At 53.3% G+C, this 52,434-nt stretch carries 34 protein-coding genes and 4 pseudogenes; 19 read left to right on the forward strand and 19 right to left on the reverse strand.

The genetic code is table 11. The features are described from left to right. Both ONV78_RS30610 and ONV78_RS30615 read left to right on the forward strand, forming a co-directional pair. A pseudogene (locus ONV78_RS30610) lies at window positions 1-191 on the forward strand (IS256 family transposase); the annotation flags it as partial. 311 nt (window positions 192-502) lie between these two features. After that, window positions 503-798, forward strand: a pseudogene (locus ONV78_RS30615) (transposase); the annotation flags it as partial. Between the two features lie 3 nt (window positions 799-801). Here ONV78_RS30615 and ONV78_RS30620 read toward each other — a convergent pair. Continuing rightward, window positions 802-1,549, reverse strand: a pseudogene (locus tag ONV78_RS30620) (IS3 family transposase); the annotation flags it as partial. 275 nt (window positions 1,550-1,824) lie between these two features. Here ONV78_RS30620 and ONV78_RS30625 point away from each other — a divergent pair. The 5 genes from ONV78_RS30625 (at window position 1,825) to ONV78_RS30645 (ending at window position 6,225) form a co-directional block, all read left to right on the forward strand. Beyond that, window positions 1,825-2,403, forward strand: coding sequence for a phosphoribosyltransferase family protein (locus ONV78_RS30625; protein WP_279508390.1), 579 nt, complete (start codon window positions 1,825-1,827; stop codon window positions 2,401-2,403). Between the two features lie 127 nt (window positions 2,404-2,530). Further along, window positions 2,531-3,307, forward strand: a complete 777-nt coding sequence (locus ONV78_RS30630) for an ATP-grasp domain-containing protein (protein WP_279508391.1) — start codon at window positions 2,531-2,533, stop codon at window positions 3,305-3,307. A 110-nt stretch (window positions 3,308-3,417) separates the two neighbouring features. Next, the gene (locus tag ONV78_RS30635) at window positions 3,418-4,560 is read left to right on the forward strand and encodes a ferredoxin reductase (protein ID WP_279508393.1); all 1,143 of its coding nucleotides are present in this window, start codon (window positions 3,418-3,420) and stop codon (window positions 4,558-4,560) included. 35 nt (window positions 4,561-4,595) lie between these two features. Then, window positions 4,596-5,762, forward strand: a complete 1,167-nt coding sequence (locus ONV78_RS30640) for an acyl-CoA desaturase (protein ID WP_279508394.1) — start codon at window positions 4,596-4,598, stop codon at window positions 5,760-5,762. A gap of 127 nt (window positions 5,763-5,889) precedes the next feature. Beyond that, window positions 5,890-6,225 (forward strand): hypothetical protein, encoded by a 336-nt coding sequence (locus tag ONV78_RS30645; protein ID WP_279508395.1) that lies wholly within the window; start codon window positions 5,890-5,892, stop codon window positions 6,223-6,225. 3 nt (window positions 6,226-6,228) lie between these two features. Here ONV78_RS30645 and ONV78_RS30650 read toward each other — a convergent pair whose 3' ends face one another. The 5 genes from ONV78_RS30650 to ONV78_RS30670 form a co-directional block, all read right to left on the reverse strand. After that, entirely contained in the window at window positions 6,229-6,462 is a 234-nt protein-coding gene (locus ONV78_RS30650) for a FeoC-like transcriptional regulator (RefSeq protein ID WP_216738402.1), read from the reverse strand. Next, window positions 6,459-8,795 carry a Fe(2+) transporter permease subunit FeoB gene (feoB, locus tag ONV78_RS30655; protein ID WP_279508396.1) on the reverse strand — a complete coding sequence of 779 codons (2,337 nt, stop codon included), beginning with the start codon at window positions 8,793-8,795 and terminating at the stop codon, window positions 6,459-6,461. Before feoB ends, ONV78_RS30650 begins: the two co-directional genes overlap by 4 nt. Before the next feature lie 65 nt (window positions 8,796-8,860). After that, complete coding sequence (locus ONV78_RS30660) at window positions 8,861-9,097, reverse strand: FeoA family protein (protein ID WP_216738404.1); 237 nt, start codon at window positions 9,095-9,097, stop codon at window positions 8,861-8,863. A gap of 15 nt (window positions 9,098-9,112) precedes the next feature. After that, window positions 9,113-9,376 carry a FeoA family protein gene (locus ONV78_RS30665; RefSeq protein ID WP_216738405.1) on the reverse strand — a complete coding sequence of 88 codons (264 nt, stop codon included), beginning with the start codon at window positions 9,374-9,376 and terminating at the stop codon, window positions 9,113-9,115. Window positions 9,377-9,508: 132 nt separating this feature from the next. Then, window positions 9,509-10,399, reverse strand: coding sequence for a LysR family transcriptional regulator (locus ONV78_RS30670; RefSeq protein ID WP_279508398.1), 891 nt, complete (start codon window positions 10,397-10,399; stop codon window positions 9,509-9,511). A gap of 109 nt (window positions 10,400-10,508) precedes the next feature. On the opposite strand from ONV78_RS30670, the gene ONV78_RS30675 reads away from it, so the two are divergent. Further along, entirely contained in the window at window positions 10,509-11,081 is a 573-nt protein-coding gene (locus tag ONV78_RS30675) for an isochorismatase family protein (RefSeq protein ID WP_279508399.1), read from the forward strand. Between the two features lie 91 nt (window positions 11,082-11,172). Here ONV78_RS30675 and ONV78_RS30680 read toward each other — a convergent pair whose 3' ends face one another. Both ONV78_RS30680 and ONV78_RS30685 read right to left on the reverse strand, forming a co-directional pair. Beyond that, entirely contained in the window at window positions 11,173-11,868 is a 696-nt protein-coding gene (locus tag ONV78_RS30680; protein ID WP_279508400.1) for a hypothetical protein, read from the reverse strand. Window positions 11,869-11,904: 36 nt separating this feature from the next. Next, complete coding sequence (locus ONV78_RS30685; RefSeq protein ID WP_279508401.1) at window positions 11,905-12,567, reverse strand: hypothetical protein; 663 nt, start codon at window positions 12,565-12,567, stop codon at window positions 11,905-11,907. Between the two features lie 360 nt (window positions 12,568-12,927). Between ONV78_RS30685 and ONV78_RS30690 the strand changes: the two genes are divergently transcribed. The 4 genes from ONV78_RS30690 (at window position 12,928) to ONV78_RS30705 (ending at window position 14,783) form a co-directional block, all read left to right on the forward strand. Beyond that, the gene (locus ONV78_RS30690; protein WP_216738410.1) at window positions 12,928-13,287 is read left to right on the forward strand and encodes a VOC family protein; all 360 of its coding nucleotides are present in this window, start codon (window positions 12,928-12,930) and stop codon (window positions 13,285-13,287) included. A gap of 22 nt (window positions 13,288-13,309) precedes the next feature. Further along, window positions 13,310-13,786, forward strand: a complete 477-nt coding sequence (locus ONV78_RS30695; protein ID WP_279508402.1) for an NUDIX hydrolase — start codon at window positions 13,310-13,312, stop codon at window positions 13,784-13,786. An 82-nt stretch (window positions 13,787-13,868) separates the two neighbouring features. After that, window positions 13,869-14,339, forward strand: a complete 471-nt coding sequence (locus ONV78_RS30700; RefSeq protein WP_279508403.1) for an NUDIX hydrolase — start codon at window positions 13,869-13,871, stop codon at window positions 14,337-14,339. A 6-nt stretch (window positions 14,340-14,345) separates the two neighbouring features. Then, window positions 14,346-14,783: a hypothetical protein gene (locus tag ONV78_RS30705; RefSeq protein ID WP_279508404.1), complete on the forward strand. Its 438-nt coding sequence runs from the start codon at window positions 14,346-14,348 to the stop codon at window positions 14,781-14,783. Between the two features lie 595 nt (window positions 14,784-15,378). Here ONV78_RS30705 and ONV78_RS30710 read toward each other — a convergent pair. Both ONV78_RS30710 and ONV78_RS30715 read right to left on the reverse strand, forming a co-directional pair. Beyond that, window positions 15,379-16,056, reverse strand: coding sequence for a hypothetical protein (locus ONV78_RS30710; RefSeq protein WP_279508405.1), 678 nt, complete (start codon window positions 16,054-16,056; stop codon window positions 15,379-15,381). Between the two features lie 255 nt (window positions 16,057-16,311). After that, window positions 16,312-18,429 carry a TonB-dependent receptor gene (locus ONV78_RS30715; RefSeq protein WP_279508406.1) on the reverse strand — a complete coding sequence of 706 codons (2,118 nt, stop codon included), beginning with the start codon at window positions 18,427-18,429 and terminating at the stop codon, window positions 16,312-16,314. Between the two features lie 394 nt (window positions 18,430-18,823). Between ONV78_RS30715 and fes the strand changes: the two genes are divergently transcribed. From fes to ONV78_RS30730, 3 genes are all read left to right on the forward strand, one after another. Continuing rightward, window positions 18,824-20,287 carry an enterochelin esterase gene (fes, locus tag ONV78_RS30720; RefSeq protein ID WP_279508407.1) on the forward strand — a complete coding sequence of 488 codons (1,464 nt, stop codon included), beginning with the start codon at window positions 18,824-18,826 and terminating at the stop codon, window positions 20,285-20,287. Window positions 20,288-20,342: 55 nt separating this feature from the next. Further along, the gene (locus ONV78_RS30725) at window positions 20,343-20,564 is read left to right on the forward strand and encodes an MbtH family protein (protein WP_216738417.1); all 222 of its coding nucleotides are present in this window, start codon (window positions 20,343-20,345) and stop codon (window positions 20,562-20,564) included. Window positions 20,565-20,761: 197 nt separating this feature from the next. Continuing rightward, complete coding sequence (locus ONV78_RS30730; RefSeq protein ID WP_279508408.1) at window positions 20,762-29,404, forward strand: non-ribosomal peptide synthetase; 8,643 nt, start codon at window positions 20,762-20,764, stop codon at window positions 29,402-29,404. A gap of 639 nt (window positions 29,405-30,043) precedes the next feature. On the opposite strand, the gene ONV78_RS30735 is transcribed toward ONV78_RS30730, so the two are convergent. Further along, window positions 30,044-30,619 (reverse strand): hypothetical protein, encoded by a 576-nt coding sequence (locus ONV78_RS30735; RefSeq protein ID WP_279508409.1) that lies wholly within the window; start codon window positions 30,617-30,619, stop codon window positions 30,044-30,046. A 407-nt stretch (window positions 30,620-31,026) separates the two neighbouring features. Between ONV78_RS30735 and ONV78_RS30740 the strand changes: the two genes are divergently transcribed. The 3 genes from ONV78_RS30740 (at window position 31,027) to ONV78_RS30750 (ending at window position 33,472) form a co-directional block, all read left to right on the forward strand. Next, window positions 31,027-32,082 (forward strand): prolyl oligopeptidase family serine peptidase, encoded by a 1,056-nt coding sequence (locus ONV78_RS30740; protein WP_279508410.1) that lies wholly within the window; start codon window positions 31,027-31,029, stop codon window positions 32,080-32,082. Window positions 32,083-32,211: 129 nt separating this feature from the next. Continuing rightward, window positions 32,212-32,826: a suppressor of fused domain protein gene (locus ONV78_RS30745; RefSeq protein ID WP_279508411.1), complete on the forward strand. Its 615-nt coding sequence runs from the start codon at window positions 32,212-32,214 to the stop codon at window positions 32,824-32,826. 163 nt (window positions 32,827-32,989) lie between these two features. Beyond that, complete coding sequence (locus ONV78_RS30750; protein WP_279508412.1) at window positions 32,990-33,472, forward strand: ATP-binding protein; 483 nt, start codon at window positions 32,990-32,992, stop codon at window positions 33,470-33,472. Between the two features lie 335 nt (window positions 33,473-33,807). Here ONV78_RS30750 and ONV78_RS30755 read toward each other — a convergent pair whose 3' ends face one another. Further along, window positions 33,808-35,826: a hypothetical protein gene (locus ONV78_RS30755; protein WP_279508413.1), complete on the reverse strand. Its 2,019-nt coding sequence runs from the start codon at window positions 35,824-35,826 to the stop codon at window positions 33,808-33,810. 155 nt (window positions 35,827-35,981) lie between these two features. On the opposite strand from ONV78_RS30755, the pseudogene ONV78_RS30760 reads away from it, so the two are divergent. Beyond that, a pseudogene (locus ONV78_RS30760) lies at window positions 35,982-36,146 on the forward strand (ATP-binding protein); the annotation flags it as partial. A 338-nt stretch (window positions 36,147-36,484) separates the two neighbouring features. Here the strand turns inward: ONV78_RS30760 and ONV78_RS30765 are convergent. The 7 genes from ONV78_RS30765 to ONV78_RS30795 form a co-directional block, all read right to left on the reverse strand. Continuing rightward, window positions 36,485-36,823 carry a hypothetical protein gene (locus tag ONV78_RS30765; RefSeq protein WP_216738422.1) on the reverse strand — a complete coding sequence of 113 codons (339 nt, stop codon included), beginning with the start codon at window positions 36,821-36,823 and terminating at the stop codon, window positions 36,485-36,487. 113 nt (window positions 36,824-36,936) lie between these two features. Continuing rightward, entirely contained in the window at window positions 36,937-37,197 is a 261-nt protein-coding gene (locus ONV78_RS30770; RefSeq protein WP_127970216.1) for a SymE family type I addiction module toxin, read from the reverse strand. Between the two features lie 472 nt (window positions 37,198-37,669). Next, window positions 37,670-39,019, reverse strand: a complete 1,350-nt coding sequence (locus ONV78_RS30775; RefSeq protein WP_279508414.1) for an N-6 DNA methylase — start codon at window positions 39,017-39,019, stop codon at window positions 37,670-37,672. Then, entirely contained in the window at window positions 39,016-39,594 is a 579-nt protein-coding gene (locus ONV78_RS30780; RefSeq protein WP_279508415.1) for a restriction endonuclease subunit S, read from the reverse strand. Before ONV78_RS30780 ends, ONV78_RS30775 begins: the two co-directional genes overlap by 4 nt. A 193-nt stretch (window positions 39,595-39,787) precedes the next feature. Then, the gene (locus ONV78_RS30785) at window positions 39,788-44,008 is read right to left on the reverse strand and encodes an N-6 DNA methylase (RefSeq protein ID WP_279508417.1); all 4,221 of its coding nucleotides are present in this window, start codon (window positions 44,006-44,008) and stop codon (window positions 39,788-39,790) included. 71 nt (window positions 44,009-44,079) lie between these two features. Further along, entirely contained in the window at window positions 44,080-46,923 is a 2,844-nt protein-coding gene (locus ONV78_RS30790; protein WP_279508418.1) for a helicase-related protein, read from the reverse strand. Then, on the reverse strand, window positions 46,920-52,157 hold the full coding sequence (locus ONV78_RS30795; protein ID WP_279508420.1) for a DEAD/DEAH box helicase: 5,238 nt from the start codon (window positions 52,155-52,157) through the stop codon (window positions 46,920-46,922). Before ONV78_RS30795 ends, ONV78_RS30790 begins: the two co-directional genes overlap by 4 nt. Window positions 52,158-52,434 lie beyond the last annotated feature (277 nt).

Below are 52,434 nucleotides of genomic sequence, written 5' to 3' on the forward strand. Positions count from 1 at the left end.
CCCTTAACAGCGTCATTAGAAAGGTGATCAAGAAGCGGAAACTGTTCCCCACAGATGATTCCGCGAGGAAAGTGGTATATCTGGCGATCATGGATGCATCGAAGAAATGGACGATGCCGATCAGGAATTGGAAGTCAGCGCTGAACCGATTTATGATCGAGTTCGAAGATCGCTTGACTGAGTATCTCTAACAACCAGGCAGATACACAGAATTATTTACAGGGTCATGACTACTGATATTAAGGGTGACAAACGTCGCTAGAACAAGCAGATAGACAGTAATCAGCGGCCGCATCAGGCCCCGGATAGCGTCTACAAACCACATCCCATAAGTTTGGCTCTGCTCTTTAAGCCCGTCCTTGAACGCAGTAGTCTCCGCGATATCTCGGTTTATTCTCTCTTCCGAATCTGCTCGCAGAATATGTTTTTCAGCCTGATCTGCACCCCACTTTTTAATCCATTCTGAACTTAGTAATGTTCATCACCAGAGAGGAAGATGAACATGAAAAAACGATTCAATGACGAGCAGATAATAGCTGTTCTGAAGGAAGCCGAAGCTGGCCTTCCTATTAAAGAACTCCGCCGGAAGCACAACATTTCAGATGCGACTTTCTATACCTGACGCAAGAAGTGCGGAGGCCTTGAGGTTTTCGAAGCCTGACGCTTGATAGTCTTGGAAGAAGAAAATGTCAAGCTCAAGAACTTACCGGCGGAATCCATGCTGATTGGTGAAGCCCTTAAGGCTACATTAAATCAAAAGTACTGACCGTCGAGGATCGGCGCAAGGCCCTGCGCATCTTTCATTCGCGAACTCATCGCCCAACCTATGACTTTACGGCTGAACAGGTCCAGCACGACGGCTAGATACAGCCAACCTTCTTCCGTCCACAAATAGGTGATGTCGCCCGCCCATTTTTGATTTATCTCCGTTGCATTAAAGTCCTGCTGAAGAAGGTTTTCCGCCACAGGCAGGCTATGTCTGGAGTGAGTGGTGGCCTTAAACTTTCTGGCGGCTTTCGCTCTCAAGCCCAAGCGTTGCATGCTCCTGGCCACCGTTTTACGGTTAGCCAGAACTCCTTGTTGCGCCAAGTCTTTGGTCAGCCGGGGCGCCCCATTACGCTTTTTAGCTTTATCAAAATCGGCTCCAACCTGGATGTCCAGGGATTGCTGACGCTGTCGTCGCAGAGAAGGGGGTTGCTGTCGATGGAGCCAAACGTAGTAGCCGCTTCTTGAGACCTGAAGCGCTCTCGCCATGCAAGTGATGCGGAAAAGGCCTGTGTGAGAGTGCATAAAGGCGTACCTCACTTCACGCTTTTGGCGAAGTACGCCGCCGCTTTTTTTAACACGGCAAGCTCTTCCGCCTGTTCAGCCAACTGACGCTTCAGGCGGGCGCTTTACTGCGCCAATTGTAAAGTTGTGACTCGTGCAGACCCAATTGCTTTGCGGCGGCGCTCACACCGATGCGTTGAGCTAACGCCAGGGCTTCCGCCTTGTACTCGTCGGAATAACGTTGGCGAGATTTGGAGTTTGATGTTTTCTGTTTGGTCATAGTTCACCTCTGTAGCGTAGTGTACTCGCTTAACAGGGTGTCTATCATTGGTGGGTAAGATCACGCTGCCAAGTGTCCCTGAGTGAATAGGGACGTTAACGGGAAGGCCGCGCGACTTGCGTGAACGTCGCTCAACCCCTGGCATTTTCCCGAAAACAGGATTTATTATGTTGAGTTCTCCGAAATTTCCTGTATTTTATGCAACCTTTTTTCCGGCCTAACGTCTTCCTCAGATGGTTCGCCGGGCTTCCACCGGCTTATTCGGGAGTTAATTTGTGGAAAAGACTTTCATCAGCGCTCAACAGCTATTAGACGATTCCTTCAAACTGGGCCTGAAAATTTACGAGAGCGGCTATCGACCTAACTACATCGTCGGCGTGTGGCGCGGCGGCGCTCCGGTCGGCATCGCGGTGCAGGAACTGCTCGATTTTCTGGGCGTGGAGTCGGACCACATCGCTATCCGTACCTCTTCCTACACTGGCATCGGCGAAAGAAGTCGTCATGTTACCGTTCATGGCCTGAACTACATGGTTAAGCGCGTCAATGCGGAAGACTCTGTTCTGATCGTGGATGATGTGTACGACACCGGCTTGAGCGTACAGCAGGTGGTGACGGATCTGAAAGCGGCCTGCCGTAAGAATACGCCGGACATCAAAATTGCGACGCCATACTTTAAGCCGTCCAACAACAAAACCGACAAAGTGCCTGACTACTTCGTACATGAGACGGACCAATGGTTGGTTTTCCCCCACGAATTGCACGGCCTGACTACGGAAGAAATTCTGGAGCACAAGCCAGAGCTGGCGGTCATTCACGATAAGCTGCTGAAGCTGCGTGAGGGCGAAAACGATTAATTCGACAGGCAAATAGTGTCATTCTATCTATTTGTTAGAAAAACTCAGGCGCTCGCCTCTTTGATTGCGTCAGCCCGGTGATTAAACAATAAACCGGGCTGCTCGCCGGCTCACTGGACTTGTCCTTATGAGACTTCTTTTCCCCTCCCATCCTCTTCACTCTCAGCAACCAGATGATTCCTATCTGGAAGAATTTACGGCGTTTCGTCAGGTTGGCGTGAGTTGTTCCGTTGTTGATATTGATGCGTTGGACAACGGTCTGTGTGATGTACGCCCTGCAATAGGGGCGGGTGAGCCGGTGCTTTATCGGGGTTGGATGCTTGCTCCTGAGCGTTACCGCCAGCTGACTCAGTTGATTGAGGGAACAGGCGGGAGGCCGATAACGTCTTTTGAAAATTACCTGCGCTGTCATCATTTACCGGGCTGGTATGAAGCCTGTCGGCCCTTTACGGCGGAAACCCGATTCTTCTCGGACGACGATGAGCTGCTACACAAGGTCTCCTGTTTGGGCTGGGAAAGCTTTTTTGTAAAAGACTTCGTGAAATCCAACTCGACCGGGCAGGGTTCTATTGCACGCTCGCCGGAGGAAGTGGTTGAGATCGTGAGTCAGATCCGCTCTCATCGCGGCGGCATAGAAGGCGGCGTAGCGCTGCGGCGGGTGGAGGACTACGACGAAGCTTCGGAGCAGAGGTACTTTGTCCTCAATGGCGTCGCCTATTCTTCCCATGGCGAGCCTCCTGCGCTATGTCGGGAAATAGCGCGTCGCATTGATGCGCCGTTTTATTCCATAGATCTGGCGCTTCGCCAGGACGGGGTCATGCGCTTGGTGGAGATTGGCGACGGTCAGGTATCGGACAGAAAGAACTGGCCATTGGACGTTTTTGCGAAGATGTTGGCACAGTAGTCATAATCAGATTCGTGTCACATTCTCACGTTTATTTGTGAACAACTGTATATTAAATCGTTTCGGCGTCGGTATACTCAGCCAGACCTCCTCTTCATATGGACGCCGCCATGACATGGATTCCCCGTCGTCTCCCCACTGCGCCGAGTATCGGCTTTGCGCGTGACATAGCCTCTACTTGGCTATCCGGACTTTTCAAAGCTGAGTTGACTGAGTTTTATATTTCTCATTTATCTCCCCTATGGTCCGGGCGTCAGGTTAAGGCGCGGGTCATTGATATTGTCAGAGAGAGCGCTGACTGTAAGTCTTTTATCCTGCAACCGAACAGCTTGTGGAAAGGGTTTCGCCCGGGTCAGTTCGTGATGGTGACGATTGAAATAGACGGAGTGCGCCAGCAGCGATGCTACAGCCTGTCTTCGGATTGGCGTGATTCGCAGCGCATTCGCATCACTGTCAAAGAGAAAAAAGACGGCCATGTTTCCACCTGGTTGCACAGGAATCTGCAGAAGCAGGATGTGCTGTTGCTGAGCCAGGCTCAGGGAGAATTCACGGCGCCGACGTCACTGTCTGAGTCGCTGTTACTGATCGCCGCTGGCAGCGGCATTACGCCGATTCGAGCCATGTTGTATGAGCTTGAAGAACGCTCTCGGAACCTGGTGCTCATTTACTACGCCCGCACTCAGGATGAACTGATTTTTGCGGAGGAAATTCGCACCGCCGCTGCGCGGAGCCCCGACCTGACGGTCCATATCTGTTATACGGCGGGCGGGGGAGACTTTCACACGCAGGGAGGGCGCTTTCATCCCGATCAACTTAAACATCTGGTTCCTGATTACCGTGAACGACGGACGCTGGTATGCGGTCCTGAAGGATTAATGCAGCGACTGCGGCAGCATTGGCGCGAAGAGGGCATCGAAGCGCGTATCTGCTTCGAAGACTTCACCGGGGCATTTAGCGGTTTAATCAAACCGGAGCAAACGGCGCCCGAGCAGACTGCATCCCATCGGGTGATCTTTGAGCGCTCCGCCTGCGCCGTCGACGCTGACGGTCGGCAGAGCCTGCTGGATGTGGCTGAATCCGCTGGATTGCACCCTCACTGTGGTTGCCGGATGGGAATCTGTCATAGCTGTACAGCCAGAAAACGGTCCGGCGTGGTTCGTAATCTGCTCACCGGCAAAGCCTCCAGCGGCGGTAGTGAAGAAATCCAGTTGTGTATTTGCGTTCCCATAACCGATGTCTCTCTTGAAGTGTGATATCTGATGATTCAGTACGAACAAGGAGATTTGTTATGCGCGATTCCCTCAGTCGGGCGTTAACGCCTGCGGAACTGGCGTCCTTTGAGAAAGAGCTGGACGACTTGCGCCAGCAAGTCATTGACGATCTGGGGCAACGGGATGTGGACCATATCCGCGGTGTGATCAATGCGGTCAGGTATTCAGAGCTGGCCGGACGGGTTTTGCTGCATGTCAGCTTTACGCCGCTGGGCGTGGTCGCCGGCGTGGCCTGCCTGTCGCTCTCCAAAATTCTGGAGAACATGGAGGTCGGGCACAACCTGATGCATGGTCAGTACGACTGGACCCATGATCCCGCCTTGAACTCAAAACGTTATGAATGGGATCTCGTATGCGCCAGCGACGCTTGGCGGCACTACCATAACTATGAGCATCATACGTTCACCAATATCCTCGGCAAAGACCGCGACTTTGGTTACACCATCACCCGCCTGACCGCAGAGCAGCCCTGGCGGCCCATTTACCTGCTACAGCCCGTTTACAACGTGGCGCAGGCGCTGACTTTCGAATGGGGCGTGGCGTTGTTCGGACTGGAGCTGGAGCGCGCGGTGACTGGAAAAATGAGCAGACAGGAGCTGGTGGGCCGGTTAAAGCCTTTTCTGCGTAAAGCGGGCAGGCAACTCGGCAAAGATTATGTGCTGTTTCCTGCCTTGGCGGGCATTGGCGCGCCCAAAGTGTTGGCGGGTAATCTGGCGGCGAACGTCATACGCAACGTCTGGGCCTACGCGATTATTTCCTGCGGGCATTTTACAGCGGACACCCGGGTTTATACCGAGGAGGAAACCCGTAATGAGAGCCGGGGACAGTGGTATCTGCGGCAACTGCACGGTTCCGGTAACATTGAGGGCAGTCGTCGCTTTTACCTGTTGAGCGGCCATCTCAGTCATCAGATTGAGCATCACCTGTTCCCGGATATTCCCGCCCATCGTTATCAGGAAATCGCTCCCAAAGTCAGAGCCATCTGCGACAAATACGGGCAACACTACAATACCGGACCTTTTCTGCGACAGTTCGGCTCGGTGCTTAAACGTATCGTGAAATATTCGCTGCCGATAAAAAGCGCCAGGGGTGATACGCCACAATCAGCGCCGCCGCCAGCTTTGAAAACAAAGAGCATCGTGGCGCGCCGGACAGAACGCGACAAGAAACTGGCGATAGCCTGAGTAAGGTAAAGCGTTCGAGAACGTGCGTCAGGGTTGAATTGATTATAATAGTGCGTTATCAATCAAGCCTTTGAACAAGATCAGGAATCCCTGGTCAACATTCGGTCCCTACACAGAAGTAAGTGATATGTTAGAAAAAATAGATTCCCAGACCCTGGATGCGTTATTGGGCCGGGTTCGTACCTGTGCGCAAGATATGATGGAAGATTTTGGCGAAGAAGTCAGGGAGCTGGTTGCTGATGCGGGCAACGAGAGATCCGGCGCTATCCAGGCGGAGGAATGCATTAGTAATTGTTGGGATATTTATGTTTGTGGGGAGATTCAGGACTGGGTTGACGAGGCCATGGAAGTCCGGGAAGGGGATGAGGAAAGTGAGTACCTGGATTCCTTGCATGAAGAGGTTCAAGAGCACTTCACCAAATCCTGTTATGAAGCGCTCGGCATGATGCATTTATATTACTGATACTTACTGAACGCGCGGCGTTTCCTTCCACACGTAAATTTCAATATCTCCAGGGTCGCATTGGGTGCAGCCGCTACAGGGCGTACCCTGGGGCAGCTTTTCCACCCGGCCTTTGGCGATCCACTTATCAAGCATCCCCCGCAATGCGTCCGGCTCCGTGTTGAAACGGTGGGCCATATCTTTGAGCGCGGCCCGTTTGTGGGTTTGCAGGTAGTCGCGTATTTCTGACAGGATCATTGGGGCACCGCCGGCGTCGGACTTTGCCTGTCGCCCAAGTACCTTAGCGCCGCCAGGGCGGCAATCAGGCTCGCCAGCATGATGCCGATAACGGTGAGTGCGTGCGCAGGTTGACGGCTGAGCGTGGCGGCTTGATAGAACACCGTGGCGACGACGTAGGCGACGCCTGTTGTCCAGCCAGCGATAAACAGCGTCCAGTTCAGGTTGGTTTCACGATAGACTGCGGCCAATGTGGCGGCGCAGGGCATGTACAGCAGAATGAACAGCAGATAAGCGAAAGCGCCCGCCGCGCCGTCGAATTTCGCCGCCATGGCGCCGAACGTGCCCGTGTCCACGGCTTGTTCCTGGGCGGCGCTTTCTACATCCAGACCCAATGGATCGCTCCAGGAACCCAGCGCGTCAGCGAGGTTGGCGGGAATGGTGGCGAAGGAAGCCATCACACTTTCCAGTAAGTTGAATTCGGGATCTGGCTCCAGTTCTTCGCCAGCGGCTTGCGCTTCTATTCTCGCCAGGTCGCTGTACAACGAGTCCAATGTGCCGACGACGGCTTCTTTCGCCAGTACGCCTGTAAAGATGCCCACCGCGGCGGGCCAGTTATCTTCGCGCAGTCCCATGGGCGCAAATGCGGGAGCGATGACGCCGCCGATTTCGCTCAGCAGGGACTTATTACTGTTTTCATTGCCGTAGGAGCCGTCTGTGCCCACGGAGTTCAGCACGTTGAGGGCCAGCACCATTGGTACGATTACTTTGCCGGCGCGGAACATGAAGCCCCGGGTGCGCTCCCAGGTGCGAATGCCAACGCCTTTCAGCGTGGGAATATGGTAAGGCGGCAGCTCCATAATGAAGGGCGTGGCCTGCCCCTGCAGCAGGGTGGTTTTCATTACCAGACCGGTGAGCACCGCGATGGCGACGCCAATAATGTAGAGCCCGAAAACAACGTTTTGTCCGCCGATGGGAAAGAACGCGGCGGCGAACAGAGCGTACACGGACAAACGTGCGCCGCAGGACATAAAGGGCGCCATGATGATGGTCATGATGCGGTCCCGCTGTTTCTCCATGGTGCGGGTGGCCATGACCGCCGGCACGTTGCAGCCGAAACCGACAATCAGCGGTACGAAGGCCTTGCCGGGAAGACCGATGGCGCGCATGGCGCGATCCATGACGAATGCGGCGCGGGCCATGTAGCCGGAATCCTCCAGCGCCGACAAAAACAGATATAGAAAGCCGATGATCGGAATAAAGGTGGCCACCACCTGCACGCCGCCGCCCATGCCGTCCGCCAGCAGCAGACGCAGCCACTGCGGCGCTCCCAGTGAGGTCAGCAGCGCGCCGAACCCGTCCACGAACAATGCGCCAGTGAATTGATCAAAGAAATCGATGAACGCGCCGCCGATATTGATGGTGAACATGAACATCAAATACATGGCGAACAGAAATATGGGAATGCCCAGCATCCGGTTCAGGACCACGCGGTCGATTTTGTCGGATATGCTGCGCTGCACTTCATGGTTGCGTTTGACGCTGGCGCTGGCTACCTGATTGACGAAGCCGTAGCGGGCGTCCGCCAGACAGATATCGATGTCGTCCTCCAGCTGTCGCACCACGTCCTCTTGCAGTTCCTCTACGCTGGCGCGGAGTGTCGAGTCCGCCAGTTTCAGGGCGGAGGCGTCTCCTTCCAGCATTCGCGTCGCCAGCCAGCGCGGATCGCATTTGCCCTCGGCGTGCGCGGCCAGCATGGGAGTCAGGCTGTCCAGCGCTTTGGCGACAGGGGAGGGATAGGTGATGACGGCATGGGAAATATGCTTGCGACGCGCGGCGTCCAGAATCGCCGCCTTCAGTTGCGGCAGCCCAGCGCCGGAAGCAGCCACAATAGGGACGACAGGGCAGTCCAGCAGGTTGGCGAGCTTGTCGTGAGCCACCGCATGGCCGCGCTCTTCCGCCACATCCATCATGTTCAACGCCGTCAGCAAGGGCGTCTTCATTTCCAGCAGTTGGCAGGTGAGGTAGAGATTGCGCTCCAGGTTGGAGGCGTCGACGATATTGATGATGAGGTCCGCTTCACGCTCGGCGACGAAATCTCTGGCGATTTGCTCATCCAGGGAAACATCTTCTTCGCAGACATCGAGGGAATAGGTGCCAGGCAGGTCGATCAGTTCAAAGTCCACGCCCTGAAATGAAAAGCGGCCGCTTTTGCGCTCCACAGTGACGCCAGGCCAGTTGCCCACCCGTTGCTTGGAGCCGGTCAGTGCGTTGAATAAGGTGGTTTTGCCGCAGTTGGGGTTGCCTACCACTGCGATGACGTATTTTTCCGTGTTGTGCTCCGGACTGGCCATGATCGACTTACTCTCTCCAATAAAACTGCTTGGGATCGGGCTGATTGCGTGTATTTCAGAGGACGCTAGATTTTCTCAATAAGAAGACTGCCTGCTTCGTCTTTACGCAGGCTGAGGCGAAACCCGCGCACCAGAATTTCCACTGGATCGCCCATCGGGGCGTAGCGGGTGACGCTGAATTCGACGCCGGGGGTCAACCCCATGGATAACAGTTTGCGGCGATAGCTTTTGCCGCCTTCGCCGAAGCCCATGACGCGGCCTTGATCGCCGACTTTAAGATCTTTCAGACTGACGCTGCTCATTCTTGGGAAGGCTCCTCAATGACTGCTGGTTGTGGCGCACGCGCGCACCACCATGATTTTTTGCGCCATGCCGGCGCCCAGCGCCAGACGCGTATCGGCGCGCACGACCACCAGATCAGCGCCCTTGCGGTGCAGCACAGTTAACTCGCAGCCCACATTGAGCCCCAGAGAAGTTAAACGCATTTCCAGGTTTTTGCCCCCGCGTAACAGGTGAACTTTCACTCTTTCGCTCTCTTGCGCCAACGCCAGAGGGAAAGGCTTCTGTTCGAACGTGCTCATACGACCGCCTTTAAATGAAAGTGAGATTGAGAAACCTTCTTATTATTAACGCTATTACTGAGTGAATCCAGTAGACCTTGGGGGAATCTGACTCAGATCAAGGGCATGTGGGACCAGAAACCCGGGATGGATTTAAATGGAGGTGAAGCGGTCGGCCAGATAATCGATAAAGGCTTTGGCGCAGGCGGTTTGCAAACGGGATGACGTGACCGCCTGCACCGGCAGACGGGGGACAGTCCAGTCCATCAGTATGGGGATTAAGCGTCCTTCGGCCAGCGCGTCGCGGGCCAGGACTGTGGCGAGGCTGGCGACGCCGAACCCGCGTTCCGCCAGCACGCGCATCAGGCTGACATTGTTGACCGCGAACCGACCTTTAACCGCAACCTCTACGGTTTCGTCGGCGCGCTGCAGACGCCAGACCGCCTGAGCCTGCGCGCCAATGATGATGCAATCGCGCTCGTTGAGCTGATCGGGATGGGAAGGCGCGGATTGACGTTGCAGGTAAGTCGGGGAGGCGAACAGGCCTTGCTCGATCCAGCCAATGCGTCGGCTTACCAGGTTCTGATCCTTCACCACGCCGAGCCGAATCGCTACATCGATCTGCTCGCTGGCCAGGTCGCGATGCTGCGGAGACAGGTCGATTTCGAAGTCGATGCCCGGATAGCGGCGAGCGAATTCCGGCAGTAAAGGCGCGATATAGTGCACGCCCAGGTCTACCGGCATGGACAGTCGCAGCGTGCCTTGCGGACGCTTGGCTTCCTCAAACAAGGCTTCCTGCGCATTGAAAGCCTCGTCCACCAGACGTTCGCAGCGTTCAAAGTAACGGCGCGCCGCCTCCGTCAGCTCTACACGGCGAGTGGTGCGGGTGAACAGGCTGATGCCTGACTCACGCTCCAGCGCGCGGATACGTCGGGACAGGGTGGCTGTCGACAACCCCAGATTCTCCGCGGCGCGGCTGAAGCTGCGGGTGCGCGCCACCTCCACAAACAGGGCGACATTTTGCAAGGCGGACAGGTCTTTCATGGTGGCTAGTTATTGTTGCAAATATGAAAAAGAGAATAGCAATGGCGGCCATTATCTTTCAAATAGATCAATGTAGTATCTCACTGACTCCACTAACGAGGTAACTGAGATGCAGCGCTTCAACATTGACGACACCGCTATGATTTTGATCGATCACCAGACCGGCACTAACACCTGGGCCTCCACGACCCCCCTGGAGCTGCTGCGACGCAATGTGATCATTCTGGCGTCATTCGCCCAGGGCGTGGGCATGCCGTTGGTGCTCACCTCCAGTCAGGAAAGCAATGTCGACGTGCAGGGCCCTCTGATGCCTGAACTGGAAGCCATCGCCCCGGATGCATTCGCGGCGCGCATCAAACGCATTGGCGTAGTGAACGCCTGGGATGATCCTGCGTTCGCGGAAGCCTGTCGCCGCACAGGCAAGCGCAATTTCGTGATGGCCGGGGTGACCACGGACGTGTGCATGGTGTCTCCCGCCATCAGCGCGGTGGAGGAAGGCTTTAACGTACAGGTCGTATGTGACGCATGCGGCTCAACCAACCAGATTGCCGAAGAGATGTCCTGGCGTCGCATGGAGCGCGCGGGTGTGCGTCTGACCAGCACCAACGCCGTGGTGGCGGAGCTGGTGCGCAACTGGGCGTCGGCGGCGGGCGAAGTGGCGTTTCCGTTGCTGCTCGGCTAGTTCGCGCAACGGAGCGGAATCTCTCAGCAGATCGGCGTTTGGCGGGCCGTTCTGCTTTTTCTGCGTCAGGCTCACGCAATTGCGTGTTGGCTCAATAAGGCGCAAACACGATATAGCTGCTGGCGCTGGCGTAGAACACCGAGTAGGTGAAAATGGCGAAGGAAGGCGTCTCATAGTCGCCGCTGGTGAAGCACAGGCAGGTCATGTTGTCTTCGCCGTAGTCGCAGGTGGGAATCAGGGCGGACGCCACGCCGTCAATAATCGCCTTCTGTATATACCAGCGGTTGCCGCCGCCCATGGCGTAGTAAAGCGTCACATCGATATGCCGGTTGGCGTCGCCAATCAAAAAGCTGATGGCGGCGCTGTCTTCATTGGGTTCGAATTCTTCGTTGGATGAAATCTCCCAGGTGGAGGATTCGCCCGATCCCAATGGCGAAGGGATTTTGTCGATGTACACGCCGCCGCCGAACGTGTTGACGTCATAAGCCACCAGCGGCATGGCGCTGAGATTTCTCACATCGAATACGACGAGGTCTTCGCTGCCTTTGTCGCCTAGTCCCAGTCCCGCCACTCCGGCGATAGCGCCGACCACGCTGGCGGTGGCCCCCAGTTTATCCCAGCCGCTGGCGCCGCCTTCTATGTCCCGGGACAGGGAGGAGCTGGTGAAACTGCTCAAATAGTATTTGTGGAAGGAGCTGACCGCCTGCTGCCCGGTTCCGTGGCCTTGGGTGATGGAGAAGGAGCCGTTGGTCGTGGTGTAGTTCAGGTTTGCGTCCTTGATGTCCATGGGGGATTCCTTGTGTTGGTTGGGATGATGGGAGGCTCACACGTAATCCGAGAAAAACAGCGAGACTTTGCCTTTATGTTGGTCCGCTCCCATGTCGCTGAGGCTGAAAGAGGTGTAGTCGTCTTTACCGGCGAAACCCAGGTAGGCGCGTCTGTAGCCATCCTCGTTGAACCAGAGATCGCGGCCGTCGATATAAAAGTGGTTCAAGCGCCACACGCCGGAGCTGCGCAACTCAATGGTGGTATGCACGTCCACGCAGTTGCTGGCGTTGGAGCCGATCATAAAGGTGAACTCGTAATGGGACTTACCGGGTTGAAAGCCTGAGGTTTTTGCTTTGATCGACCCGGTTTCCCCTGGCACTAACGGTCGCACCGCCTGTTGAAAACCGAAGTTGTCGGATTTGCTTTGAAACGGCGCGATGGTGTAGCTGGAGTGATTAATGATCTCCAGCTCGAATTCATTGACGGCGCCCTTCTTCTTCAACCCGATGATTGACGACATTGTGCCGACAGTGGTGGCGATCGCGCCGACTGCGCCCCACATGCTCAGGGTTTCGGCGTAGGACTGGGTGGGCGTAAGGTTGTCCGCGTAACTTTCCATTTCTCTGATGAGTTGAAGCGCCGCATCTTTGCCTTTTTTGACGTAGACATCGCCATGTTCCGTAATGAGGGTGGGGGATGAGCCTGATTCGTTCGCCATATCATTAAGTCCTTTTATCAGTATGTTGATGAGCGCCAGTCAGCGCTTGGCGTTTCGTCCGCGCAAAAATTCGCACTGGCGCCAATGTACGGCCGCAAACAGCCACTATAGAACGCGGCTGCGGCATGGAAACAGGGGATGTTTTAAGGAGGGAGGAATCCCTAGGCGTTTAATGGTCGCACAGCTGTTTTGTCTGGGCGCGAATGACGGAACGCGTCGGTGAGGATGCACGGAGCCTATGAGTGAAATGTGGATATAAGGTTATGATTTAAATGCAAAAAGTGTACACTGACTGCGCTTGTCACAGCGCCGCGCGCCGGCGACTTCAGCCCCCCGTTACTAGCTGCAAGAGGAAACCCCATGGAAGACATCGTGGAAATAAAGGCATTCGTGCCGGCAAAAGACTATGAGCAATCCAAAGCTTTCTACCGGGATATCGGCTTTACCCAGGCTTCCGATGGCGGCGGCGTTGCTTATTTCCATCATGGGAATAGCAGCTTTTTACTGCAGGACTTTTACCGTAAGGAACACGCTGAAAACTTCATGATGCATGTTCTGGTCAAAGATATTCACGCCTGGCGGAAGAAGGTAGTGGAGTCGGGCGTAGTGGAGAAATACAAGGTTCGTCTTTCGGAGGTGGTGGAGCAGCCCTGGGGCATGCTGGATTTTACCCTGACGGACCCCAGCGGCGTTCTGTGGCGGTTTGGAGAAAATATTTAGATCGGTTTTCAAGGAGTAAACCATGTTGAAGTTTGATGTTGGCGACAATCGCTTTAATTTCCGCAGCGCCGCGGTGATTATCCACCAGGATCATGTGTTGCTGCACAAAGCGGTGCAGGATAATTTCTGGACGTTGCCGGGCGGCCGCGTGGAGTTTTTCGAATTCTCCAGCGACACCGTGGTCCGTGAGGTGGAAGAAGAGCTGGGTATGTCGGCGCGCGTGATTCGCCCACTGTGGTATGTCGAGAATTTTTTCCAATATCACCAGACGCGTTTCCACGAAATCGCCACGCTGTATCTCACCGAACTGGCCGATCCTGACGCCATTCCTTTTAACGAGGATGTTCCCGGCGCGGAGGAGGATGTCGACCTTATCTTCCGCTGGTTCAAAATCAGCGAACTTGAGGCTTTCGAAGTCGCTCCCTATTTCCTCAAAACACGACTACGCTCACTGCCTGAAGGCGTTGAGTTTCTGACTTTGGATGAAATCGGAAGCTGATATTGGCTCCCCAACGTTTTCGCTCATGCGCCTGCTAGTGAGCGAAAGCGCGCTGGGATCAGCATATGAGAGGAGAGGGACGTTGAAATTCGAGAGTGGCGATAAGCGATTCAAATTTCGCAGCGTGGCGGTGATTATCCACAATGACCACGTCTTGCTGCATAAAGTCGTCAAAGGCGACTTCTGGGCGCTGCCGGGCGGTAAAGTGGAATTCTTCGAATTCTCCCACACCACCCTCATCCGCGAACTGGAGGAAGAACTCGGCGTCGCCGCCAACATCCTCCGACCGCTCTGGTTCGTGGAAGACTTCTACGCCCGCGGCGGCGTCAAAAGCCACGAAATCGCCACCTACTACCTGACTACACTGCAAAACCCCAACACCATCCCTTTCGGCCAGGACATCAGAGGACTAGAGCAAGACGTCGACATCGTATTTCGCTGGATCAAACTGGCGGACGTCGCCTCACTAAATCTATGGCCGCAATTTCTCAAAGAACGATTGACGGCGCTGCCGCAGGAAGTTGAGTTCATCCACATCAACGAATTGAAGTAAGCGTTTATGAATGAAATACAGCCGTTGAATATCGCCCCTGAACATGACATTGATTGCCAGCCTATGCTGTATACATTGAAGGGTGAGTTTGAAAAAACTGTATTGCTGATGCGTTTTTCTGGCACCTACGGATATGGATGTAAGGGCAATACCGACGCCAGATACATGACCGCAATGACCCATGCCGCCATTGCCTTTGCTGATCCAGACGCGCTGGTGTTTGACTTTGCACAGCTCACATATGAGTGGGGAGATGCGATGGCGGGCGTCATCGCTGCGGGTTGTGAGCGGGAATTAGAGGCGTTAGTGATTGCCGGCGAAATGTCCCAAGAGGGCCTTATATCACTCGTAGACTCTGAAATGATGATGGAGCCGAGCGAGGTCGTTTTCACATCATTGGAGAGCGCGAATGAGCGGCTTAAACATCTCTTGAACGCGCGTTAGGTTTTCCTGAGCCTGTCGAAAGACCTCCCCGGGCGGCAAAGGGCAAAGTTGTGCTGTTCCTTCAGAGCACTCAATGGAGACTAGGTTTCCCGTATGTGGATTAACGCTCTGGAAAGCCCTTCGACAGGCTCAGGGCGAACGGGGGGAATGAGAGCTGGGAGGTTTTGGATACGACTAGTCGGCGATTGGGCTTTCGTCTTTCAGAGGCATTAATAACACTCAGTGTTCCAGGTGCGCAGCTTTGTCTCTGAGCCATGCCATAACCGTCCAGCCTCCCGTCCTGTGACCCAGAAAAGTCAACTTCCAATCATCTCCCCCCAATTGGCCCCTCCATCGTTCGCCCTGAGCTTGTCGAAGGGCCTCCCCGGGCGACTAAAGGGCGAAGTTGTCCCGCTATTTTCGTATTGAGCCAGGGTACTCAATGGAGGCTAGGATTAACCATTTATGGATTAACGCTCTGGAAAGCCCTTCGACAAGCTCAGGGCGAACGGGGGAAATGAGAGCAGGGAGGTTTCGGATACGATATTTGGTAGCAGAGTACCTGCTGAAAATTTCGTAACGTGTACTCTGGAGCCTTGGCGTTAGTCCTTGATTTTCACCTGCCAAAAAACTTCCACCATGGCTTACTTTTACTTCTTTTCGGGCCTTCAAATGCAGGTAGGTCCTTTAAAGAGTTATCAAATTCAATATCGTCGAAAATCTCTTTCAAATATTCTCTAGTTCTTGATAAAGGGTGTTCGGGGAATTTTTCATCGTACTTGGGGTGATCGGCTCTATTCGCCATGAAGTCTGCTTTATAGTTCGCGTCATACGGGTCCGCTTCCCAACCGATTAACTTTCCGGTTTCCTCATCTGCTTCTTTGCAGTCCTCAATCAGCAAAACAGCACACTCTCTCATCCCTGTTATCCCTGACTCTACAGCTTGGACTTTGATTACGTATGAGCAATTGGCGAATGGGAGTGTATAAGAGCCCAAAAACGCAAACCCTGTTGGATCCATTCTTATTTTGTATAAGGTTTTAACCGCCCTTAATCCTTTTAAGTTCTCCAGCTCTATTTCAAGAGGGGCCAGGCCATTGGCTTCGGCCACTGAGCGATAGAATCCTCTCAGACTGCCTATATCGTCTAATTCAGCCCCTATGTCGGGAACCATCGGGTAATAATTTACGGATAAGATATCTCCGAATTCGTTGCTCCACAGAGCCACTCCATTGCTTTCATCCGCTTCGTGAAAGCTCCACCTGTCACTGAATTTGAATACATCTTGTATCATGCTGCTTCCCATTTCCGAGTGCTTTTAGCGTAGTCGCTATCGTCCTGCAATTATCCACAGTCTGGCGGAGTAATAAATCTGTTAATCCTCTCATTACAGTAGAGCAGAGGGCTGAAGAGTCGAAGGTTTCGGGTGACTCAATAAAAAAAGGGTGAGCATAGCTCACCCAAAAACAGACTTTGATTGCAGGTTTGCAGCTGCGGCCATCCTTGGCGGTCTGCTGCGCTCTAGGGTAGGGTTGAGCGCAGTCTCACTCTAGAGTCGGTAGTCGACCACGATGCCCGCTGTGCGGGGTGGTCCGACCTGGGCTTCGGTGGAGGCCCAGGTAGTTGTCTGGCGGTAGAGGACTTCTTCGTCGAACAGGTTTTTCACATAGAGGCGTACGGTGAAGTCGTCGTTTTCGTAGCCGGCGTTGACGTTGGTGATCACGTAATCGCCGGCGGTCAGGTCGTTGTTGTTGGTGACGTCGGAGTAGTATTCGCCTACGTAGCTGACGTCGGCCCCGGCGAAGTAGCCCTGGTCGAAATATTTGGTGAAGCCCAGGTTGGCGTTGACGCTGGGGGCGTAGCCGAATTCATTGCCTTTGATGTCTGGACTGCCGTCAACGGCTTTGGTGGCTTCCGTTTTCAGTAAGCCGACCGAGCCGAACACTTCCAGACCCGCCGCCAATTGCGCGTTGGTCTCCACTTCCAGGCCATAGCTGCGGCCTTCTGGAATATTCACGAAACGACGATTGAGAATGGATTGGTAGCCGTCGTATTCATTGGCGAACAGCGTGACGCCCAGGGTCATGCGGTTATCCCAGAGGCTGGAGCGGCTGCTGGCTTCGTAAGAAATGACTTCTTCTTTCTCGTACTCATAGAAGCTGCTGTCATCCCAGTCCAGGGAACCGCCGCCCGGGTTGTAGCCTTTGCGCACTACAAAACCGAGCAACGTCTGCGGCGTGGCCTGATAACTGACGCCGGCTTTGGGCAGGAACATGGTTTCGCCGATATCGGTCAGCAAGCGGCCTTCATAGCTGGTGTCCGGCCAGGCGAGGATATTTCGTTCCTGGCTTTCTCGTTCCACACGGCCGCCCACAATCAAGTCCAGACGTTCCGTCAGCGCGAAAGTGGCGTCGCCATACACCGCAACGGTGCTGACATCGTCATCGCCGCTGAAAGTGGCCGGATCCACCGCGAGATCCTGAGTGCGTTTGAACAGATAGACACCCACCACGCCGCTTAGTGGGCCGGACGCCGGGTCGTACACCAGACGGCTTTCCAGCGAGTTGCTTTTTTCCTCCAGATCCAGTGTCAGATCGATATCGCCAACGCGGGAGGCGTATTCCTCGAACTTGGCCTGGGTGTTGGCGTGGTTCAATGTCAGGTAGGCGGTCAACGCATCGTTGAGAACGTATTGCACATCCAGGGCGTAGCTGGCGCTGTCCGAATCCTGATAACGGGTGTTGGACACGTCTCCATTCAGCTCATAGTCAAAGAAGTCGCCGTTGACGAAATTGAGATATTCGCCTTCCTGACTGCGGTGTGTGGCGGTGAACTTCACCGACAGGCCAGACAACGCGGAAGGCTCCCAGAGCAGCTTGCCGCGCAGGTTGTAACGCTTGGACTCAGATGGGTCCCAGGGCCAGTCCTGGCCGCTGATAGGGTAGTCAATATAACCCTCTCCCTGGGACGCGCTGGCGGCCAGTCGGAACGCCAGTTCATTATCGATCAGAGGACCGGATGTCATCAGGGCGAGCTGCTGCTTGCTGTCGGCGTTCTCATAGCCGGCGCGGACCGCGCTTTCCCAGTGATAGGTGGGGTCTTTGGTCAACACGACAATCGCGCCGCCGATGGAATTGCGACCCTGGGTTGTGGACTGCGGTCCACGCAATACTTCCACCTGCTGCACGTCCCATAAATTAGCGTCTACATACTCCTGGCCGAACCAGGATTCAGAGACGCCATCGACGCTGGTGCTGACCTTGGGGCGCGATCCCGCCACCAGCGCGAAGCTGCCGTTGGCCGCGCCGGAGCCTTCCACGCCCCGGATGTTGGGAACGCCGTAGGGGTTCGCAATCATGTTCGGCACTTTATCCACCACCTCAAAGACGGACTGGGTCTCGCCGGTGTCCACTTTCAAGTCGTCAAGAACGGTGACGGCGCTGGTGGACTCCTGCAGGTCGCGGTCGATCTTTTCACCGGTCACCACCACCGGTGCCAGGGTGGTGCTTTCCGACTGCTTGACGCGATCCGGCTGCGCCAGCGCAAGAGTTTCCGCCGCGGCATGGGCGGCCATGCCTCCTGCGAGCGCAGTGACGGCGACTTTGGTGGCGAACGCCAAGGGATGCAGGCGTGGATTCGATCGTTTATCCCGAAACAGGAACATCATTGTCTCCCCAAATGGTTGGTTTTTGCAGTGCGCCGCTGGCGGGCGCGCCCAGTGCTTGGCTCCCTGTTAATGCGATCGAAGAGGAGGGTGGATGACGACCTCGGGGATGTCCGCAGGTATTCCTGACTAGCTGCATCGGAGACCGGCGCAGTGCGGACGGATGATTATCTAAATGAGAATCATTCGCAAATAACTATTGAATGCAAATGATAATCATTATTATTATGTAAAACAACACTGATGCAGACAGAGCGGAAATTTCGTTAGCCGGCGCAGCTTTACCGTTAAAAAGCGGGAGAGAAAAGCGTTAGAGATCGACGTTGCCGTTCCTGACTACCGCGAGTCCATCGCAGAAGAAATGAACGCCGGGCGCAGTCCCGGGAAGGTGAAAACCATGTCCGAGATCATTGACCGCAGAATGCCGGTCCCCATCTCACACGAGTCATCGACGACACAACCGTTAGCGTCCATACAAAAACCATTGTCCGGAAAGCTGTCCTCGTCCGTGCAGCAGCCATCGTCCCTGAAGCAAGCGTCGACCCCTGCGACCTCTGAATTCAGCGCATTCGAGCTAGGCGACGACATTGGCGACGAACACTGGTGGCGCGCTTTGCAACAGAAAGGAACGCCGCTGGTGGAGCCCCTCGCCAACGATCAGGCGCGGGTGACTTTTGTCTGGCGCGATCCGCATGGCGACGAACATCGCTCGCCCATCCGGCGCGTGTATATCGACGTCAACTCCGTCACTAATCATCGCAGTCGCAACCCGCAAAGCCTGGAGCGCATCGCCGGAACGGATGTGTGGCGCTGGCGGACGACCTTACCGGCCAACTGGCGGGGAACTTACACGCTGGCCCCTGTCGCCAAAGATTACCTGCCGCCGAACTGGAGCGGTAGCGAAGAGCGTCAACGCATGAGCCAGCGCGTCTGGTGGCGGGATGTGATGAGTCAGGCCATCGCTGATCCGCTTAACCCCAATCAACCCTATAGCGCCAGCTGGGGCGGCGCAGCGTCCGCCCTGCATCTTCCGCAGGCGCCGAAGCAGAGGGCGTGGCGTAGTCTGGACGCAGGGGAAAGCAGACCGGGCGACGACAGCGGCGCGCTGTTGCAGGAACTGCACTGGAGCAGTCAAACGCTGGGCAATCGCCGCAAAGTCTGGATATTCAGCCCGGAAGAGGCGCAGGGCGACAACCTTGATCCTCGCCGACGTCCTCTGGTCATTCTGCTGGATGGCCAGCACTGGGCGACCCGCATGCCGGCGTTTTCCGCCTTGCAATATGAAACCCGCCAGGGCGCGTTGCCTCCCGCCGTGTATGTGTTGATCGACGCTATTGATGGCGAGCGTCGCAGCGAAGAACTCTGCTGTAACCCGCGTTTCTGGGAGGCGGTGCAGGACGAGCTGATCCCGCTTGCGGCCAGCGTAACGCCGTTTTCCAGTCGCGCCATGGACACCGTTGTCGCCGGACAGAGTTTTGGCGGACTGGCGGCGATGTACGCGGGGTTGGCGTTTTCAGAGCGTTTCGGCTGCGTGCTGAGCCAGTCCGGCTCTTTCTGGTGGCCTTATGTGGAATATCTGCATGCGCCGCTTGGGCAGTGCGCAGTGCGTCGCCCCGGAGAACGCGGCGCGCTGGCGGAGCAACTGGCGCAAGGCCGCCTCAGCGCCCGGCCATTGCGCATCTATCAGGAAGTCGGCGCGCGGGAGGATGTGATGATCGACCTCAATGAAACCCTGCGCATAGAGCTGGAGCGCGCCGGCCATCACGTGAATTACCAATTGTTCGAAGGCGGTCACGACTGGCTTTGCTGGCGCGGCGGACTGATTGAAGGCTTGCGCTGGCTGCTGGAACAACCTGGCTGACGGATTAATCAGACGCCGCTGTAACGGCGCGATAGCATTTAAAGGAGTCTCATCTATGAATACAGAACAGCCCAACCCGTTTGACGACGAATCCCTGCCATTTCTGGTGCTGATCAACAGCCGCGGGCAATACAGTTTATGGCCGCAATTCACCTCGATTCCGCCTGGTTGGCGCAACGTCCTCGGTCCGGCCAGGCGCGCCGATTGTCTGCACTATATCGAGCAGAACTGGACCGATATCCGTCCCCGATTATCGATTGATCCAGCAGACAAGTAGCGTCCTTCTATTTGTACGCAAACGGCAGGTCCTGCCTGGGGCAGGCCCTGTCTCCCGCGGTTTATCGCCGCGTCGGCGCATTCATGCGCCCGCTTATTAACACGTCAATACCCTTGCCATGTTAATAACGACGCCTGAGCGCGTCTGTCCCAACACTCCCGATTCGAATTTATCCGGCCGACAAGAGGGAAGGCATTGTGTTAGAAACTTCAGGTAAGAACTCTCTGGCTCCAGAGGAGGTGGAACTTCCTCTGATTGGAACCCAAATGGGCATATGGCTCGCCGATCAGATTGCGGTAGGGCGCAACAGCTACGTAGTGGCTCATTATGTGGATTTACAAGGGGCGCTGGACGCGCCTCTGTTGCAGCGTGCGATACGCATGGGGCTGGCGGAGACGGATACTCCCCACGCCCGTTTTATTGAAGACGACAACGGCGTTCTGCAGCGCCTGCCGATGAATCGCTGTGTCGATGACGTGGACGTTCCGGACCTGCTGGACCTGACCGCGGAGCAAGATCCCAAACGACAGGCGGGCGTCATTATGTACGACGACCTGGGTACGCCCTGGCGCGGCGAAGAGGATCAGCCGCTGTATCGGCATATGCTGATTAAAGTCGGGGCGGAGCGCTGGTTCTGGTATCAGCGCTACCATCATGTGAGCGTGGACGGCTACAGCTTCGCCGCGATCACGCGCCGCATCGCCGATATCTACAACGCCCTGCGCAAAGGCCGCGCGCCGGAAAAGAGCCGTCACACCCCCTTCGCCAAAGTCGTGCAGGAGTATCAAAGCTATCAGGCGTCCGACGCCTATGCTCAGGACCGCGCCTTCTGGTGGGATTACGCCGCGACCCTGGCGGACCCGGTGTCGCTGGCGGCGGGAGAGCGTCAAAAGGCGGGCGGATTCGCCAACGCCAATACCCTGAAACGCAGACTGCGACTGCCGCTGCAGCGCTTCGACATACCCGCCGAAACACGCCTGAACCCCAATGAAATCGCCATGGCAGGGGTGTTCGCCTATCTGCGACGAATGACTGGCCACAAGCGAATTGTCGTGGGCATGCCGTTCATGCGACGTATGGGATCGGCCGCCCTCAACGCCACCGGTCCGGTGGTGAATGTATTGCCGGTGCAACTGGATATGGAGGGCGCGCCTGATATCGTCAGCCTGGCGCGCCGTTTGACCTCGGAGCTGGCGCGGATTCGCCGCCGTCAGCGTTACGACGCCGAGCAATTGCAAAGAGATGTGGGCGTGGTGGGCTCCGGTCGAGGCCTGTACGCCGCTACGATTAACCTGAAAATATATGATCAGGGGCTGGATCTGGACGGCGTGCCCGGCGTCACTCAGGTACTGGCGGCCGGTCCGGTGGAGGATCTGGAGTTTGGTCTGTGGCTGGAGCAGAACGCACTGGTGATCGAGCTTACCGCCAATCCGGAACGCTATGCGGATCAGGAATTGCGCCTGCATTGCGAGCGACTGGCGCATTTTCTGGAATACGCGTTGCGTCATCCTCAGGAGTCGATTGAGCAGCTTCCTTTATTGGGTCCGGGAGAACTGGCGCGCCTGCGTAACTGGTCAACCGGACCCCGCGTGGATGCGCCCGCCCAGGCGCAGACCATTCTGGATATATTTCACGCCTGCGCCAGCCCGTTCGAACAGGAAATAGCGCTGCGCTGCGGCGATGCGTGTCTGACTTTCGCCGAACTTTCCGCCCGCGTTAACCGCCTCGGCCGTGAACTGATCGCCCAGGGATTGGCCCCGGACGATCTGGCGGCGATCGCCTTGCCCCGGGGCGTGGACTATGTGGTGTCTATTCTCGCGGTGCTGTCGGCAGGTGCGGCGTATCTGCCGTTGGACCTGGATTATCCTCCTGAGCGTCTGGCGCTGATGCTCGAAGACGCCCAGCCGAAACTGGCGGTGACGCACGGCGCCTTGGCCAAGGAGGCCCTAAAAACAGTTCCTTGTGTTGCTTTGGACGACTCAGCGTTGCAACAACGCATCAACGCGAGGTCCGGCGCTACTATTCGCGATGAAGAGCGCGCCGAGCCGTTACGCAGCGGTCATCTGGCGTATGTTATCTATACCTCCGGCTCCACCGGCGCGCCCAAGGGCGTGATGGTGACCCACGGCAGTCTGCTCAACTTATTGCTGTCCCATCAGGCCACGCTCTACGGCGCCGCCATGGCGCAACTGCAGGGACGTCGTCTGCGGGCGGCGCACAGCGCCTCATTTTCCTTCGACGCGTCCTGGGAACAGTTGATCTGGCTGCTGCTGGGGCAGGAACTGCATATCTGCACGGAAGAGCAGCGACGGGACGCTCAGGCGCTGGTGGAATTGGCCCACAGCCGAGGCATCGACGCCTTTGACGTGCCGCCTTCCATGTTGCAGCAGATGCTGGATTGTGGACTGATGCAGGACGGAGCGCCTCATCCCAGTCTGGTGCTGATCGGCAGTGAAGCCGCGCCGCCCGCGTTGTGGCGCAGGGTGAAACAGTATCCGAAATTGCATGTGCACAACTTCTATGGCCCTACTGAATATACGGTGGACGCCTTGGGCGCCGGCGTCGCCGCGGCGGACCAGCCGGTGATCGGACGCCCGGTGGCCAATACCCGTATTTATGTGCTGGACACGGAACTGCGCGACGCCTCGCAGGGTGTGACCGGCGAGCTCTATGTCGCTGGCGCAGGACTGGCGCGGGGCTATCTGGCGCGCCCTGGCATGACCGCCGCGCGCTTCGTGGCGAATCCGGAAGGGGAAGGCGACTTGATGTATCGCACCGGGGATCTGGTGCGCTGGACTCCAGACGGACAGCTGGAGTTCGTCGGCCGCAGCGATCGACAGGTGAAAGTGCGCGGCTTCCGTGTGGAGCTGGGTGAAGTGGAGCATGCGCTGGAGGCGCTGCCGGGCGTGAGTGGGGCGGTGGTGACCGCGGCGACGGCGGGCGCCAGTCATCGGCTGACGGCCTATTGCACAGTCAATGAAGGCCTGCGTCACGATGACGAACAGCTTCGCGATCGACTCTATCGTCAGCTGTCCGAAATGCTGCCGGACTACATGATGCCCTCCGCGCTGGCTGTCCTGCCCACCTGGCCGCTGACGGTAAACGGCAAGATAGACAAACAGGCGCTGCCGACGATTCGTCCGCCATCGCGGCAGGGAGGAAAGGCGCCGGTCACTGAGGCGGAAAAACGGGTCTGCGCCGCCATCGCTCAGGTGTTGGGACTGGAGCAGGTGGCGGTTGATGACGACTTTTTCAATCTGGGCGGCGACAGTATTTCCGCCATGAGCCTGGGGACCGAACTGCGGCGCAGCGGCTATCAGTTGCGACCGAAGGAGGTGTTCACCCAGCGCACTGCGGCGCGTATGAGCAGAGCCATGCAGCCGCTCAAGAAACAGGGCGGAACCGCCAGCGGTTTGATCCAGGGGCCGGTGGGCGCCTTGCCGGCGCCGAGCTGGTTTGCGGAGCATTACGGCTGGGAGCGCCGATTTGCGCAAGGCGTGCTGCTGCGTATTCCCGCGCAGATACAACCGGCGCATTTAAGGGAGGCGCTGCAGGCGCTGCAACGGGCTCATCCTGCATTACGCGCCTATATCGGCGAAGAGGGGCTGGCGATAAAAGATATCAGCGCTGGTCTCGACAGCCGAATTCTCACCCGGGTTGAGGTGGCTCATGAGGCCGACTCAGAGGCCTTCGGCAAACTGACGGATGAACTGTTCGAGGCGTCCGCGGCGGAACTGAATCCCGCCGCTGGCGTCATGATGCGCGTCTGGCGCATCGCCGACAGAAACAGCGGCGTTTGGTTAATGCTGACCTTGCATCACCTGGTGGTGGATGGCGTGTCCTGGCGGGTGCTGCTGCGCGAGCTGGAAACCGCCTGTGAAGCGATCGCGGCTGGCGCTGCGGCGATGATCCCCGCAGAAGAAACTTCTTTGCGCGATTGGTCGCGGACCTTGCATGAAGAGATTCCCGCGCGACGTCAGGAGCTGGCGCTGTGGCGGGATATGTTGCAAGGCTATTTGCCGTTGCTGTCCCGACGACCTATTGATCCGACAAAGGATACCTACGGCGCTGCGCAACACTGGCGCACCCTGGCGGACGCGATGCTGACCAAGGCGTTATTGCAATCGTTGCCGGGCGCATACCGGGCGTCTATTGACGAGATTTTGCTGGCGGTGGTGGCGAAAGCGTTTTGTGAAGAGCGCGCGGCCTCCGGCGTACGTTTTTCTCTGGAATCCCATGGGCGTGAAATCCTGCAGGAGCAGGCCGATCCCGCCCGCACCATCGGCTGGCTGACGGCGGAGTATCCGGTCACATTCGATCTGACGGCGGTCATATCGGGTCAGTATGACGCGGCGGAGCCGGTGCGGGCGGTGAAACGCAGCCTGCGGCGAATCCCGGATCATGGTCTGGGCTATGGCGTGTTACGTTATCTCGACAAAACGAGTCGGGATGAACTGGCGCAACTGGAGTCCGAGCACCGTCCTCAGGTGTTGTTCAATTATCTGGGGCGCTTCAATGTCGGTGAGGATTACTGGACGCCGCGCCATCTCGGCGAGCGTTTCAAAGACGCCTTCGCTGTGGACATCGATGGCGACCTGTCCATGCTGTACGGGCTGGAAATCAATATCTTCGTGGATGAAGCCAGAGGCGAGCCCCGACTGGCCATCAACTGGACCTGGGCGGAAGGTTTGTATGATCGCTGGCTGATCGCCCGTCTGCATCAACGCATCGTGGAAAACCTGCGTGAGCTGGAGCACTTCGCCGCCTACCGTCCTGGGGCGGCGGCGGATACCTTGATTGCTGCGGAGACGGTGGTCGCTGGAGTGAGCCTGGACGAAGCCATGTTGTCCGAGTTGCGTGATCGCTGCGGTCCTCTTGCGGCGGCGTTGCCTGTGTTGCCGTTGCAGCAGGGGCTGTTATTCCATGCGCAATTGGGGGAGGCGGCCAGCAAGTATAACTCCACCACACGTCTGGATTTTCGTGGAACGCTTGATGTGGAGCGGATGCGGGATGCGCTGGAGGCGGTGTTGCGTCGTCATCCGCAAATGGCGGCGGCGTTTGATGCCGAGACTGTGGCGCAACCGCTGCAACTGATTCCTCTTGTGATCGACGGCGAGCGCCGTTGGCCCTGGTCGCAATGCTATCTGGGCGACCTGCGCGGGGAGGTGCTGGAGTTGGAACTGTGGCGTCTGGAGCAGGAAGAGCTGGCGCGTGATTTCGATATCGCCGCGACGCCGGCGCAACCTCTGCTGCACGCCAGATTGATTCACCATATCGACAACCGTCACACCCTGTTCTTAACGGCGCACCATTTGGTGGTGGACGGCTGGTCCACGCCGATTTTGCTGCGAGACTTTCTGCACGCCTATGGCGATGGCGCGGACACCTTGACTCCTACGCATTCCGATTACGCCCTGGTGGTGCGCGACCTCTGCGCCAGAGACACGGAGGCCGCCGCCACCGCCTGGCGCGAGGCGCTGAAGGACGTCCGTCCCACCTTGTTGTTTGAAGGCGCGTCCGCGCAAGCACAGGTGAAAGAGCTGGAGCTGACTTTGCCGAAGGCGTTGGAGCAGGCGCTGCAGACCTGCTGTCGTGAACAGGGGCTGACCCTTAATACCCTGATGCAAGGCGCCTGGGCCGCCGTACTGGTGGTGTTGAGCGGCCGCGATGATGTGGTGTTCGGCGCGCCAGTGTCAGGACGTTTCAGTCCGGTGGATGGACTGGAGGAGCATGTCGGGCTGTTCAGCAATACGATTCCGGTGCGCATGCGCTTCGATCCTGAGCGGCCGTTATTGGCGCAATTGCAGGGGCTGCAGGCGCAACAGGTGGCGTTGCTGGAGCACGACTGCCTGGGACTGGCGGATATTCAGCGGCTGGCGGGGACGTCGACCTTGTTCGATACCTTGCTGGTCAGTGAGAACTATCCCGATGACGACGGGCTGACCGAGCGGGATTATCTGGGCGCGCGCTTGACCCATATTCGCAATCGCGGCTACACCCATTATCCGCTGACGATTATGGTTCTGCCTGGAGATAGCCTGCGATTGATTATCGAATATCGTGAGCCAGTGACCCAGGCGGAGGACATCGCGCAACGACTGCTGAGCGTGCTGGAGCAATTCGTCTATCACCCGGCGACGCCCTGGAGCCGGATGGATCTGCGCACTCAGAACGAACGCAGTCTCATTGATAGCGTCAACGCCACGGACGCCGCTGTCGCCGACAGTACACTGTGCGAGTTACTGGGGGAGCAAGCGCGCAGGACGCCAAACGCGGTGGCGCTGGAAGACGAAACGCTGCGACTGAGCTATCGGCAGATGCGCGCCCAGGCCCTGGCATTGGCGCAGAAAATGCGTCGGGCGGGGGTTAATACGGGGGATATTGTCGCTGTCGCTTTGCCCCGCTGCGCGCGGCTGAGCATTGCACTGACTGCGGTGCTGGAGAGCGGCGCAGCCTATCTGCCGCTGGATACCGGTTATCCCGACGAGCGCCTGGCCTATATGGTGCGCAACGCCGCGCCGCGTTTGATCATCACTTCTTCGGATCAGGCATCCCGTTTCCGCGCGATGGGGGAGCTGATGCTGTTTGATCAGTTGGTGGCGGAAGTCGCGGAGATTGAGGAAGGTGGGCTGGAAAATGAATCAGAAGCGCAACCAGCCTTATCCCAGCGGCTGACGCCGGATCATCCCGCCTATCTGATTTATACCTCCGGCTCCACCGGCAATCCCAAAGGCGTGTTGGTGTCGCACCGGGCTATCGTCAATCGTCTGGTCTGGATGCAGGCGGAGTATGGCCTGCAATCCGACGATGTGGTGCTGCAGAAAACCCCCTGTAGTTTCGACGTGTCGGTGTGGGAGTTTTTCTGGGCGCATATGGTGGGGGCGTCGCTGTATATGGCGCCGCCAGAGGCGCATCGCGACCCGGATGAGCTGCTGGCGCTGATCGAGCGCCACAAGGTGACGACGCTGCATTTTGTGCCATCCATGCTGGCGGCGTTTGTGAACCGATTGCCGGCGGCTATCGCCAGTCAGGGGGAGATTCCCTGTGGCGGACTGCGTCGTGTCTTCTGCAGCGGCGAAGCGCTTTCCCGCGAACTGGCGGATTTGTATTCCGTCTACATTCGCGCCCCATTGCACAACCTTTATGGGCCCACGGAGGCGGCGGTGGACGTCACTTATAAACAGGCGTCCGGACTGCTCGATAAAGAGCGTGAGAATACGGGGTTGAGCGTGCCGATTGGACGCCCTGTGTGGAATACGCAGTTGCGTATCCTGGACCCCTGGCTGCGTCCGGCGCCGGTCGGCGTGGCGGGAGAGCTGTATCTGAGCGGCGTGCAGTTGGCGGACGGCTATCTGGGACGTTCAGATCTCACCGCCTTGCGTTTTGTCGCCGATGCCGCAGGCGAGGGCGCGCGTATGTATCGCACCGGAGATGTCGCGCGCTGGTTGCCGAATGGCGATGTAGAGTATCTGGGACGCAGTGACGATCAGCTCAAGATCCGCGGCCAGCGTATCGAGCTGGGTGACATCGAGTCCGCCCTGCAAAGCCTGCCGCAGATCAAACGGGCGGTCGTTCACGCCCGTGTGATCAACAACGGCGACGCCGCCATGGCGGGCGCGGATAACCGCCAGCTCGTCGGCTATGTTATCCCCCATGCTGAAGAGATTGACGCCGACGCCATACGCCGCCAATTGGCGGAAACCCTGCCGGCCCATATGGTCCCTGTCGCCATCGTGTCTGTAAGCGAATTCCCGTTGAGCGCCAATGGCAAACTGGACCGCAAAGCCCTGCCGGAACCCTCTACGGTGAAGAGTGAGACTCAGGGCAGGGCGCCCAGGCCGGGATTGGAGGCGCAGATCGCCGACGGGTTTCGGCGCATATTGAAGTTGTCGACGGTCAATGCGGAGGATGATTTCTTCACTCTAGGCGGACACTCATTGCTGGCGATGACCTTGGCGGCGGATTTGCGCAAGATGCTGGGGCGTCCTGTCTCGGTGGGTGTCATCATGGCGTCGTCGACGGTGGAGGCCCTGGCTGCGGCGCTGGCGGATGCGGGAAGTGAATCGGCGTCCGACAATGCCGGCTTCGGTCAAATTCTTCCCCTTCGTTCCGGACGCGGGGCGCCTCTGTTCTGCATTCACCAGGCTTCGGGGTTCGCTTGGCAATACAGCGCATTGACGCGTTATCTGCCTGCTCATATGCCACTGGTCGGCCTGCAATCCCCGCGTCCGGATGGCGCGATTGCAGTGAGCGGGAACATCGAGGATGCATGCGAACATCATCTGCATAACCTGCTCAGTATTCAACCCAAAGGGCCCTATCACATTATGGGGTACTCGTTGGGCGGAACCATCGCGCAAGGACTGGCGGCGATGTTGAGTGCGCGAGGCGAAAAGATCGCGTTTCTGGGGCTGATAGACGCCTACCCGCCTGAAGGGCAGGACTGGAGCGGCTCCACTGAAGAAGAGGCGCAAGCGGAAGTAGCCAAACAAAGGGAGCAATTTATGGTCGACGCCGAGTATGCGGTAGATGAATTCATCGAGCGGGAAAAAGAAGATATGTTCACGCAAATTGTCGCCAACTACGACGATTCCGTGCGACTCCTCTCCACCGCCCGCACGCCGTATTATGACGGCGACATCCATATCTTCGTCGCAACGGAATCCCTGCCGGAAGGCTGGCAAGTGGAAGGCAGCTGGGAACCCTACATCCGCGGCATGACCCGGCACGATATCCAATGCACCCATGAAGACATTATCTCCCCGGAGACATTGGAAACATTGGGACCGCTGTTAAATAAACTGCTGACGGAAATGAACGAAGGAGGTGGCGAACGCTGATTTGATTTTGGCCTTGGGGCGGAAGCCTCAGGGCCTTTCCCTGGCCCATGGAGGGAATCTTGGAGCGTTTACAAAATGCGGAAAAATCCTCTCGTATCTCAAGTAGGTTGGAAAAGCGCAGCGCCTTCCAACATGACCAATGCCGAAACTCATCTAAGAGGCGTTTCGTAAATCGAAATAACTAGCTTATTCAATTTGAGAGGGTGCTGCATACATCTTCACATAGTTCCGGAAAAGCACACGCCTTCAAACATAATCAGGGTTTTGAGCCATTAGCTGGCATATTTCAGATTGGGCATGTCGTGTTGGAACCCTATGTCTGCTTGACTTGAGATTTGATCGGGGCGCCAACAAGCTCAGCAAAAATAAGAATAGGGCGCGCAGACCAAAACGTCATCGCGCCACTCCTCCGTTCGCCCTGAGCTTGTCGAAGGGCTTCCCAGAGCGCTAACCTAAACCCACTAACACCCTCAGTCGTGAAAACGATCCCCCTCTGCCCATGGACTGGTCGCCAAATTGCGCGTTTGGTGATTCCTCGGCCTGCTGGATGCTGAAGCGGCGACATTCACATGTTCGTCGCCACCCGCACCTTACCGGAAAACTGGCAAGTGGAAGCCTCTGGGCACTTTCGTGCCTTAGCTAGCCTTGAGCCTCATTCGTGCTGATGAAGCTCACGCCTGTCAACTCATGGTTTTCAACCAACTGCTTAAGTTCTTCAGTGCAATAAAGGCTTGAGCAGTTGTCATACTTGGTTTTGAACACCAATTTGTCCCTCACGTCCTCTGAATTGAAGGCTACCGTGAAAGGTTCCGAGGGCTCCTCTCCTAACTTATGGGGCTTGCTGTTAATCTCGTCGATTCGTCCTTCGGTTAAACAGTTAAATAAATAATAAGTCGAGTCACCGATTTTCAACGGAAGGAGTTCACCACACCTTTCAAGCTTCTTTCCTAAAGCCTCAAACGCTCTTGGAGAAAGGACTATTGAAGCGCCAACCCATTTGGATAAATCAGGTATCTCGCCATCAGGATAATCTTCAACTGGTTCAAAGGCGGTTTCTAACGGCTTCCACCAGCCAGACATTTTCAGGTTCGAATCTGAGAAGAGATAAAGCTCGTGGCGGGGTATGTCCGCAGGCGCGTGCTGCTTTAAATCAAATTGTGTTAGCAGAATCTGTTGAAATTCATATCCGTCGTCGTCGATGAAAAAAGTGTTCATGAACCAACTCATTAAAAGGCTACTGCGAAGTTTTCGGGTTGAGATTCCAATAAAAAGCCGATTTCTCGAAGCTTGGCTCTAAAAGTTTTTTCACTTCGAAGACTATTTAACTTCTTATCAAGCCACTTTTCGTAGGCATGAGTATGAATCTCTAGATGAGATCGAGCATCAGGTTGTTCGCTGAACCAGTGGTGTTGTTTATCGTCTTTCCGTTTTAGCATCCACGCGCCATTATCACCTGGGAGTGGTTTTCATGTATTTTCAAAGTACATTCTCCCTGGGAAATTATTCCAGCAGCACGTCCTAAAACACGATCAAGGTCTTACCGTACGGGCTTTTTCGCTTAAATAGCCGTCTTCGGGGTTGTCGTCAGCAACCCTCTAAACAGAACAAATATGGAGAGGCTAATGGCGGTATTTAGCAGGTTTATTTACTGGTTGATCCTAATGTTGGGTATGGCGTCGGGCTGTACTGTGATGGCGGCGGATCATGTGGGCGTGCGGCATCTCAGTGTGGCGTCGGAGCCGCGCGCTGGCGATCTTGATGTGACGGTATGGTATCCGGCGACCGAGGGCGGTGAGCCGGTGTTATTGGGCGACAGTATTTTCTTCTCTGGCGTTCCCGCCGCGCTTAACGCACCTATGGCTACCGGAAAATTTCCGCTTATCATGCTTTCCCATGGCGCAGGTCTGGGCGGAAGTGCGCAGGCCATGAGCTGGATGGCGACGCCTTTGGCGCAGCGGGGATTTATCGTCGTCGCGCCGACTCATCCCGGTAACACAGGGCCGAATAGATCGGCTGCAGAAACGATGAAGCTCTGGTTGCGGCCCGTTGATCTGACTGACGCCCTTAATGCGATGCAGACGGATGCGTTTTTCCGCGAATATTCACGCTTCGACAGGGTTGGCGTTCTCGGGCTTTCCATGGGGGGCGGCACGGCCTTGCTGATGGCTGGAGCCCGCCTCGATCCTGAACTACTTGCGTCATACTGTGATACCGACCAGCGTAATGCGTCCCTGTGTGAGTGGGTAAGGAAAAGCGGCGTGGATCTACACACAATGGACCTTCAGCCAGCAGGCCGTGACTATCGTAATCAACGTATTCGCTTCGCAATGGCTATCGACCCCGTGCCCATAGACGTTATTGCAGGCGACTCTTTCAAAGACATAACGACCCCCGTCGCACTGGTGAATCTGGGACCACCAGGAAAGATCCCGCAAACAGCGTTGGCTTCTGACATAGCCAAGGCCATCCCTGACGCCATCTACACACTGATCAGCGACGCCAGTCACTACAGCCTGTTTGGCGAATGCAAACCTCATGCGGCGGACATCGCCGAAGAAGAACTGATAGGAGAACCCATATGCTCCGACGGTGGCGGGCGCTCACGGCCTGCGATTCATACGGAACTGGTTCAGTTGGTTTCCGGTGCGTTTGAACGGGCGTTGAAGGGCGCGCAATAGTGGGAAGCTTCTCGAATTGGCAAGCGTGGTTGGTAATAGAGACATAGCCAGAGCCTCGATCCCGACTGGAGTAAAAGACATACTTAATCCTTCTCTGGAAGGGAATACTGTTAAAGGACGCATGTAGCGGTGGTTGAAACGATGCTAGGCGACGATGAAAGAAGATTAGTTAACGATATTAGACGGACTGTCATCCTCCATGATTATATTTCTCATTGGGGGCAGCCCATCTCTCGTACATTGTGTTCGAATAAAAACAGTCAAGTTGACGTTGAAGTCTATGAGTTTTCTTCGAAAGAAGACGGCGTATACCGTTTAGCGACAATCGGGATTTCCGGTCAGGTGCTTGAAGGCGGGAGCTTGGCCAACTGGGAGTTTCTGCTATCTCTCCCAGCAGAATGGGAAAAAGAGGAAACCTCAGAGGTAGTCAACTATCTGCTTGATATTATGGCGTATTCGTTGCGCCCTGATGTTGAAGTTAAGGTAGGAAACACAATTCCTGAAACGTCATTGGCGCCAGCTTCATGGACAACGAAGGCTGTTTTATTTGATGAGCCCCGTGGTGAACCAGAGGATATGTCCAGCTTTAAAGTTGGAGATCAGGTTGTTGACTTAATTTGGCTGGTTCCGATCACAGAAAAAGAACGCCAGCTTATAAAAGATAGCGGCATAGAAGAATTCGACAAATGGGAAGCTCATTCCGACAGCTCATTAATCGATGTAAAAAGAATGAGCATAGTTTAGCCTGCTCAGTACAGGTCTATTGCTGCGTGCAAGGGGTCGTCCTCGAAGTTTCTAAACTGAAAAACGCGTATATGCGGTTTCCTAATGTCGCATACACCTGGATGCTTCTGGCGATGTGGCTACAAATGCAAGTATAGAAAAATCAAGTAGTAGGTAGAGCCGAATGTTGGTGCTTTTGTGTGGAAAAATGGGCGCTGGGAAAACGACTAAATCCAAAGAACTGGCAAAAGAGAGGGGGGCGGTTCTGCTCTCGGAAGATATATGGCTTGAATCTCTATATCCCGCGCAAATTCGTAGTGTTGAAGACTATGTAAAGTATTCAAATATGATAAAGCCGTTGGTTAAATCGCTTGTGCAAGATGTGCTCAATACGGGCTCTGATGTCGTGATGGATTTTCCTGCTAATACAATCGGGCAAAGAGGTTGGCTAAAAAGCATATTCACCGGAATTGGCGCTGATCACGAGCTAATATACATAAAAGCGCCCAACGAAATTTGTTTGAATCAAATAGCCAAAAGACGCATCGAGCAACCGGAACGAGCCGCAACGGATACTGAGGAAATGTTTGTGCAAATAAACAAATATTTCGTCGAGCCTTCTCCTGAAGAGGGCTTTAACGTCACAATTATTGAGCATAATAAGTAGCAGCAACGGACCCACCCTCTTGTGGCTCGCAGCACTCACTCGGCCACAAATGGGCTCCACTCCATCCACCGTTCGCCCTGAGCTTGTCGAAGGGCCTCCCAGAGCGCTAATCCAAAACCACTAACCAGCTCCAGCGGTGAAAACGATCCCGACTTCAACTTCCGTGTCCACCCCAAACCCAAGCTTTTACAACATGCTACGGACATTGCTCAAGAAGAGGTCGCGGAGCATATTTGCTTAGACGCTGGTGGACGGCGATAGTTGATCTATAGGCCTGCTCACTCTTGCAGGCCCTATAATCAACTTTGCTTCAATCTATCTGGCAATGGAAGCGGCTATAAAGGGTATTTCCCAGGTAGGAACCTTTTAATGACGGTGATCTGGAGAGAAACAACAGCGCCAAACCCAATTAACGACATTGCTGATAGATGAAGTTTAAGGTAAGGATCAAAATCGACGGCCTTGGAGATTTGATAAAAGCATATGAGAATGCAAATGAATAGTATGTCGCTCGCATGTTTTCGTACAAACTCGAACTTACCGAATAGTCGCCAAATTTCAAAGTACAATTGCATAATAAGTACGCCGACGACAGTGAATATTGCAGCCTGCGTTAAGCACAAAAGGGGTGGGATTCTCCATAGGCATAGAAGGATAGCCGCAATAATCGAAATAAGGAGCACGGCAAGCACTTCATTAATAGCCTGAATTGGGCGCAATGATTGGTAGAATTGCTTTTCACTGATATCAAGATTTGAGTTAGTGAAAACATCTCCCACTTGACCGAGAGTTGGCGACTTCCCTGGTTTTTGACGTTCAAGCTCATTGATGGCTGCGTCAATCATCCTCAAGTAGCTTCTGTCGATCAATTTACGTTCAGCGATATCGGCGGCAAACTCCCGCGCTGGTGTCGATTTATCGATGCCAAACACTCGAAAGGGAAGGAGTGTATTCAGTACGTGGTCATACCAAGAGCGATAGTGTTGCTTTAACCTGTCTTTTCTCGTTAATGGAGCTTGCTTAGGAGGGGAGAGCTGCTTCTTATTGGTAAACAGAAACCACTCAAACTTGTCCAAATGGTGTTTGTAGTTGGAGAATTTCAAAAACGCATGGAGCTCCTTTGCGGTGAGGTCTTGTTTAGCCCCTTCGCGTCGCTTGGCGTAAGCTTGTATGATCTCGATAACTTCAGATAGAAGCGCCTGAACCTCAATATTGGAAGTCAAGTCGGGATTTTTTTCCAGCATTCCCTCCAGGTCTCTATCTATCGGCCTGGCAAAGTTTGCAAACAGGATAGTCTTTCCGCCGCGCAACGACAGGTAACGCCGAGCTAACGCGCCGTCGCTATCAAAACGCTCCATAAATTCCTGGTCTTTCTCAAGGTGCTCATAGTAGGACTGTAATGAGTCGCCTTTAAAGCCCTTTGGTGTATTAGGTTTTGCTGATTGTCCGGGCGCTGCTTGTTTTTGAATAGAGGGAGGCAATATGACTCTGTTTTCTTTCGTATCGTAGCGCCATAATTTGGCTTCTTCGTATGAAATGCGGTGCTGCGCACCCACATTTGACCGGAGTTCAGGCTTGTCTATCCACGCAAGCTGTTGGCCAGTTTGAAGGTCTCTCAGCTCCAACGCATCCTTGTAACATGCCACAAAGCGCATCCCTTTGGTCGTTTGAACCTTTAATAGTCTAAATGGTCCATCGCTGTAGTAGATTGAGCTGTAACTCATATAGCGTTCGTTGGCCGCATGGAGAAGTTCTTTAACTTCCGCATAAATGGAGCCGCTGCTTTTAATACGCTCCCAGTAATTGGGGATAGCATCTATCTGTTCGATCAGCCAATCGTTAAGTTGTTGCTGGCTACTGATAAATAGAGGCGGATTTTTCCAAAACAGTTCCTGTACCTTCTGAGATAGACGTTCACTGCAAATTAATTCGCACACCTTATTGTCCCAGACGATAGCGTGGATGGCGTCCTCAATTTTTTTATTATCAATTATGGCGCGGTCATGTGACGCGATATCACTCTGATTAAATTGCTCTAACTTTCTTTCACTGTGCTTTAAAGCCGCGAGCAACTCAGGCTCGTCTATATATTCGATGAACCTGATGAGATGCTTGATATTGAGGGTTGATCCATTGTATGGCGTGTAACAGGTATACGCGCCTTTAAACCCTTCACTAGCCATACCAAAGAGCATGGTCCCATATAGTTGAATCGGTAAGTCTGCAGGGCTAAAAAGATAGTTGTCGGTATAGTCCTCGGCTATGTAAAAGACCACTTCATAAAAATAGGCGTCTTTTGAAGCTTTAAGCGATTCAAAGGTTGTTTCCAGCACTGGAACGGCGTTGAGTTTCATTTACTTTACATCCCTAATTCGGCGGGCGGATTCTACACAAAACTTATTCCTTGTGTCTGCCCTGATTAAAGGGACGTGTCAGCTTTTTGGATCTGTTTTGGACTTGGGCTTTCTGACTGTGGAAAGCAAACACTTAGATAGGGCGTGCTAACTACACTAGCCAATTACCCATTGAGGAATGGCACGGACTGATCGGTGACGCGACCCTCGCAGATGCCATTCTGGATCGTCTGGTTCACAACGCCTACAAGATCAATCTCAGGGGCGAGTTCATGCGGAAACAGCAGGCAAAGTTGACGGGTGCCGAGACTTCGGAGTAAGAAGAGAAACCCCGCGTAGCTACGCTCCGATGGGTGGCAGCTTTGCTCCGGTCCGGGTGGCAGGCTTCACGTGGAATGGGTGGCAACCTTCAGCGGTTTTCGCACTTGTCCTTTGATGGGGTTTCAGAGCTTGCTAGTAAACACATTTCAAATATAGGCAAATAACTCAAGCCAACTACAGGTGGCGGCTTAGTCGGGCGCTAAATTCTCGAATATCATGAGCATATATAGTCTGAAAGATGTTATTAATTGTAGAAGTTCAGATCTGACCTGACAGACACCTCCTAAGAAACCGGTTACTGTCAGATCAGATATGAACTTCTACAGTTTAACGTCTATCAAATCAGATGATCGAATCGACCCTTTTTAAAAGCGGATTCGACGTAATATATGGTTTTCTCATATATTCCCATTTGTATGTCATCGAACCCTTTTTCATGTTCCTCATTGAAGAGCGGGTGCTCATCATCATAGTAAGGGAACATAAGCCTGGCTTTCTTCTTTTCAATAACCGCCAAATCAATTAGCGCCTCAGCCTCCTCGTCGCTAAGAAATATGGGTGGCTTAGTATCAAGGCCAGGAAAAGCGTCTTTTAAAGCAACATAACCTTCCTCGTGCACAATTCGAGCAATATCTTCTATAAGCTCAATTGGCATCAATACTTCACGTTTAATCATGCATTTTCCACCTTTAATAGTGCGCCAGGATACCCCTCACTCAAACGCGCGACTCCATCCACCGTTCGCCCTGAGCCTGTCGAAGGGCCTCCCAGAGCGCTAATCCAAAACCACTAACCAGCCCCAGCGGTGAAAACAATCCTGCCCTCACTGACGCTCACTTCAACTTCCGTATCCACCCCAAACCCGGCTTGCTCCAGCCAATAACCCTTAATCAACATCCAGGGAACGGGTTTGAAACCGCCATAATCATAACGGCTGGAAGAGAGATGATAATCGTAATAACCCTTGCGGACCTTGAGACGGCGCTGATGGGGAAGGGCAGATTTTCCTTTAGCCGAGCGACGCTCTGGCTTATCATGCGGCTTAGCCATGATTGACTCCTTGAAAGTCTTTTGTGGTTAGCTGCCTCTGGGTGTTGCGAGCACTCAGGGGTAGCGCTTCAATTCATATATTTAAATCGAGATATTTAGTTATATTTTCCTTTGGAAACGGTCGGTTTCTAACGAGGGAAATACCCTCCTATCATTAACTGGAATGCTGGTTAAATCAACAGGTATTTTGATAATTGCCTAGGATATTTAATTAAAATAGGCTACTAAATATGAAGCTAAAGAAAGCGACGAAATGCTGTGCCGCTTAGCTAACATATTAATATTCACTTATTTTAAGTGCTAGTGCTATATTCAATAAATCTATTTTCTGCTCCCCATGAGCTTTATAGATACGCCGAGAGATAGAACGAATATCGATAGAGAAACGATAATTGTAGCTGCCTCATTCCCTTGAAAAAGGGTCTGTAAGCTAGCGACTATTTCTAAATAAGTGTGAGCTATTTCATTCATATTAATATTTCACTCCTAAGCTATTTAAGGCTTTGACCAATTCAGAATTAATTTCTGACTTTCTGGTCTCTAAGTTTGAAATCTCTGATAATAGAACTTCGACATCTCCAATATTTTTTGTCGTGATGGATGTGATGTGATTTCGGGGAATCAAGTTAAACTTTTTTTCTTGTATTTCACTGTAAGGTACGAGCCTTGAGTGCTCATTTACTACGCCGCTTAACGCGCAGGAAACTATCCATCTCACGTCTTTTTCTGATAGTTCTCCGCGACGTGTGCTGAGCTTCGATTCAGCATCGATAAAATGCACAGGTCTATTGGGGCCTCCAGTTTTGTCAAAAAGTATGACTGCAGTAGATACCTCAACGCGTGGAAATATTTTATTTGGTAGGGAAATAACCAGACTAATATGGCCCTCTTCGAGGAGTTTTTTTCTAATTTCTCCTTCTGCCCCCCCTCTAAATAAAACTCCTTCTGGAACTACTAACGCCGCACGTCCTCCTGGTTTTAAAAGTGATAGTGAAATTGAAATAAATGCAAAGTCCCCATTACTATTTGGGGGGACGCCCCAAGGGAAGTACTCTTTTGACAATGGAATATTTGTGCGTTCCATCCAATTTTTGTAGGAAAATGGGGGGTTACTTAACACAATGTTAAAGTTTTCTTTTAAATCGGATGCGAGATTGGCGTGTTCTTCGGTACTTTCTATCAATGCATTCTTGTTATGCATAAATAAGTTCATTCTACTGAGAAGAATGTTGTCTCTTCCATGAGAAATGCCGTGGAGGTTGTTGCTTCTGTTAATTTCTTTAGCAAAGGCAAGGCTATTCGCCATAGGGCCAATTATGGGGTCGGATATAGTATCTTCGGGCTTTATTTTTGCTATTTGGCTAAGCATGGAAACGACATTCTTGGGCGTATAGTAACCGAGCCCATAAGCTTGGCCATATGTATGGAATATTACATCTGCTACTTCGTCAAATAGACTGACAATTACTTCATTATCGCAATTTTGATTAAGAGTTTTGACTTCATTCAGTATGATGCTCTTGATGTTCTCTAATGTCGCTGATGACTTGCTTTTCTCAATGGTTTCTTTGCGTATTAATTCGGAAATTCCATTTAATTCTTCTTTATTACTACCTTCAAGCTTAGAAAGTGAAGCTTTAAGCCATTCAATGGCGGGGAGAGTGCTGCATATGTCTTTCTTAGGGTCTGCAGAATTTAGTCCTGCAAATAGTACTCCCATTAATAAGTTTATGGCTGTATCTATACCATAGTCAGTAGATAATGATGGAAGGTGGACTTGAGTCAGGCTACTAGCTATTTTCTGGAGTTTATCTTTGGTCATGATATTACTCCATTTAGCGCTGCAGAAAGTAATTTCGCATCTATATAGCTACGCTTTTTTATCAGAATATTATTTAGTATTTTCTGTTCTTTTTCCGCTAAGTCAGCAGCCACTATGATTTTCTCTTGAATATCTAGAGAAGGGACTGCAATCGAGAAGTCTTTAAGCGAAGTTAAAGAAATGAACTTTACAGTTGCTCCGCGAGCGAAGTCGCTAAGCCTTTTCTGAGTGTCTGGGTGATTAATAAACCATGCTAAATATCGAGGGAGCACATATTCTCTTTTAACAGTGAGTATATGAAAGAATGATGACGCGACTACATTTTCATCTACTAGATCAAAAACAAGTGCACGGTTTTGAGTGCTTTTTGCGCAAAAAAGTATGTCGTTTGGGTGAACTAGTTTAGATTCTTGTACTTTATTCCAGGGTTGGCGAACTAGCTTGCTTTTTTCCAGAGAGTAATTCTCTATAGCTTTGCTATTAGCGACAAAATAGGTCCCTTCAGGATCATCGATCAGACCGGAGCTAAATACCTGACCTGACCGGAGACGAGCGATTTCTCCAAGTGTTTTCATGAATGAGTCTCTGCGATTTCTTATACAGTAACCTACCTTACTGTTTGGACTCTATGCAATAAAATTTGGGGCTCATAGTAAAAAATGATGCAGGGATGATTAATTTAAGGGGACCGCGATTGTCAGCAATGCGGCGCAGTTCATTGTCGAGCCGTTTCGTTTAAGGGAGACGGCGGAAGCATGAGTATCCTTTTCAGCTTTTCTTACTAAGCCGATCCCAAGCCTCCAACACCAACCGCCGGGTGCGGTATTCACCAAACGCTTTCATCTCATTCTTTTTCAGTACCCGGAATGTTTCGGAAGGGTAGTCTTCGCCCATGACGTCTGTCGGGTCGAGGATGTAGCGTAGTTCGTCGCGGGTAAGGCCGTAGAGTTTGGCGTAGTAGGCGTCCAGCTCGCTTTTGAGGAGGTGGCGGCGTTCTGGATCGAATTTGAAAGGAGGGCCGTTGTAGCCCAAGTCTTCAGCAAATGGCTTTAGATCGTATGCTGTATAAACGAGTTCTAATACACGGGGCCTTATGTAGTCGATATCATCTCTATCATATCGATCTGGCGGCAGAGTCACGATCTGCTTTTTCATATTGTATTTGAGATGAGTGCCGCCAATTTTTTGCCTGGCTATGAAATCATGGGGTAGAGAGGTTTGATCAGCCAGTAGACAAGCAATCTTCTGTTTATCATCAACTTCTGGATACATCAGCAAAAATGTATCTCCCACAGCACTCAACGGAATCACTCCGGCAATCACAGTGCGCTCATTCGTAGCATTTGTAATATCCCGCCAACCCAGCAGGTATTTTGGCCGGCGGGCTTCCAGCAGTGGCCAGATGAATGAAAACGGGTCTTGTGAGCGGTTTAGATTGGCGAGGAGCTGGTCAACTTCCTGATCGTTCAACATGGACTCTTTCGCTAACAAGCAGGCAGTGTTTATAGCGCGGTGATCATAAGTGTCGTCATACAAGTCATTGTCACCACTGGATCGGGCGTCTTGCAGAAGACCTCTAACAATCGCGCTGTCTATTCCGTCAGGATGGGTTTCGATGTATGAGCCAGCTGCCCATAGTCTGAGATTGTGATCCAGCTTTTCTGTGTCTTGCTTTTTAATCGCATCCAGAACGGCTTTTGGCGCTCGGGTTGTGCGGAGTGTGACTTCATTTTCCGCTACCCAATAGCGAGGCAGGCTGTGGTAGTTGGGGTTTTGTTTTTCCGCGAGAGTGCAGTCGCGGCTCGTCTTGCCGTCTATTTCGTAGGTAGCCCAGCGGTGGTCGTAGTGGTGAACCATTTTGGCTTCGTAGAGGGGGAGAAGAGGAGCGTCGCCGTTTTCATTTCTGTGCATACAGTCAATGAATAAACCGCTATCAGCCGACATATGGAACATGGCCTGGAACTTTATTCCCCAAGGGTTTATCTCTGGAGAATTAGCCCTCGCTTCCTTAATCAGGATCGGTGCATTTGAATAAATCTTCTTAGTTAACTCCGCGTCTTTATTGGAACGAAATACTGGGCAAGTATTTGTGTTTGGGTTTATTAAAGCGAAATCCTTGCTATCCAATGAAAAGCTTCGGTTTCCATCGGCAAGCTGTGTGGTTTGAGTGAGATAGAAAGCCAGTGTGGCTTGTGGAATATCCTTTCCAATAGTGAGTAGGCAGAACTTCATACGAGAGTCTACGTCAGCAAATATTTTTTCCCGATTTTCAAAGTCAAAAACGCTAAACAAACGGTGGTCTTTATTCAACCATGAGAAAAAGTGCTTGGTTGAGTCATCAGTTACTATTCCCGTTGGACAAATAAATCCAACTCGACCACCTGACCTGATTGATTTTGCATTGTGTTCTGCAAACGCAGCATAAAGGTTAACATCACCACGGCCGGTTAATGGGTATCTTCCAGACAGACGAATAAAGGCGCTGGAGCCCTCCGCATCCCGTTTGGCTACCTGAAACTCCTGATACAACCGTAGGTCAGCAGGGAAAGCGCTCTCTGATAATGCATTAATTAAACGAGCGCGCGCCGCAGTATTGGGTGCGTTGGCGATATCCTCACTTCTCGCCGCAAAGAACTCTTTCTCCTGAAGCTTGATGCGTTCCCATGGGACGTTTCCCAGCATCACGTCAAAACCACATTCGCCATCCTCTTTGCTCTCAAAGATGTGAGGAAACTTTAGAGGCCAATGGAAGAACTTATGTTGATTCGCCAGTTTGCGTATTGATTGTACGATTTCGTCAGATACGCTCTCACCGTGGGCAAGCAAATGCAGGGTGTCATTGGTAGGAACGGTGTTTTTGGTTTGCCTTGTTTTGGGGGCGAAGAAGGCGGCAGTGAAGGCATCTTCCTTCAGTCGCTCTTGACAATACTCCTGTCTCTCTTTGAACGCGTCATAAGCCCGTTGTTTAGCCGATACTTCTTCCAGTGTTCTCTCATGCAGTCCTTCGATTTCATGAAAAGCCTGAACAATAGTTCTGAGAGATAGCGCAATTTTCTTTCCTGTTTTTTTATTCGCTTTTCGCAAGTCCGAACAGATACCTTTGTCATCGCCAGTCAGCGCTTTAAACGCGTCGTCAGGTATCCCATTTTCAATCAGTGCGGGATCATGAAGGCCTACCAGTGAGTTGCCCCATTTGATGTGAGCATTGAGGAAACTTAATGGCTTGCCAGGCTCCACCGATTCCAACCATAAGGCGATTTTGCAAAGCTCGATCGCCATTTCATTGATATCCACACCATAGATACATTTTTGCACAACCTCGCGCATGGCTTGGCGATAGCTCAGGCTTGATTCCAAACGAACTAACTCGGTGGCTAAACGTTGGGCAGCCGCAATGAGACAGTGGCCTGAGCCGCATGCAGGGTCACACACTGTGATCTTGAGGATTGCCGCTTTTGGATTTTCTGGACTTTCTTTTAAACGGTTTTCAATGACAGGATTAAGAGCGGACTTGATCAGTTCTTGCACCAGACTGTCTGGTGTGTAGTAGGTTCCCAATGACTTACGTGTGTTAGGGTCGTTAATAAAACCAAACCGCCAGGCGCCATTCACCTTAATCTGCGGTGTCAGCTCTAGCAGAGATTCATACACCGAACCAAATTCGGTGGTATTAATATCCCGGTAATTAACCGGCCGTAACACGTCGTTTTGTACAAAAAAGCAGAGATTGAATAACGCCTCATACAGGTATTTGTTTTCAAGCTCGCACTGGTCCAAGTCAGGACACTGATCGAGCGCGAAAATACCGCCCAGCGCAGGCTGCGCCAGCAGAGGTTGCCCCACGGCAAAGCCTTTGAAAGTGACCAGCAGTTGCCGCCATGCATCGCCGTATGAATCCCGGCATGAGCGCAGGCGCGCTTGTTTCCTGAAGTGGCTCACGCTGTACCATTTTTGATACAGCTCTCGGGCGCCGCGATAGTCCTGCTGTTGATAAAACTGCGGCAACAGGGCGATGTCTCTGTCTTCCGCAACCAGCAGAAACAGAAACCGATACACCAGGCGTTGTATCTGATTATGGAAGCCTTTTTCGTCAAGTTCCCCGTTGGTGAATAAATCACGTAAACGTTGATTTTTGGAGTGTGACAGAAAGCCCGTTCCCAGAGACTCCATGGCATGCTCCACGCCATAGCGAAGAGACTCTTTGGCTCTTTCTCCTTCTTCTTTGCCTTTCTCGCGCCACTTCTCCAACCAGCAATGCTCCACGGATAGAACGGAGACATTTTTTGATGTCAGTGGCCTGGTGCGAGACTGGTGCAGCAAGAGCCAGACGATGGTGAATTCCGCATAGTCTTCCTCGTCGAATATGCGGGCAAAGTCGACTTCGATATAAGCAGGGCGGGTGATCGCAGGATTATCGCGCAGTAAGCGAAGATAGAACCCATTGGATACTATCGCCCACAGGCATTGCTCTTCTGCATTCAGGTACTCCTGCGCCAAGGCGGTCGGGGAACGCCTCTTATCGCCTTTTTTGTCTTTTTGGCCAAACTCCGCATCAGATTTATCCAGATCCTGGTCCGCACCGCATAACACAAAGGGAAGGGTGTGCTCGTTAGCAAAATGAGTGATGGGGAAATAACGTTCTCCGATAGTTATCGGGTCGGTTGGTTCAGGGCGATAACAGAAGACGTGCTGCAGCAGGGGAAGCATCCATTCTTCAAGAGCTAACCTTTTCTGGCTTTCATGATCAGCGTAATCCTGACGCTGGGCCAGTTCCCGATAGTTCTGCCATAAAGACTGTGCAATACGCCAATAGCGCCCCAGTTCTTCATTGAACTTCAGGCCTTTGGGAATGCCGTATTCCGCCTCGGAGCGCCCTGGCAGGGCGTTGCGTCCGGTCTCTCGCAAGCGGGTTAAAAGCTCCGTACTCAATAACCCGCCAATGACATGTGTTGATTCAAAGGGCTGCTCGATCTGCCTTTTTAACGCCATGTTCATCCCTCCTACTGCGATTGACCGAAGTCGACTTCAGATAACTTGAGGTGAGGGCCTGTATCCGGAGCTTAGAAAAGTTTTAGGTCCGGAATCAGCACGTACACGCCCAACACATCCACAGGAAATTGTGGTTTTACTTCATAGCTGCCTTTGGCTTGCGCCGCCTCGCGGGTGCGGCGATGATCCGCTAATAACTGTTTGGCCTGCGCTTCCGCCAGGCTTCTAAACATTGGCTGCTTTTCTTCCAGTTGGCTGAGTTCCTCAGCCAATTCGCGCTCTTTAGCCTCTTTACACATATTCTTGCTCACGGTCGCCTGCATCAGCTTTAAGGCCTGATCTTTCGGCATGACCGAAGCCTCATTATCGGCATTGATGGCGATGGCCAGCGCTTCCTCCGCCAGCAGGTCACATTCATGCAAGGTTCTTTTGAGAATCAACCGCGATCGAATGCGCAGCAAATAGATGACTGTGCGCGTTTCTACTTCCTTCGTGTACAGAGCGCCGGCTCTGGCGATCAGATCGGTGTCTTCGCCGCTCATCGCCAGCTCCGCCAGGTAGTCCGCCAAGTGTGAGACCAGAGGGTGGGTGCGATGTATAAACTCCGCTTTGAGGGCGCAGGGATAGTAGAAATCGATATGCTTTAGAGTGAGTAAGCCGGCGGCATCCAGGCGGTCACGAAGGCCGGGATGCTTTTCGCCGAAATGGGGTAATGGGGCTTGATAGCCACCATGCTTCAGACTTCTCAACGGTGCGCCCAGGCGCTCGCAGGCGTTTAAAACAAAACGCTTTACGTCTTCCTCTGTTCCCAGCACGGCAAAGGCCTTTTCCCATTCCGGCAGGACGTCTTCCGGTTTTAACCGGTTTTGCGCAAACAAGGTGCGGTGTCGTCTGGCTTTTTCGCGGGCTGAATCCCATTTGGCGTCCAATGCCTGGAGGTCTGCGTCCTGGGCGAACAGGTCGTCCATGCCTTTACTGCCAATATAGTTCCCGCTGCGCAGGAGTACGGCTTTCATCAGGGCTTGTTCTGCGCGGTCTCCTTCTTCGGGCATGGGAACGGTAACGCCAAGGGCTTTGCGAATACTTTCCGCTTTTCTGAGGATGACCTGTAGAACAGCCCCGTCCACAGGATTTTCTTCGCCGTAGTACATGAGCGCCTTAACGGTTTTAGCCTTTTGCCCGAAGCGATCAACCCGGCCTTCACGCTGTTCATGACGGGTCGGGTTCCAGCTCAAGTCATAATGAATAACGGCATTGAACTGCTCTTGCAGGTTCACACCCTCTGATAAGCAATCTGTTGCGACCAGTAATGGAGCCTTGTCGCTGTCCTTAAGTTGCTCAATGCGCTCAAGTCGCTCTGTCGGCGTTAAATCGCCGGTGACATGAATGACCTCCCGTTGGGGAAAAGCGGAGTTCAGCTCGTCCGCCAGGTATTCCGCTGTGGCGATATAACGGCAGAAGATAACGGGGTTATACCCCTCATCCAATACGGGTTTGATAATCTGTTTTAAGGTTTGCAGTTTAGGGTCGTTGCCGCTTTTCAGATGCTTGGCGCGCTCAATCAAGCGCTTCAGTATTTCAACATCTTCCTCCTGGGCTGCGCCGGGCTCGACATCATCCAACGTCAGGTTGTCATCAGTTCCATCCAATACGCTAATAGCGCCTTGCTCGTTCAAGGCGTCAAGGTGACATCGTTGGTCTTCCTCCTCAGGCGATTTGCCATCGGGGGAGAGGGTGTTGTCGAGGCGTGTATTGAGCGCGCGTATCGCCGCTTGAGGCGATGAAGAGATACAGCGGAGGAGCGCCAGTGCCGCCCACCAGTTCATTCGAGCCTTGAAGGTTCCTTCCGACTCTCTACTGACCAACTCGCGCGCGTATTCAAGCACATCATGGAAAATGGCGTTCCATTCTCCCGTCAGCTTGTAAGTCGCTTCACCGGTCAGTCTGTCAGGGAACAGGTTGCCTTCTTTCCACTCACCAATATCCTGCCGGCGCCGTTGCACAAAATGGTTGGCCAGCGTCTGGCGAAGAGGATGCGCCGCATTGTCTATGGTTTTCAGATCGACGAACTCAGGCCTCAACAATGAGAGCAGGTTATAAAACGCTTCTTCGTCGCCACTGTGCGGCGTCGCTGTCAGCAACACCATGTGTCTGGATTCCTTCGCTGCGAGGTCTTTTAATAGTCCATAACGTAAATGAGGACCCATACCAGTTCTGGCGCAGGTATGAGCTTCATCCACAATGACGAACTCGGGGCAATGAAGCAGGAAGGCGTCGCGGCGGGTTTTATTCTTGATGTAATCCAGGGACACAATCGTAAAAGGATGCTCTGTAAATATTGAACGGTCCTGTAGTAGACCTCTCTCCAGGCGCGCCGCGGTGGTAGAGCGCACGATAGTGGCGTCCAGATGGAAACGTTCTTTCAGCTCTTCATGCCATTGCTCGCACAAATGGGGCGGACATAGCACGGTAAATCTGTTTATTTCCGCCCGGTCCAGCATTTCACGGACAATCAGGCTCGCCTCTATGGTTTTGCCAACGCCTACGTCATCCGCGATTAACAGACGAATGGTTTCCAGTTTTAGCGCCATCATGAGGGGAACCAGCTGATAGGCGCGGGGCTCGATTGCGATATTACCAAAGCTGCGGAATGGGCCTGCGCCAGCCCGTAACTTCAGCATTAACGCATCGCGCAATAGCAGGCCGGCGGCCTGTGTGCCAGAGTGCGTCACCTGCGGAGGCGGAAAGCAGGCGGAGTGTATGGGCTCCAACTCTGGAAGCAGCGCCGTGATGGCGTCATCACCGCCTCCGAGAGGGCGTAAATGGAGTAACCTGGCGTCGCTCTGCGGCAGTACTATCCACTCTCTGCCTCTCGCCGTGACGACAGATCCGGGACTGAAAGTTTGCTCGTTCATTTCGTCGCCGCCCCAAAAATATCTGGGTACTGAGCGAGGATAGAAGGCCAGCGCTCACGTTCTTTAGGGAAGCGGATCACGGTTAATCCATGCGCGCGAAGCCGCCTCGAAAGCTCTTCGTCCAGCTTTTGCCGTTGCGGCATTTCATGGTGAGGACCGTCTATGTAAATGGCGGCGTTGTGATCGCTGTATACAAAGTCTGGTCGGGTTCTGAACTTTTCTATGACAACCTGCGCTTGATCCGGCAACCGGTGGCCGTTTGTCTTGAGATGATCCAGAAAGGCGCTTTCCAACGAGCTGCCGGAAAGCTGTTTTAAATAGTCTTCCTGTTCTGTGTAAGGTTTTGAACCTGCGCCGACTTGTAGTTCAGAGTGGACCAGCTTGAGAAGCGCGTTGACCGCTTCGCTGTTTTTGCGGTCAATCAGTTTGTGATCAATCTGGTTGTAGTAACTGAGCAGGCAGCGATAGCAACCGGCGTCGCAGTCGGAATTAATATCTTCAGGCAAACTGGCCCAGCCGTCGTTTGTCGAGTAATGACAGATTCTCAGTGCGCGCTCTGCAATGCTCGCAAAGGCGTATTTGTTGCTGGTCAGCCGGGTTAGGACGCCTGCGCCGCCTTCTGACGCCTCATAAAACAGTATGGTATTCCGGTCATCCCGACTGGGGAGCGGTTCAACCACCAGCTCCGCTTCTTCGATCTGGAACTCTTCTTCAATGCCGCGTTTCAAGGCGTATTGCAGTGTGGCCAGGGCATGTTCATCAAGTTTAAGCTCCGCCTCCGGCCTCAGTATCAGAATGTTGCGTCGGTCTTCCACATAGGGCGTGATACGTTCTACATGGTTTTCTCCTTGCGCCAGATCATCGCTGTTTTCCTGGGCGGCTTGTTCGTCGGCGCTCCATTGGCCGGAAACGGCGTCGATGTTGAAACCGTAGATGGATGGATTTTTTCTACGCCGCCATCCCAGGTTCAGCCGCCAAACCGTGGCGGTGGGCGCATACTGGACCGTAAACAGGCGATGCCCCTGGCTGAGCAGCTCGCCTTGGGTGACGCGCAGGCGACCATCAGTCTGATGGAACTGGACGGTGGTCTGCATTTCGTAACCTTGCCTTTGCCGCTCTTCTTCGTCGCAGGTGATGCGGTAGGCTCTCTTGGTGCTGACATTGTCGATGCGATAAAGATTGGATACGCGCTTTCCACCCTCAATGGGAGAGCCGCAGGCGTTACAAAGTTCATCCTCCAGCTGGGTATGAAAATGTCCATATCCGCAGGCTGGGCAGAGTCTGGCTTCTTCTTTGACTAAACCGGGCTGATCCAGTGATTGCTCTGGACGCACGCCCAAGATGACTTTTTTGACCCGATATTGACTGCCTTCATGATAAATAAGACTTAAAGGTCCGAATTCGGAAATGGCCAGAAAGCGCGGTCTGGCGAGAAAACTATCGCGACCGATGTTGCCGCGTCGGCCTTGAATGTAGGCCAGCAAAGGCAGGCGAGGGAAGTTATAACCAGGCAAGAAGCCCTGACTGGCCAGATAGCGATAGGTGGAGAAGTCCGAGCTGGTGTCGCTATGCGCATCAAGCAATAAATCCATTTGCGTTCGCGCTTCGCCGTAACGTTGGCCAGCCGCTTTTCGCTCTGTCTCACTGGCTGCTGGGTTGGTATTGATCAGGTGCGCTTTCTGCATTTGATCCTGAGTTGAGGCGTACAGCTCCCTCCAACGATCCAAGGAATCGCAAAACTCTCTGTAAGCGGCATTCACTTTGCGCTTCATCCACTGGCTGATGGCTTCCTCTAAAGAATGCTCTTCACTAAGCCAGGCGCCTTGTGCGACTGCTATATCGCCAACCAGCATTCTCATAATATCCAAACCCCGTTCTATGGTTCGGCTGCGAACTCTATCGCTGTTCATCTGCATGTCGAACTCATCCAAAACCGGCATGTTCGAGGGCTGGTTCATGTCGAGCATCAAGTTGACGGTCTTAGGTAACGCCTTTTTGGTTTCACTCAGCCAAATGGCATGTAGGTGGCTGGCGATAAGGTCTTCGTTCGCCAAGTCCAGGGTGGGTGGGCTGACATGACCGTGCACCATACGGGCAGGATCGGAAAAGAAGTACTGATCATGAGGACTTAATGCAGCGCAGTAGGTAATGACCAAAGCAGGCTGCCCGGAACGACCCGCTCTACCGGAGCGCTGTGCGTAATTGGCTGGCGTAGGAGGGACATTGCGCAAGTAAACGGAGTTCAGGGACGCGATATCTACGCCAAGCTCCATGGTGGGGGAGCAGAATAGTGTTTTTAAAGTTGCTTCGCGGAACTGTTTTTCCCTTTCCTCCCGTTTATCTATGCTGACCTGGGCGGTATGTTCACGAGCTTCAAGCTCAAAGAATGTCCTGTTTCCAGCAACTAAAAATTCAGCGATGTTTTGATATAGGTTTTTGAAGTACTCGTTTTCTGAGCTGTATGGGGTCGTCGGGTCAGTTGAGGATACGCCTGCGCTGGGCATCCATTGTATAAACTCCCCAACAAGTTGATAGCCTTGTATTCCTCTCTCTTCATTTACTTCTTCGACAAGACCATAACTTTGAAGCACTCCGATTAAACTTGAGATGAGATCAGGGTAATTGGCGTCATTTATTCTGGGAAGCAGTGAAAGATCGTCGCCCCATATGTTGGACCTTTTTAAGGTTTGGCCCAATGAGGATCGGCTTGAGGCAGTGATAAGATTGTAGCTGTTCCTGCCTTTGGGTTTGCTTGTCAGAATCATAGTGCAACTTGGTTGAAGTTGCTCTTCTTCCGTGAAAGCCCAGGGCTCTATAAGGTGTGCGTAGCTTTGAGACTTGAACTGCTCTTGCTGATAAGCATCCAGGAACCTGCTTTTGATACACAGACCTCGGCGCATTGTATCTAGAACGGCTTTGAGGGCTTTAAATCTGCTTTCTACCGAAACATTCTGCAGCTCAGGAAATTTTAAATTTTCCCACTTGCGTTGGTCCTGACTGAGATCAGCGAGCCCTTCGTATTCGATCTTTAATAATCCCAGTTGCTCCAGGTTAGGATTATTGAAGCGCCAGCCTCTTCTTAAATCAAAATAGAGCCGATAGGAGAGCACATTCCTTAACGCTTCCTCCGCTCTTCTCAAGCCTGGCCCATCAATGGCTGGGTTGGCGAGATACTGTGTCCTTTCCTCAATTCGGTCGAACCCGAGACATTGGAAAACTGCTTGTGACAAAAGACTGTCAGTGAGGTAGCCGTTTGGCGCTCTTTTAACCGCCGCCAGTAGGCTGGATCGGAGTAACAGTATCTGAATAAAGTCGTTGTAATGGCCTGCTTGCAGTGAAGCATCCTGTCGGTTATCGGTAAAGCCCAGCAGCTTTTTGGCGTCGTCCTTTAATTCTGTATCGCGCTCAAGCAAGTAGCGTAATGCAGAGATAGTTAGCACCGTCGTTGCGGAGGAGCGGCCCTCGCCACTGAGAGACGTGAGTCGGCTCGCTTCTCGGCTTTTCCCGCGGTGTACAAAGCCGCAGTTAAGACAGAATCTGAAACTACCCGGGATGAACCATCCTCTTTCGCCCTGAATATCGATTGTTCCATCAGGCTTTACAAAGGTTTCGGTTGGTTTGAATTTTTTGTAGCTGCTGCTAAGACGGTAATCGCCGTTTTTTTCCTCTAACCAGTGTTCCGGATAACTGCTTTCGTAATTGCCATCGTCCCATCTACGCTGTGGATCGAGCATGAAATAGCCCCAATCACTGGATTCCTCATCGTTATTCTTGTCATCAATACCCCGGGGCTTTAACGCGCCTTCGCCGCTTTCATTCTCATACCAAACCGGATGGTAATCCTGTCCACATTGGCGGCAGAAATAGAGGGTGTAGAACAATTTTTCCCGATTGCTGCCAGGCAGAAACTGCTGGCCGCTAAGATCCACCACTCTTTTTCCTTCCGGCTCCAATGTGGAATAAGCATGGCTGGGCCCAGAAATAAACTGATGCAGTCTAAATGCAAAAACGGGCTTTCCTGACGGACTCTTGCAGCGATATGCCGCCAGCAAGAACCGACGGAGATAATCCTGACATGATTGCCGGTCTAAACCCGAGTCAGCGGAAAGTCGCTCCGCCGCCCATGCTAGATTCTGGGGTTTGGCGCGAACCCAGCGGTCTTCTTCCCACACCAAACCCAGAGTAGACTCAACCCAGACTGAGATGGGATGTGCGCAGAATGCCTGGAAATCAGAAGCAGAAGGAATGGGTTGTTGCAGGGCGCGGGCCAGTGTTTCGGGAGTTGGGTCAATGTTTTGTGTCGTTATACGCTGCAGCGTTTCGGTCACAATATTTTCCGGCTTAACTTGCGCGCCGAACAATTTGCTGGCCACGGTCGCCACGGCTGCATTCTTCGCCGCCAGCGACCCTTCACTGGCCATAGTGGCGGAGGTGCCTATACATAACACTTCTGGGTTTAGCGCCTCGCGAACGCGACGCACCAACATTGCTACGTCCGCTCCTTGCCGTCCTCGATAGGTATGGAGTTCATCCAATACGAGGAAGCGTAAACCTTTCGCAGACTGGATTACTTTGCAGTCAAGCCCGTCCTGCCGCGTCATAAGCAGTTCAAGCATCATGAAGTTGGTCAGGACAATATCCGGTGGATTGGCCGACATAGCGTGGCGGGCTTCTTGGGACTCCTGACCGGTATATCTTCCATAGGTAACAGGCTTGTTGTCGCCATAGTGGCCAAGAAACTTTTCCAACTCTTCTAGCTGTGAGTTCACCAAGGCGTTCATGGGATAAATGATGATCGCTTTGATGGAAGGGCGGGAGTGATGTTCTTTCTCTTTCAGTATCGCGTCGACAATCGGCAAGATATAGCTAAGTGACTTCCCAGAGCCTGTCCCCGTCGTTAACACATAACTTTGTCTGCTTTGCGCCAAGCCGATGGCGGCCTGCTGATGCGTATGCAGGCCCGCAGGAATGCCTTGGGGATCTGCATCGCTGCGGTTAAAACGGAAAATACTCGCGCACTCTTTATGCAAAATCCCTTTTGCTACTAAGGCTTCAACATTGTCGCCGGGAACGAATGAAGGGTTAATTTGAATCAGCGGCGCCGGCCAATAATGGCCTTTTTCGTATCGTTCGGAGATAAAACTTTGGATATCAGCGGCGCTGATTTTGGCGAAGCTTCGGCTGAAACTTTCATAGTCAGCGATTACAGCATCGCGATATTCAAATACGTCCATCGTTCAGGCTTCCTGAAGATTGTTAGTGCAGGAATTTCTGTGAAATCAAGCAGTAAACAAATCACATCCTAATTCTCCATATCTTATGGAGATGCCTGAGTCGTCCTTGGTTGTTGGTTGAAATTTGATCAGGTGAAAAGAAGTATAGACAAGGACTTCAGAAATGCAGGGAAAATTGTTGATGAATTACTTGCGTTTCGAAGAGCCCTTCGACAGGCTCAGGGCGAACGGGGCGAACGGGGCGAACGGGGCGAACGGGGCGAACGGGGCGAACGGG

The organism is Hahella sp. CR1 (genome assembly GCF_029813005.1).
Classification (GTDB): domain Bacteria; phylum Pseudomonadota; class Gammaproteobacteria; order Pseudomonadales; family Oleiphilaceae; genus Hahella.

What these genes read in the sequence shown, in the direction of transcription:
- ONV78_RS30715 (WP_279508406.1), bottom strand. Translation starts at nt 18,429, where the DNA reads ATGATGTTCCTGTTTCGGGATAAACGATCGAATCCACGCCTGCATCCC.
- ONV78_RS30770 (WP_127970216.1), bottom strand. Translation starts at nt 37,197, where the DNA reads ATGGCTAAGCCGCATGATAAGCCAGAGCGTCGCTCGGCTAAAGGAAAA.
- ONV78_RS30690 (WP_216738410.1), top strand. Translation starts at nt 12,928, where the DNA reads ATGGAAGACATCGTGGAAATAAAGGCATTCGTGCCGGCAAAAGACTAT.
- ONV78_RS30795 (WP_279508420.1), bottom strand. Translation starts at nt 52,157, where the DNA reads ATGGACGTATTTGAATATCGCGATGCTGTAATCGCTGACTATGAAAGT.
- ONV78_RS30780 (WP_279508415.1), bottom strand. Translation starts at nt 39,594, where the DNA reads ATGAAAACACTTGGAGAAATCGCTCGTCTCCGGTCAGGTCAGGTATTT.
- ONV78_RS30675 (WP_279508399.1), top strand. Translation starts at nt 10,509, where the DNA reads ATGCAGCGCTTCAACATTGACGACACCGCTATGATTTTGATCGATCAC.
- ONV78_RS30650 (WP_216738402.1), bottom strand. Translation starts at nt 6,462, where the DNA reads ATGATCCTGTCAGAAATACGCGACTACCTGCAAACCCACAAACGGGCC.
- ONV78_RS30710 (WP_279508405.1), bottom strand. Translation starts at nt 16,056, where the DNA reads ATGATACAAGATGTATTCAAATTCAGTGACAGGTGGAGCTTTCACGAA.
- ONV78_RS30670 (WP_279508398.1), bottom strand. Translation starts at nt 10,399, where the DNA reads ATGAAAGACCTGTCCGCCTTGCAAAATGTCGCCCTGTTTGTGGAGGTG.
- ONV78_RS30755 (WP_279508413.1), bottom strand. Translation starts at nt 35,826, where the DNA reads ATGAAACTCAACGCCGTTCCAGTGCTGGAAACAACCTTTGAATCGCTT.
- ONV78_RS30705 (WP_279508404.1), top strand. Translation starts at nt 14,346, where the DNA reads ATGAATGAAATACAGCCGTTGAATATCGCCCCTGAACATGACATTGAT.
- ONV78_RS30735 (WP_279508409.1), bottom strand. Translation starts at nt 30,619, where the DNA reads ATGAACACTTTTTTCATCGACGACGACGGATATGAATTTCAACAGATT.
- ONV78_RS30775 (WP_279508414.1), bottom strand. Translation starts at nt 39,019, where the DNA reads ATGACCAAAGATAAACTCCAGAAAATAGCTAGTAGCCTGACTCAAGTC.
- feoB (WP_279508396.1), bottom strand. Translation starts at nt 8,795, where the DNA reads ATGGCCAGTCCGGAGCACAACACGGAAAAATACGTCATCGCAGTGGTA.
- ONV78_RS30785 (WP_279508417.1), bottom strand. Translation starts at nt 44,008, where the DNA reads ATGGCGTTAAAAAGGCAGATCGAGCAGCCCTTTGAATCAACACATGTC.
- ONV78_RS30640 (WP_279508394.1), top strand. Translation starts at nt 4,596, where the DNA reads ATGCGCGATTCCCTCAGTCGGGCGTTAACGCCTGCGGAACTGGCGTCC.
- ONV78_RS30630 (WP_279508391.1), top strand. Translation starts at nt 2,531, where the DNA reads ATGAGACTTCTTTTCCCCTCCCATCCTCTTCACTCTCAGCAACCAGAT.
- ONV78_RS30740 (WP_279508410.1), top strand. Translation starts at nt 31,027, where the DNA reads ATGGCGGTATTTAGCAGGTTTATTTACTGGTTGATCCTAATGTTGGGT.
- ONV78_RS30635 (WP_279508393.1), top strand. Translation starts at nt 3,418, where the DNA reads ATGACATGGATTCCCCGTCGTCTCCCCACTGCGCCGAGTATCGGCTTT.
- ONV78_RS30725 (WP_216738417.1), top strand. Translation starts at nt 20,343, where the DNA reads ATGAATACAGAACAGCCCAACCCGTTTGACGACGAATCCCTGCCATTT.
- ONV78_RS30660 (WP_216738404.1), bottom strand. Translation starts at nt 9,097, where the DNA reads ATGAGCAGCGTCAGTCTGAAAGATCTTAAAGTCGGCGATCAAGGCCGC.
- ONV78_RS30750 (WP_279508412.1), top strand. Translation starts at nt 32,990, where the DNA reads ATGTTGGTGCTTTTGTGTGGAAAAATGGGCGCTGGGAAAACGACTAAA.
- ONV78_RS30790 (WP_279508418.1), bottom strand. Translation starts at nt 46,923, where the DNA reads ATGAACGAGCAAACTTTCAGTCCCGGATCTGTCGTCACGGCGAGAGGC.
- fes (WP_279508407.1), top strand. Translation starts at nt 18,824, where the DNA reads ATGTCCGAGATCATTGACCGCAGAATGCCGGTCCCCATCTCACACGAG.
- ONV78_RS30645 (WP_279508395.1), top strand. Translation starts at nt 5,890, where the DNA reads ATGTTAGAAAAAATAGATTCCCAGACCCTGGATGCGTTATTGGGCCGG.
- ONV78_RS30680 (WP_279508400.1), bottom strand. Translation starts at nt 11,868, where the DNA reads ATGGACATCAAGGACGCAAACCTGAACTACACCACGACCAACGGCTCC.
- ONV78_RS30695 (WP_279508402.1), top strand. Translation starts at nt 13,310, where the DNA reads ATGTTGAAGTTTGATGTTGGCGACAATCGCTTTAATTTCCGCAGCGCC.
- ONV78_RS30685 (WP_279508401.1), bottom strand. Translation starts at nt 12,567, where the DNA reads ATGGCGAACGAATCAGGCTCATCCCCCACCCTCATTACGGAACATGGC.
- ONV78_RS30665 (WP_216738405.1), bottom strand. Translation starts at nt 9,376, where the DNA reads ATGAGCACGTTCGAACAGAAGCCTTTCCCTCTGGCGTTGGCGCAAGAG.
- ONV78_RS30765 (WP_216738422.1), bottom strand. Translation starts at nt 36,823, where the DNA reads ATGATTAAACGTGAAGTATTGATGCCAATTGAGCTTATAGAAGATATT.